The organism is Candidatus Hydrogenedentota bacterium (assembly GCA_035450225.1).
Classification (GTDB): Bacteria; Hydrogenedentota; Hydrogenedentia; order Hydrogenedentales; family SLHB01; genus DSVR01.
This window is the reverse complement of record DAOTMJ010000021.1, coordinates 1-57,671: the sequence shown is the minus strand read 5'-3', so window position 1 is coordinate 57,671 and position 57,671 is coordinate 1. Positions and strand designations below refer to the sequence as shown.

Annotated in this window: 44 protein-coding genes (1 of these 44 running past the window's edge); 13 read left to right on the top strand and 31 right to left on the bottom strand. The window is 60.0% G+C overall.

The genetic code is table 11. The annotated features are described in order from the left end of the window. From P5540_12265 to P5540_12230, 8 genes are all read right to left on the bottom strand, one after another. On the bottom strand, window positions 1-1,929 hold the 5' portion of the coding sequence (locus tag P5540_12265; GenBank protein ID HRT65591.1) for a multiheme c-type cytochrome. It extends 828 nt beyond the left edge of the window; only the first 1,929 of its 2,757 coding nucleotides appear in the window; the start codon lies at window positions 1,927-1,929; the stop codon falls past the left edge of the window. A 42-nt stretch (window positions 1,930-1,971) separates the two neighbouring features. Next, on the bottom strand, window positions 1,972-2,478 hold the full coding sequence (locus tag P5540_12260; protein ID HRT65590.1) for a thioredoxin family protein: 507 nt from the start codon (window positions 2,476-2,478) through the stop codon (window positions 1,972-1,974). Between the two features lie 150 nt (window positions 2,479-2,628). Next, window positions 2,629-3,162: a nitrophenyl compound nitroreductase subunit ArsF family protein gene (locus P5540_12255; protein HRT65589.1), complete on the bottom strand. Its 534-nt coding sequence runs from the start codon at window positions 3,160-3,162 to the stop codon at window positions 2,629-2,631. Window positions 3,163-3,290: 128 nt separating this feature from the next. Beyond that, window positions 3,291-3,980, bottom strand: coding sequence for a flavodoxin family protein (locus P5540_12250; GenBank protein ID HRT65588.1), 690 nt, complete (start codon window positions 3,978-3,980; stop codon window positions 3,291-3,293). A 44-nt stretch (window positions 3,981-4,024) separates the two neighbouring features. Then, window positions 4,025-4,420, bottom strand: a complete 396-nt coding sequence (locus P5540_12245; protein HRT65587.1) for a putative zinc-binding protein — start codon at window positions 4,418-4,420, stop codon at window positions 4,025-4,027. A gap of 29 nt (window positions 4,421-4,449) precedes the next feature. Further along, window positions 4,450-4,683, bottom strand: coding sequence for a thioredoxin family protein (locus P5540_12240; GenBank protein ID HRT65586.1), 234 nt, complete (start codon window positions 4,681-4,683; stop codon window positions 4,450-4,452). 313 nt (window positions 4,684-4,996) lie between these two features. After that, entirely contained in the window at window positions 4,997-6,292 is a 1,296-nt protein-coding gene (locus tag P5540_12235) for a permease (protein ID HRT65585.1), read from the bottom strand. A gap of 89 nt (window positions 6,293-6,381) precedes the next feature. Then, complete coding sequence (locus P5540_12230) at window positions 6,382-6,705, bottom strand: metalloregulator ArsR/SmtB family transcription factor (GenBank protein HRT65584.1); 324 nt, start codon at window positions 6,703-6,705, stop codon at window positions 6,382-6,384. Between the two features lie 310 nt (window positions 6,706-7,015). On the opposite strand from P5540_12230, the gene P5540_12225 reads away from it, so the two are divergent. The 5 genes from P5540_12225 (at window position 7,016) to P5540_12205 (ending at window position 13,924) form a co-directional block, all read left to right on the top strand. After that, window positions 7,016-8,299, top strand: a complete 1,284-nt coding sequence (locus P5540_12225) for a 6-phospho-beta-glucosidase (protein HRT65583.1) — start codon at window positions 7,016-7,018, stop codon at window positions 8,297-8,299. Window positions 8,300-8,359: 60 nt separating this feature from the next. After that, on the top strand, window positions 8,360-9,250 hold the full coding sequence (locus P5540_12220; GenBank protein HRT65582.1) for a phosphoribosylaminoimidazolesuccinocarboxamide synthase: 891 nt from the start codon (window positions 8,360-8,362) through the stop codon (window positions 9,248-9,250). A 3-nt stretch (window positions 9,251-9,253) separates the two neighbouring features. Continuing rightward, a complete protein-coding gene (gene purF, locus P5540_12215; protein HRT65581.1) occupies window positions 9,254-10,798 on the top strand; it encodes an amidophosphoribosyltransferase in 1,545 nt (514 codons plus the stop codon). A gap of 158 nt (window positions 10,799-10,956) precedes the next feature. Further along, a complete protein-coding gene (locus P5540_12210) occupies window positions 10,957-12,735 on the top strand; it encodes a hypothetical protein (protein ID HRT65580.1) in 1,779 nt (592 codons plus the stop codon). Between the two features lie 91 nt (window positions 12,736-12,826). Continuing rightward, complete coding sequence (locus tag P5540_12205; GenBank protein ID HRT65579.1) at window positions 12,827-13,924, top strand: exo-alpha-sialidase; 1,098 nt, start codon at window positions 12,827-12,829, stop codon at window positions 13,922-13,924. Between the two features lie 45 nt (window positions 13,925-13,969). On the opposite strand, the gene P5540_12200 is transcribed toward P5540_12205, so the two are convergent. The 3 genes from P5540_12200 to P5540_12190 form a co-directional block, all read right to left on the bottom strand. Next, window positions 13,970-15,265, bottom strand: coding sequence for a radical SAM protein (locus P5540_12200; protein ID HRT65578.1), 1,296 nt, complete (start codon window positions 15,263-15,265; stop codon window positions 13,970-13,972). Then, window positions 15,262-16,671, bottom strand: coding sequence for a radical SAM protein (locus tag P5540_12195; GenBank protein ID HRT65577.1), 1,410 nt, complete (start codon window positions 16,669-16,671; stop codon window positions 15,262-15,264). The genes P5540_12200 and P5540_12195 overlap by 4 nt, the downstream gene beginning before the upstream one ends. A gap of 84 nt (window positions 16,672-16,755) precedes the next feature. Continuing rightward, window positions 16,756-17,805, bottom strand: coding sequence for a radical SAM protein (locus P5540_12190; protein ID HRT65576.1), 1,050 nt, complete (start codon window positions 17,803-17,805; stop codon window positions 16,756-16,758). Between the two features lie 355 nt (window positions 17,806-18,160). On the opposite strand from P5540_12190, the gene P5540_12185 reads away from it, so the two are divergent. Beyond that, window positions 18,161-19,135, top strand: coding sequence for an ROK family glucokinase (locus P5540_12185; protein HRT65575.1), 975 nt, complete (start codon window positions 18,161-18,163; stop codon window positions 19,133-19,135). 27 nt (window positions 19,136-19,162) lie between these two features. Here the strand turns inward: P5540_12185 and P5540_12180 are convergent, their stop codons facing one another. Continuing rightward, a complete protein-coding gene (locus P5540_12180) occupies window positions 19,163-22,750 on the bottom strand; it encodes a discoidin domain-containing protein (protein ID HRT65574.1) in 3,588 nt (1,195 codons plus the stop codon). Between the two features lie 301 nt (window positions 22,751-23,051). On the opposite strand from P5540_12180, the gene P5540_12175 reads away from it, so the two are divergent. The 5 genes from P5540_12175 (at window position 23,052) to P5540_12155 (ending at window position 29,968) form a co-directional block, all read left to right on the top strand. Continuing rightward, window positions 23,052-24,182: an HlyD family efflux transporter periplasmic adaptor subunit gene (locus P5540_12175; protein ID HRT65573.1), complete on the top strand. Its 1,131-nt coding sequence runs from the start codon at window positions 23,052-23,054 to the stop codon at window positions 24,180-24,182. Between the two features lie 6 nt (window positions 24,183-24,188). Further along, on the top strand, window positions 24,189-25,139 hold the full coding sequence (locus tag P5540_12170) for an ABC transporter ATP-binding protein (protein ID HRT65572.1): 951 nt from the start codon (window positions 24,189-24,191) through the stop codon (window positions 25,137-25,139). Between the two features lie 87 nt (window positions 25,140-25,226). Further along, window positions 25,227-26,339 carry an ABC transporter permease gene (locus tag P5540_12165; GenBank protein HRT65571.1) on the top strand — a complete coding sequence of 371 codons (1,113 nt, stop codon included), beginning with the start codon at window positions 25,227-25,229 and terminating at the stop codon, window positions 26,337-26,339. Between the two features lie 70 nt (window positions 26,340-26,409). After that, entirely contained in the window at window positions 26,410-29,157 is a 2,748-nt protein-coding gene (locus P5540_12160) for a cation-transporting P-type ATPase (protein HRT65570.1), read from the top strand. A gap of 19 nt (window positions 29,158-29,176) precedes the next feature. Beyond that, a complete protein-coding gene (locus P5540_12155; GenBank protein HRT65569.1) occupies window positions 29,177-29,968 on the top strand; it encodes a TatD family hydrolase in 792 nt (263 codons plus the stop codon). On the opposite strand, the gene P5540_12150 is transcribed toward P5540_12155, so the two are convergent. The 13 genes from P5540_12150 to P5540_12090 form a co-directional block, all read right to left on the bottom strand. After that, complete coding sequence (locus P5540_12150) at window positions 29,937-30,290, bottom strand: DMT family protein (GenBank protein HRT65568.1); 354 nt, start codon at window positions 30,288-30,290, stop codon at window positions 29,937-29,939. The genes P5540_12155 and P5540_12150 overlap by 32 nt on opposite strands. Window positions 30,291-30,386: 96 nt before the next feature. Continuing rightward, complete coding sequence (mobB, locus tag P5540_12145; GenBank protein HRT65567.1) at window positions 30,387-31,430, bottom strand: molybdopterin-guanine dinucleotide biosynthesis protein B; 1,044 nt, start codon at window positions 31,428-31,430, stop codon at window positions 30,387-30,389. 60 nt (window positions 31,431-31,490) lie between these two features. Then, on the bottom strand, window positions 31,491-32,669 hold the full coding sequence (locus P5540_12140; GenBank protein ID HRT65566.1) for a putative sulfate/molybdate transporter: 1,179 nt from the start codon (window positions 32,667-32,669) through the stop codon (window positions 31,491-31,493). 30 nt (window positions 32,670-32,699) lie between these two features. After that, a complete protein-coding gene (locus P5540_12135) occupies window positions 32,700-33,671 on the bottom strand; it encodes a radical SAM protein (GenBank protein HRT65565.1) in 972 nt (323 codons plus the stop codon). After that, complete coding sequence (locus P5540_12130) at window positions 33,668-34,381, bottom strand: type 1 glutamine amidotransferase (GenBank protein HRT65564.1); 714 nt, start codon at window positions 34,379-34,381, stop codon at window positions 33,668-33,670. The genes P5540_12135 and P5540_12130 overlap by 4 nt, the downstream gene beginning before the upstream one ends. 4 nt (window positions 34,382-34,385) lie before the next feature. After that, on the bottom strand, window positions 34,386-35,036 hold the full coding sequence (locus tag P5540_12125) for a molecular chaperone TorD family protein (protein ID HRT65563.1): 651 nt from the start codon (window positions 35,034-35,036) through the stop codon (window positions 34,386-34,388). After that, entirely contained in the window at window positions 35,033-35,932 is a 900-nt protein-coding gene (locus tag P5540_12120; protein ID HRT65562.1) for an ethylbenzene dehydrogenase-related protein, read from the bottom strand. The genes P5540_12125 and P5540_12120 overlap by 4 nt, the downstream gene beginning before the upstream one ends. A gap of 13 nt (window positions 35,933-35,945) precedes the next feature. Continuing rightward, the gene (locus P5540_12115) at window positions 35,946-37,076 is read right to left on the bottom strand and encodes a dehydrogenase (GenBank protein ID HRT65561.1); all 1,131 of its coding nucleotides are present in this window, start codon (window positions 37,074-37,076) and stop codon (window positions 35,946-35,948) included. Window positions 37,077-37,078: 2 nt separating this feature from the next. Continuing rightward, complete coding sequence (locus tag P5540_12110) at window positions 37,079-40,543, bottom strand: molybdopterin-dependent oxidoreductase (protein ID HRT65560.1); 3,465 nt, start codon at window positions 40,541-40,543, stop codon at window positions 37,079-37,081. Next, a complete protein-coding gene (locus P5540_12105; GenBank protein HRT65559.1) occupies window positions 40,540-42,246 on the bottom strand; it encodes a c-type cytochrome in 1,707 nt (568 codons plus the stop codon). The genes P5540_12110 and P5540_12105 overlap by 4 nt, the downstream gene beginning before the upstream one ends. Window positions 42,247-42,273: 27 nt before the next feature. Next, window positions 42,274-43,818, bottom strand: a complete 1,545-nt coding sequence (locus tag P5540_12100) for a cytochrome b N-terminal domain-containing protein (protein HRT65558.1) — start codon at window positions 43,816-43,818, stop codon at window positions 42,274-42,276. Window positions 43,819-43,834: 16 nt separating this feature from the next. Next, the gene (locus P5540_12095; protein HRT65557.1) at window positions 43,835-44,302 is read right to left on the bottom strand and encodes a ubiquinol-cytochrome c reductase iron-sulfur subunit; all 468 of its coding nucleotides are present in this window, start codon (window positions 44,300-44,302) and stop codon (window positions 43,835-43,837) included. Beyond that, window positions 44,287-46,191, bottom strand: a complete 1,905-nt coding sequence (locus tag P5540_12090) for an FAD-dependent oxidoreductase (GenBank protein HRT65556.1) — start codon at window positions 46,189-46,191, stop codon at window positions 44,287-44,289. Before P5540_12090 ends, P5540_12095 begins: the two co-directional genes overlap by 16 nt. A gap of 254 nt (window positions 46,192-46,445) precedes the next feature. On the opposite strand from P5540_12090, the gene P5540_12085 reads away from it, so the two are divergent. Next, entirely contained in the window at window positions 46,446-47,000 is a 555-nt protein-coding gene (locus P5540_12085; protein HRT65555.1) for an Rrf2 family transcriptional regulator, read from the top strand. Between the two features lie 19 nt (window positions 47,001-47,019). On the opposite strand, the gene P5540_12080 is transcribed toward P5540_12085, so the two are convergent. The 4 genes from P5540_12080 to P5540_12065 form a co-directional block, all read right to left on the bottom strand. Next, a complete protein-coding gene (locus tag P5540_12080; GenBank protein ID HRT65554.1) occupies window positions 47,020-48,213 on the bottom strand; it encodes a PKD domain-containing protein in 1,194 nt (397 codons plus the stop codon). A 425-nt stretch (window positions 48,214-48,638) separates the two neighbouring features. Next, entirely contained in the window at window positions 48,639-49,646 is a 1,008-nt protein-coding gene (locus P5540_12075) for an endonuclease/exonuclease/phosphatase family protein (GenBank protein ID HRT65553.1), read from the bottom strand. A 167-nt stretch (window positions 49,647-49,813) separates the two neighbouring features. Continuing rightward, window positions 49,814-50,731: an aromatic amino acid DMT transporter YddG gene (yddG, locus tag P5540_12070; GenBank protein HRT65552.1), complete on the bottom strand. Its 918-nt coding sequence runs from the start codon at window positions 50,729-50,731 to the stop codon at window positions 49,814-49,816. Window positions 50,732-50,738: 7 nt separating this feature from the next. Beyond that, on the bottom strand, window positions 50,739-51,473 hold the full coding sequence (locus tag P5540_12065) for a hypothetical protein (protein ID HRT65551.1): 735 nt from the start codon (window positions 51,471-51,473) through the stop codon (window positions 50,739-50,741). Window positions 51,474-51,691: 218 nt separating this feature from the next. Between P5540_12065 and P5540_12060 the strand changes: the two genes are divergently transcribed. After that, a complete protein-coding gene (locus P5540_12060; protein ID HRT65550.1) occupies window positions 51,692-54,706 on the top strand; it encodes an NPCBM/NEW2 domain-containing protein in 3,015 nt (1,004 codons plus the stop codon). A 27-nt stretch (window positions 54,707-54,733) separates the two neighbouring features. On the opposite strand, the gene P5540_12055 is transcribed toward P5540_12060, so the two are convergent. Both P5540_12055 and P5540_12050 read right to left on the bottom strand, forming a co-directional pair. Continuing rightward, window positions 54,734-55,780 carry a Gfo/Idh/MocA family oxidoreductase gene (locus P5540_12055; GenBank protein HRT65549.1) on the bottom strand — a complete coding sequence of 349 codons (1,047 nt, stop codon included), beginning with the start codon at window positions 55,778-55,780 and terminating at the stop codon, window positions 54,734-54,736. A gap of 95 nt (window positions 55,781-55,875) precedes the next feature. Then, window positions 55,876-56,868, bottom strand: coding sequence for a metallophosphoesterase (locus tag P5540_12050; GenBank protein ID HRT65548.1), 993 nt, complete (start codon window positions 56,866-56,868; stop codon window positions 55,876-55,878). Window positions 56,869-57,671 lie beyond the last annotated feature (803 nt).

The window sequence follows — 57,671 nt, the reverse complement described above, 5'->3', positions numbered from 1 at the left end:
CGACGACCCGTCGTACTGCAGAACAGCGGCTTGGGAGACGAAGACCGGCTGTCCTTTATCGTCGAACGGATGGTCAAGCACAGCGGTCTGAAACACCGGCGACCTGGGGGCATGGCAATCCTTGCAGCCGTTTGCGCCCAACGCGGACCGCGCAGGAGAAACGTCGTGGGAGAATTTGTGGACCGAGGCGTAGGCCGTTGCCTCGTATATTTCACGCGGCAGGTCGCGCGATTCAGTCGAGGAGTAAAACGCCTTGCTGTCGGACACCCACACGAGCCGGCGGTTCTCCAGCGGAAAACCCGTCGCCGCGAGATGCGTTTGGGTCGCGGCCAGCAGCGCGTCAATCTCTTCCGGGCGGTTTACCTCGATCACGCCATCACCATTATCGTCGGCGATCCGGGCCAGTTCGGGATACTTGTTGGCCGGGTCCGCCCGGTGCTGGGTCCACATCTGGAAGAAATCTTTCATGAAGAGTTGATTGAGACCAGGCTTGCCTTGTTCCTCGAAGCCCACCCATGCGCTGTGGACCCTGTTTGCCGGGTAGATCTTGTCCTTGTAGCGAATGAGCGTCGGGCGAGTGACGTCCGTAGGCTGGTCCTTGTTGCTAAAGAGGTCGAGTTCGCCATAGTGGTTCCAGTAGTTCATTTCCTGATCGTAGAAGGCCCAGATATGTTTGGGCGGAGGACTGATCCGTGGCGCAGGAGTGTAGACATCGCTTGCCTGAACCAATGCGCTCTTCACGGCCCGGGTGGGAATATGACAGGTCTGGCACGCGATCTTCTGCAAATGCAGCGGAGGGAGCCCGTCATGCCTGGCTATCGGCGCATTATGCCAGCCGTCCAGATGACAATTTTCGCAGGAACGGACCGTGTTATCCAGATCGTTGCGCACGTTTCCGGAAGGGTCATCGCCTTTTCCAAACTGATGCACTTCCCAACCCCGGATTCTCGGATCGGCCGCTTTGCTGCCCGCCGCATGGCAATCCACGCAACGCAGCCCCGCCTTCATGTGAACATCGGTTCTGGCGCTGAACGAAGCGCCCCGTTTCTTCCATCCCGGCTTGGCATGGCAATTGAGACAAGTTTCATTTCGCGGTTCCGGCGCGATATGCACCAACACGTTGCCATCCGCGTCGAACCGGCTCTTATCGTAGGCGACCGATGGTAGTTCGCCCGCCGCCACTTTACCCGTTACTGCGCCGAAACCCGCTCCGGCCGTCGCCGCCCAGCGGAAGTTCAGATTCGCCAATGTCTCGTTACGCTTCTTATAGTCATATTCCGGCATGTGGCAAAGCAGACAATCCGCTTCAATGACGCCTGTTTCCGACCAACGCGCTTTGTAGTAGTCGCCATCTAGATTGTTGTCGCCGCCCGGCGTCATCCCGGAGACCGGGTCGCGCATCCATTCGTCATATCGCTTGCCGTCGCGGTCATATTCGAGCGGGCCTCCCCCCGGATGGCAGTTCCCGCACGTGGCCGTCACGAAATCGAAGGAGGTCATGTCAATCATGCGGGCGCTGGAATTGCTCTTGGGCGCGAGTTGCCGATACAAAGGCGCCGGGGAACACCATGTGCCCCCGTAATTCCCGGGCGACGTCACCCAGTTGTATCGGGAAGCAAAGAGATCCGGAAGGGGCTCGCCTTTTCCCTGCATAAAGTGGAAGCCTTCGGTGATCTTCTCATAATCATGGCATCCGGTTGTGCCGCACGTCTGCTTGGGGGAATAAGGCACGGCGTCGTTCACGCCATGGACCGGATCTATGAGATTTCCCGCCTCGTCCCGAAGGGGAAAGGGCGGGCACACCCCCAGCGGACTGGGTCGGATACTTGCCGCGTCGTTGTTCAGACCATCCGCATAGGCGCCGCCGGCCGCCGCCAAAGCGCCCGACGCCAACGCAAGAACAATCCCTATCATTGTGCTCGTCTTCATATGCGCCACTCCTATATCGGGGTAAAACCACGCCCGAACCGGTCACAGCGTCACGCCGAGTTCCTTCCATTTGGCCAATATGTCTTCCTTCGAGTAGAATCCCTCGTGCCGGAAACGTTCCTGGCCGGAGGCGTCGTAGAAAACTTGGGTGGGAATCAGGTTGATGCCGTATTTCTTCGCCTCATCGGGCTTTTCCCAAACATCAATAAAGACCACTTCGAGTTTGCCGGCGTAGGTCTTCTTCAGATCCTCGAGAATGGGCGCCATCATCTTGCAGGGAATACATTTCGTCGCGCCCAAATCCACCAGACGCGGAAGCCCAGCCTTAGTGTCTGGCGCAGCGGACTGCGGCGCGGCTTCGGATAGGGGCTTATCCGAAACGGACTGTTGGGCGGTGGCAGCGTTTTCCGGCGCGAGATCGGAAGATTTCCGATTCTTCGTATAAACCGTTGCTCCCACCGCCAAGATGAGAATTGCGACGATGGCTACCTTCATACCCATTCCGGACAAGACTCTGGAAGCCTTGGGCTTGGATTCTGCGCTTTCCATATTCTTTCTCCTTGAATTCCACTCGAATACAACAACCACTCCAAGAGCTGCCGCCATGTAGATAAACGGCAGCCACTGATTGGAGCCTTGACTGCAATCACACATCAAACTGGTCTTTCCAAGGCCCGTTGCTCCAAGTCCGGGAGGCCGTCATGTTCCCTGCGCATAGGCACGGACTTCGTCCTGCACATACCGGATGAATTCGGAGTCGTTGTCCAGCAAATCCCATACCTTCTCCAGGTTCTTCCATCTCGTCTCCTTGCCGTCGCGCAGTTCGGAGACAACGACGGACTGTGCCTGTAACCGATATTTGTCCTCGAAGTGTCTATTGTCCGGCTCGTCGATATTGACGGCGCGCCATTGCATGCCTCCCGTGGCCAGTTCCCCCGCGAATGCCTCTTCCACGGCTGTCTTCGCGAGGAACTCGATCTTCTCGCAAGAGGGGCACCGCATGGTGCGATGGAAATAGTAGACCTGGATAATGGAAACGGGGGCGTCGCCGCGGCCCGGTTTCAAAGCATCCTTGGTCCCAGGAGCGACAAGCGTTGAAGGCATGTCCGCCTTGGTGAGCGATTTCATGCCGAACGCGACTGCGCCCGATATGGCTAGAAGCACAACCAGAAAGCCGATACCGGCCACAAACTTCGCGCGGCGACTACCGCTTGTCTGTCCCGTCTCTATCACATCTGGTCTCCGCTGGGTGTGCTACTCTACCGTCATCGCGTCCAGCGGAATGACTGCAAACGCGGCACACGACACGCTACACAGAACTGGTTGATGCGAGCGGTCGCACTTTGCCAACGGCCCGGGAATCACGCTCCTATAAGCGCCGTTAGTTCAGCGACGCGCCGGCCAAGATTCTTGGCCGTATCTTTTCCAAAATCGTCGCCCTCGATGGAATCATTCTGGTTCCATAACGTTGCACCGACTCTGGCGGAAGGTTGCCCGTCGCCGACGACGACCATGTCCTGGCACATCAGGGCCGTCTGAATTGAGCGGATGGTCAGTTCTTGTCCACCGTTACGCGTGCTGCCCACGGCCAGTACGCCGACGACCTTGTTGCGCAGCTTGAATCCGTCCTTGCGGAATGCGAAACAACGGTCCAGGAATGCCTTGCAGAGCGCGCTCATGTTGCCGAAGTACACCGGCGAGCCAACGATGATACCGGCCACGGCAGGATCGCCGAGCTTCTCGACCAACTTCGGAAAATCATCCGCTTCGCCCTCGCGAAGCGGTTGGCCCGCCGCTAACTGGGCGGGAATGCTGAAGTCCGCCAGTTCGATCAATTCCGTGGCCAGACCCGGATCCTGCTCCTCGGCAGCCTTAAGGCACAGCGCAACGGCCGCCGCAGTCGTCTTGCCCTTTCGGGGGCTGCAACTAATACCAATAATCTTTCTCTTGGGCAACGCATCCTGCGCGGCGGCTTCTCCACCAATGGCGCCGGCCACAATGGCGGCGCCCGCGGCGCCGATCAATTCCCTGCGTCCAATCTTGGATGACATGGTCGTATCCTCCTCAACCGTTGAGAGTCACCTAGAGACTCGACTCACGCAATGCATTGTTCGCCCAACAGCTTCATTCCAATATCGGATACCTTGGCGATGTGTTCTTCCGAAGGCGGGGTCTTACCCTTTTCCATTCCCAGATCCGCAAGTTGAATGTGCTGGAAATCCGAGAACCCGGCTTCCTTCAGGCACTTTTCCGCGCAATTGATCGGGCATCCGTCAATCGCAAGCACCACGCTGGCGGCCTTGGTCGTCTCGATGATTCCGCTCACACGCCCGCCGATTCCGGCCAGACAATACATCTTGCCCACGCCTTCCCGGGTGAGTTTGCGGGCAGCCTGATCGGCGACCGCTCCTACGTCCGCCGCGCCCGAGCATGCAAAGATAAGTTTCGGGGCCGCCGCGCAGGCGCACACATCATTCGTCTTCCCGCTCACACTCAATCTCTCCTATTCCGTTCTGGATCTCATGCCAGTAGTTTCTTGATATCCGCCACGTCGGGCACTTTGCCGACTACCTTTACTTGGCCATCCACGGCAAGCGCCGGCGTCATCATGACACCGAACCCCATAATGGCGTTGATGTCCGTAACCTTCTCTATCTCGTATTCGACGCCCAGTTCCTTGGCAGCGGCTTCCGTGTTCTCCGCCAGTTTTTTGCACTTGGGACATCCCGTTCCCAGAATTTGCAGTGTCTTCATTCGATTCGCTCCTTGTGTTGAGGCGCACGAAAAGGTCCTTGCGCCGGTTATTGTTCAAATCGTCACGTCCATAATAAAGTCGGGTTCCTGTCTGTATTTACTTGCACGAATACCCGTGAAAATTTCCTCCATGCGCGGAACGTGGGACAGACTGTCCAGTCTGTCGATTTCAATGATTCACCCTTGCCTTGGTTGGACAGGCTGGACAGCCTGTCCCACGCATTTGTCCTTTGTATGTACAGGCTGAACAGACTGTCCAACAAGGTCTCGAAGCATATCGAAGGACAAAGCCCGCCAATTCGGCACTCTCAAGTTAAATCGCTCCATAAATCATTCCTGCCATTGTTGACATGATTACGACGAGAGAACAAAAGACCAGCGTCTTCTTGAAACCCATCACGCTGTAAATCACCAGCATGCTCGGCAGCGAAAGCGCCGGACCGGCGAGGAGAAGTGCCAGCGCCGGGCCTTTGCCCATGCCCGAACCGATCAAGCCCTGAAGAATCGGCACTTCGGTCAGGGTGGCGAAGTACATGAAGGCCCCAATGATGGATGCCAGAAAATTGGAGGCCAGCGAGTTGCCTCCGACCGCCCAGGTTACCCACGCATTCGGGATCAATCCTTCATTGCCCGGACGGCCCAACAGCGCACCTGCCACCAGCACCCCGCCCAGGAGCAGCGGGAGGATTTGCTTGGCGAATCCCCACGTCACGCCAAACCATTCACCCATCTCCCCTTCGCTCGTGCTGGTGACGACGGACAATCCAATGAAGGCGGCGGTAAAAGCCAAAATGGGTTCGTGCGGGAAGAGCGCCGCGAGAATGACGGTCGGAATCGCAACCAGCACGACTTTCCACCAGGCAAGCCGGAACCAAGCGGCCAGAATGACGCCGAAGCCCACGGCGCAGATAGCCGTTATCAACCACTTTGCGCTATAGATCGCATACCACAGACCGGCGTCCGATTCGGGTTTGCCCCAGTTCGAGAACACCAGGATCGCCACCATCGAGGCGAAGTACGTGGCGGTCTTCCAGAGTGGCCGGGCTACCTCCGGCTCCGGCATCGCCGCTTGCGCGATGGCTTTCGCCTGTTCCTCTTTGCGGAAAATGAGATGCATGAGCAGGCCAATCAAGATGCTGAACGACACGGCCCCAACGGCGCGCGCGATGCCCAGTTCCATGCCCAGAATCCGCGCCGTAAGCACGATGGCAAGGACGTTAATCGCCGGGCCGGAGTACAGAAATGCCGTGGCCGGCCCCAGGCCGGCCCCCATCCGCCAGATGCCCGTGAAAAGCGGCAACACGGTGCAGGAGCAAACCGCCAAGATCGTACCCGATACCGAAGCCACGCCATAGGCCAGCACTTTGGGCGCGTTGGCCCCGAGGTATTTCATCACGGAGGCTTGGCTGATGAACACCGAAATCGCGCCAGCGATAAAGAATGCAGGAACCAGGCACAGCAACACGTGCTCCTGGGCATACCATTTGACCAGTTGGAGCGATTCCATAACCGCGTTGTCGAAACGCGGCATGCCCACGGGCAGGTAAAAACACGCCAGAAAAACGGCCACGATAACAGCCAAGGCCTTCCACTCTTTTCGCCAATCCACGATCGCAAACCCTTCTGACACATCCGTGCGTTATTGCGCCAATTGCCAATTATTACATCGGCGACATCCCAACGCCTTACCCGGGACGATCAATCGTTCACCAATGCCTGATGACGCCGGGCATTTTCCTGCAGCACGTTCTCCACGCAGCCAAAGAAGTTCAGGATGCACGGAACGCGCAGACGGTAAAAGACCTGCAGGCCGCGCTTGTCGTCCTCGACGATTCCCGCGTTCCGCAGTACCGCCAAATGCTTCGACACCGTCGAAATGTCCGCGTCAATGTCCGCCTGTAACTCGCATACGCACCGCTCGCCCTTTGACAACACATCCACGATGAACAGCCGCGTCGGATGCGCAAGGGCCTTCACAATTTCCGCCCGCGCCTCGAATAATGCCTGCGTCTTCGCGTCCACAAGAATCTCCTTTTTCTTTACTATTTGGCATTATAGCCAAATAGTAGCGATTTTGTCAAGTCCCCAGGCCGAAAAGGCCCCCACGTCTTGTGTGCATGGCGATTATCGTTCTTGATGTCCTTTTCGTCTTTTTGGGTCCTTCACCGGCTTTGCTGGTTCCGTAAACGACTTGTCTGGAGCGTGCAATCGCATGCGTTGATTTTGATGGATGGCGCACGTATGATCCCGCTGTATTCCTGCGCGTGGAAACTATCCAAGGACGCATGCAAGCAGCTTCGCATTTCCGCGCAGGACCAAGGAGGATTGTTCCATGAAACTGGCCGTGATTGGCGGCGCTAGTTCCTATTCGCCCGAACTGGTGGACGGGTTGTTCGCACGGCTGGACTCGATCCCCGTTACCGAACTCTGGATGATGGATCCGAACCGTGACCGGCTCACGATCACGACCGGCCTCGCCCGGCGAATGGCCGCCCGCCACGGCAACCCGTTCAAAGTATACGACACCGGGGTCATGCGCGAAGCGGTCAAGGATGCGTCGTACGTCGTCACGCAAATCCGGGTGGGCGGCATTCAGGCGCGCATCCAGGACGAAAAGCTCGGACTGCGCCACGGCATTGTGGGCCAGGAAACGACCGGGGTGGGCGGATTCGCCTGCGCCTTGCGGACCATTCCCCGCATCCTTGACATCGCCCATGCAATGGAGGAACTTGCGCCAAATGGGTTTCTCGTCAATTTCACCAATCCCAGCGGCATCGTGACCGAGGCTTTGATCAAGCATGGCGCGATCAAAAGCGTGGGGCTGTGCAACGTGCCCATCGGCATCATTATGGACATCGTGAAACACATCGGCTGCGCACCCGAAGATGTGAGGCTCGACTATGTTGGACTGAACCATCTCGCATGGATTCGCCGTGTCTCGATTGCGGGCAAGGACGTCACCGAGACCGCGCTGGCAAAGTTCATCGAGATGGCCGCCGAAGAGTGGGAAGTCCCCGACGTCCGCGAAAACATGATCGCGGCAATGAAGAGCCTCGGCATGATCCTGAACGGCTATCTTCAGTATTACTACGCGACTTCCGCCGTGCTCGATCACTTGAAAAGCAAGGAAAAGACCCGCGGCGAGGAAGTGGTCGAAGTCGAGAAAACCCTCTTCGAAAAGTACGGACGTCCGGACCTTGACGAGAAGCCCGAGGAATTGTCCAAGCGCGGCGGCGCGCACTATTCGACGGCGGCGTTCCATTTGATTAGCGCGATACAGAACGACACGCGAAACCGGCAAATTGTGTGCTGCCGGAACAACGGCGCCGTGCCATCCTTCGACGACGACGTGTCGGTGGAAGTTCCGGCAATCATCGGCAAGGACGGGGCCAAGGCCGTGCCGCAGCCGAAGCCGGATCCGATCATTCGCGGACTGATGCAGGCCGTGAAGGCGTACGAAACGATGACCGTCGAGGCGGCGGTGAAGGGCTGCCGGGAACGGGCGTTCCAGGCGATGCTGATGCACCCGTTGATGCCCGGCGCCCTCGCTTCGCGCAAATTGCTTGACGAATTGCTTGAAATCAACCGCCCCTACCTCCAGGGTACTTTCTTTTAACATCACGAACCGGGCGCGGAATGGGTCCGCGCCCACGCAGGGAACGAGGAGTTGTGCGCGATGAACAAAGCCATTTGCGAAACCAGCCTGCCCAACCGCACCCCCCTTGCGCGCGGCAAGGTGCGCGATATTTACGATTTGGGCGACCAATTGATCATCGTCGCGACGGATCGCCTCTCGGCCTTCGATTGGGTCAATCCGGTCGGCATCCCCGACAAGGGCAAAATCCTCACCGCCATGTCCCTCTTCTGGTTCGAGCAGACCGCTTCCCTGGTGCGCAACCACTTGATATCCGCCGATCTGAAGGATTTCCCGGAGGATTTTCGGGCGCATGCGGACCAGTTCGAGGGGCGGTCCATGCTGGTAAGGAAGTGCAAGATGTTTCCGGTCGAATTCGTCGTGCGCGGTTATCTGGCCGGCAGCGGACTCAAGGAATACCGGCAAACCGGATCGGTATGCGGGATCAAACTGCCCGAAGGGCTGGTCGAGGCCAGCAAACTGGAAACACCCATCTTCACGCCCGCGACAAAGGCCACCGACGGCCACGACCTGAATATCTCCGCCGAAGAAGCGGCTAAAATCATGGACAAGGATCTGCTCGACACGGCCGTGAAAGCCGCGCTGGACGTATACTCGTTCGCGCGGGAGTTCGCCGCGTCGCGGGGCATTATCGTGTGCGACACGAAGTTCGAATTCGGCACGCTTGACGGCGAGGTAATTTTAGCCGATGAAATTTTGACGCCCGATTCGTCGCGCTTCTGGCCTGCGGATCAATATCAACCTGGAAAAGCCCAGCCAAGTTATGACAAGCAATATGTGCGCGACTGGCTCGAAACGACCGGATGGGACAAAAATTCCCCGCCGCCGCCGTTGCCCGACGACGTGGTGGAGAAGACCCGCGAGAAATACGTGGAAGCCTATCGCCAACTGACCGGAAGAAAGGATTTCTGATTCATGGAATCCGGCATGGTTCCTTTCGGCAAGTCCTGCGCGGCGTGTCCGCACGCGCGAAATTCCGCCGCGTGCGGCGCCTTGTGCGAACGCGATTTCGATCATGTGCGCGAGGAATGCGGACTCTGCGCGGTGTACGGACACCCGGAAGCCCCGAAACTCGTCTACTTGGGCCTGTATGCGCTTCAGCATCGCGGCCAGGAAGGCGCGGGCATCGTCGCGTCGCACGAGGGCAATCTCACGGCCCATCGCGGCGTGGGACTGGTCGCCGACGTGTTCAAGCCGCACCGTTTGGCGCAGGTGCATGGCGACAAGGCGATTGGCCACGTCCGGTATTCAACGTTCGGCACAAGCACCCTGCGTAATGTGCAGCCGCTGGTAGTGGACTATGCCCGCGGTTCGATGGCGCTGGGACACAACGGCACGCTCGTCAATGCGCACGTCATCCGGGAACAGTTGGAAGAGAACGGCGCCATTTTCCAGTCCACCACGGACAGCGAGGTCGTCATCCAACTCACGGCCCGCTCGAAACAGAAACGCTTCGTGGATTGCGTCATCGAGGCGCTCCGGCAGGTTGTCGGCGCATATTGCATTTTGGCGATTGACGGCGACGAGATCGTGGCCGCCCGCGACCCGCGCGGTTTTCGCCCGCTGTGGCTGGGCCGGCGGGACGGGGCGTATGTGCTAGCCAGCGAATCGTGCGCGCTCGACATCATGGACGCGGAATGGGTCCGTGAAATCGAACCCGGCGAGGTGGTCCTCTTGTCGCCCGGCGGCATCGAATCCATTTTCCCCTTCGAGCCGGCGCAACCGTGCAAGTGCATTTTCGAGTTTGTATATCTTGCGCGGCCGGACAGTTATCTCTTTGGCCGGAGCGTGGATGCGGTGCGCAAGCGGCTTGGGGCCAACTTGGCCCGCCTAGCGCCGGTCGAGGCCGATATCGTCATGGCCGTGCCGGACTCGTCGAATCCCGCCGCGCTCGGCTACGCGCACGAGTCCCGCATTCCGTTCGACATGGGCTTCATCCGGAACCATTACGTGGGCCGGACGTTCATCGAACCCGATCAGCGCATCCGCGACTTCGGCGTGAAAATCAAACTCAACCCCGCGCGCAACGTGATCGAAGGCAAGCGCATCGTGCTCATTGACGACAGCATCGTGCGGGGGACCACCTCGCGCAAGATTATCAAAATGCTGAGGCACAACGGCGCCAGGGAGATCCATTTCCGGGTCAGTTCGCCGCCCATCATCAACAGCTGCCATTACGGCATAGACACGCCGAACCGCCAAAAACTCATTGCCTCGCACATGACGGTGGACGCCATACGCGACTATCTCGAAGTGGATTCGCTGGTGTACCAAACGATTGACGGACTGGTGGAGGCAACGGACTTGCCCCGCGACGAGTTTTGCCTGGCCTGTTTCAACGACATGTATCCAACGCCCACGCCGTGCGATTACACGTTGTCGAAGATTTCACGGCGGCATGTGGACACAAGCACCGAACCCTACGATGCGATGAAAACGGCCATGCCCTCCGAATTCTGAGGCTTTTTGAACCGAATAAGGCGGCATTTTCGGCCGGTAGAACCCGAAACGACGGGGCAAGGAATATTCTTGACAGATAGTGTTTGGCGTGTTAGAATGCGACAAGTGCAGGAGTTGTGTAACTCCAAACGTTTTGCGCGGATGCGGAGGTGCGAGTCATGGCCGATGATAAGTCCAATGGTACGGGCAATCCGAACAAGGGCGGAGACGAGCAGGATGCGCTGGGCAATCTGCCGCCGTTGAGCGATTTCGATTCAGGTGGATTCAAGTCCGACAAGGAGTTTCCGCCGCTTGAAAAAAAGGAATCGTTCGGCGGACTGCCATCCATAGATGATATATCCGAAGAGATTCCCATGCCGACCGGCGGGAATATCAAGCCGACTCCCCCGGGCTTCAGTCTTGAAAGCGACAGCGGATTCGGCGGGTTGGCGCTCGACGATGCCGGCGAAACCCCGCGCAAGCCGGGCCGCGGATTCCAGAGTTCGGAAGCCGACAGCGATTTCTCGCCCGAAACACCGGAAATCGGACCCGGACCCGCGGATATTGACACACCGATGTTCGACAGCGCGTTTGGCGGTTCCGGCGGCGGGCGGGGATTTACCCCGTCCTTGGACACACCCGCGCCCACCCGCACGATGGAAACCCCCATGTTTCCCGGCGAGACGATTGGCGGCACCCCTCCTCCGGGAGGCGGCTCGCCGTTTGACGCCAACGCCTTTGACGATTTTCGCCCCGGCGGCATGGAAACACCCGCCCCCGATTTTACGCCAACCGGCATGGAAGGCGCCGGCATGGGCACGGCAGACTTGGGCGGCGCGCGCGCGCCGGAGATCCCACCGCCCCCGAAGCCTGTGAAAGGCAAAGAGAAAAAAGGTATCGGCGTCAATGCGATCCTGGTGGCTGTTCTGGTGGGCGTGGTCGGTCTGTTGGTGGGTATTTTCATGGGCGGCCAAGTGAGCACCAAACTGTCTTTTATCCCGAACCCGTTACGCGAGCCGCTGGCGGCCAAGGAAGCCGAGGTTGTAAAACTCAACGACACCATCAAGAAGATGCAGGCGCAGGCGGCCCCGGGCACCAGTCCGGCCGTTACCCCCGAAAAGATCAACGAATTGCTGGATCAGCAAAAGAAATTGACCGATTCCATCAATGAATTGGCCGCCAAGGAAAAAGACGCGCAGGATGCGCTGGCCAAGACGGCGGCCGAACTTGATCAAGTGCGCATGGATCTCGAAACGAAGAACGAGGAGTTTGTCAAGGCCCAGGAGGCTTTCGAGGAACTTCAGAACCAGACCTCGATTGTCCAGGCGCGGCAGTTGGGTTTGGTTGCCGAAGTTGAACGCCTTACGGGTTTGGTCGGCACCATGGAAGAAGCCAACCAGCGTACCCGGGCCACCAAGGAAGCGCTCCAGGCAAGCGTCAACCAGTTGCTCATCGGCATCAAGGAAGGCATCCCGCTGACCCCGGAAAAATATGCGCGCGCGGGCCGTATCGCGTCAGCCGAGAATCTGAAGGCCAAGGTGGACGGCGCCCGTTGGGTGACCCCGGAACTTCTGAACGAATACACAAGCCTCTATTTGAAGGAGCTGGACATCGCCGGCAGCACGGCGTATTTCTTCGCCCACATCCCGGTCACGAACAAGATCGGCGAACGGGAAGTCAAATGGGCCGAATGCTTGATGAAGGGCAACTGGGCGGTCTATTTCCGCACCTTGGACGGCAAAAACGTGGGCAGTTACGAGAACACGGCACAGCCGGGCGAAGTTCCACACTACCAGTTCCGCGAACTCCTGCCCGGAACCGTCCAGAAGCAGATTGAGGAGGAGATCTTCGCGTCGCGCACACCCGGTTTCGAAAACAAGGTCAAGGCGCTTGCGGAAAAGCAACTCATCATGGAAGGTCCGGAGACCCAGTTCCAAAAAGTATTCAACTCGTTGTAATCTCTGATGATATTGCGGAGCCGCGTTCCGGAAGGAATGCGGCTTTTTCCATATACTGCCCGGACGCCTATCCCATCGGAGGAATCGACAGATGGCAACGCTTTGTCTTTTTGTTCTCGCCGCGCAAGCGGCCCAGGCGCCGTTGCACGAGGCCGAATTGATTTTCCCGCGCAACCCGAAGCACAACCACGGATCGAGCATCGTCGAAACCGCGGACGGCGGCCTGATCGCCTGCTGGTTTCATGGGTCCGGCGAACGCAAGGAAGACGACGTGATTATCCAGGGGGCACGAAAACATAAAGGCGCCACGGCATGGTCCGAACCGTTTCTCATGGCCGATTCGCAGGATCTGCCGGACTGCAATCCGGTTCTTTTCATTGATCCACGCGGTACGTTGTGGTTGTTCTGGATCGCCGTGCTGAATAATGAGTGGGGCGGTTCGTTGCTCAAATACCGCACCGCCGTACAATATGACGGAGACGGCCCCCCGAAATGGGACTGGCAGGACGTCATCCATTGCCGGCCCGTGAATCTTGAAAAGAATCCCATCGGCGGCGCGGCGCTGAAGGACAAACTCGGCCAGCGGCTCGGCTGGATGACCCGGCTGCACCCGATCATGCTGTCCGACACGCGCATGATGCTCGGCCTCTACTCGGATGTGTTCAACTGCTCGCTGGCGGCGTTCACGAACGATTGGGGCAAAACGTGGGAATTCAGCGAGCCAATCGTCGGACTGGGCAATATTCAACCGAGTTTCGTCAAGCGCAAGGACGGCGCGATCGTGGCCTTCATGCGTGAAAACGGATTGACGCGAAAAATCCGGACGGCGGTTTCACCGGACAACGGCATGACGTGGGGGAAAGTCGAAAGCCTCGATATTCCAAATCCGGGTTCGAGCGTCGAGTGCATCCCGCTAAAAAATGGACACTGGGTGCTGGTCTGCAACGACACGACGAACGGGCGGCACCTGCTGACCGTGTATCTGTCCGACGACGAAGGCGTGACCTGGAAATGGAAACGCGCACTTGAAAACGCCGAGAAAGACACCGGATCGTTCTCCTATCCGTCGGTCATTCAAGCCGCCGATGGCGCCATCCACTGCACCTATTCCCATTCGATTTCCGGCGAAAAGGGCTCGAGCATCAAGCACGCCCGATTCAACGAGGAATGGATTCGGGAAGGGAAATGAGATCCGACGGATTTGATGGATCAGTCCGATCGGTCGGATCCGTGGCTACCGGATCAGTTTCCCCGCCACATGCAGCGCATGGCGCGGGTTCCGGAAGGCGCGGCGGATCATGCCGAACCACGAATAATTACGGAACGCCTGGCGGGCGCACAGCGATTCATAGAGCCGCTTTTGTTCCTCGCGCGGGATCGCCTCGTTGCACGTGAATGTGTCGGGGTCGCCGGCGGTAAACGTGTCCCACGGGATGTTCATTGCACGGATGCGATCCGCGTTCGCGTCATAGATCGGCGTGCCGGGAAACGGCGTTAGAAAATGAATCGAGGCGAAGTCCGGACGGGCGTCGCGCATGAATTTTTCCGTCGCGGCGATGTCTTCGGGGGTCTCGCCCGGCATTCCGAAAACAAAGCAGCCCCGGAGCCGCAGACCGGCTTCCCGCACAAGGCGCGCAACGGCAAGGTTTTCCTCGACGACCGTGTTTTTCCGGATTGCGTCGAGTATCCGCTGGCTGCCGCTTTCGAATCCGATGCCGACCTGCACGCATCCCGCCCGTTTCATCAGCGGCAGGAGATCCGGGCGGACGGTCCGGGGGTGCATCTGGCATTCCCAGCGCAGCCGGTTCAATCCCGTTGCGACAAGCGCCTCGCAGATAGCCTGGAAACGATCCAAATCCGTGGCCATCAGTTCGTCGTAGAAGGCCACGCCCGCGACGGCATGGCGATCGGCCAGGTAGCGGATCTCCTCGATGACCCGTTCCGGACTATGAAACCGCAACGCGGCCTGGCGCATGGCATTGGCGCAGAAAACACAACGGTACGGACAGCCCCGGCTGGTGATCACGCCGAGGGTCCGGCAGGAAAGCCCCGCGAGCTCCTCCCCGCCACGCGCGTAAAACTCCAAATCGAGCGCGGCGCGATCCGGCAAGGGCAGTGCGTCGAGATTGTCCGGCGGCACACAGTCAATGACACCTTCCATGCACCCCCTCGACAGTGCTTCCGCAAAGGCATGCTCCGCTTCTCCCCGAAACACCACGTCGCAATGTTCGATGGCTTCCGCCGGCAGGGCCGTGGGATGCGCGCCGCCCATGACCACCGGAATGCCGCGGCGCCGGCGGATATCGTCGGCGATCGCGTAGGCGCGCGCGGCGAACATCGTCATGAACGAAATCGCGGCCACGTCGGGCTTGAACTCTTCAAGGCAGCCAGCGACATTCTGGCGGGCGATTTCGTCAATGATGAGGGTTTTGTGCCCGTTGTTTTTCAGTACCGCCGACAGATACGCCAAGCCCAGATTTTCTTTTCGCAGGGCGCGCGGCGAGCCGGGATTGATGAGGGCAATTTTCATCGGCGCGCCTTTAAGAACGATACAAGGCGCCCGGCGCCGTACCATCCCAAACGGCCAAGCCCGGCGACACCCCCGCGTTCATAGGCATTGTGGAAATGATGGAACAGCGTGCCGGGCTGCCGGGTAAGGATGTGCCATTGCCAGCGGCGCCATGCCAGCGCGTGCATTTCGGCGATATCGGCGGCCGAATAATCCGGATACGAAAGGACCGATTCCGCGGCCGGATCGAAATCGTTCCAGTCTTCCTTTATGAGCCACCCCTTGCCGCGGGCGTGCTCATACAGGGCCGTGCCGGGATAGGGCGTCGCGATGGCGAATTGCAGGGTGTGCGTGCGAAGACGCAGCGCAAACTCGATCGTCTTCATCGCGCTTTCCCGCGTTTCGCCGGGCAGGCCGAACACGAACGTCGCGTGGGTGCGAATGCCCAGGCGGCGGCAATCATGAACGGTGCGGACGACATCATCCAATTCGAGGGCCTTCGGGATCTGCCGCAACACGTCCGGATCGGCGCTTTCGACGCCGAACTTGTAGGCCCGGCATCCGGCGGCGGCCATGGCCTCGAGCACATCATGCGCAACCGTGGCATGCCCCATGCACGAAAACGGTACGCCAAAACGACGGCGGCGCAGTTCCTCGCATAGGGCAAGGACATGTTTTCGGTTGAGGGAAATCGAATCGTCGTCAAAATAGATTTCATCGGGATGATACCGCCGGATGAGTTCGGCGATTTCATCGCATACTGCTTTTGGATCGCGCAGCCGGTAGTCATGCCCGCCATGATAGGGGGCAAGAGTGCAAAACGAACAACGATGCGGACAACCGCGCGACGACAACACCGTGACGGACCGTCCCCGGCAAATTGGATCGTTGTATTTTTCCATCGGGAGTAAATCCCAAGCCGGCCATGGGATATCGTCGAGCCGAACGACCAGGGGAGCGTGCTCCGTGGCGGGAGCGGTTTTCGTCGCCAGCCACGGGCGCGGAAGCAGCCTAAGCGCGTCGGTGATGACTTGGTCGTATTCCCCACGAATCACACCCGCGAAGCCGGCCTGAATATGCTCCCGGGTCGTAGCCGTGGCATGCGCGCCGCCGGCCACGCAGGGTTGTCCGATGGCGCGCATGATTTCGACGTCGCCCCGAAAACTCGGCGCGCTCGTTTCCATGAACACGACGTCGGGATTGAATTCCCGCACCTGTGCGATCAGCGCGTCGGCCGACATGCCGAGGGCGATGCAGTCCAGTACGCGCACCGCGTGGCCGTCCGCGCGCGCCCGCGATGCCGCATACGCCAAGCCAAAGGGAAACGGGTGGTAGTCAATGCCCACGGATTGTATCGGGCGCCGGTGCGGCCACCGCGAACCGGCCCGGCAATACGGCCCCGGCGGATTGAGCATCAATACCTTCATGGCGTATCCCGCTTTGCTTGAAGGGTATTTGGGTAACTTCTTTGCGCGGGAGAAGAAATTCCCCCGGAGAAGGCGTCTCCGTGTCTAGATAAACTCGAATTGCGCATCGCGTTCCAGCATGAGTTCCGTCATGATGCGGTTATAATGGACAAACCGGCAGTCCAGCAGGTTGCATTCCGCGGGCCGGATGGATTGAATGGCGTCCCAATGCCGCTGGCTGTGCCAAATTTCCCGCAGCGGCTGCGTGAAGGCGTTGCCGAATCCGTGCGTTTCGCGCCGATGGCGGTAGTAGCAGCAGAGAAACACGTCGCCAAGCGCGTCAATCATAATCTGCAAGGGTGTCAGCCAGCATGGACGGGTCATGTTCAGTTTTCCGACGCCGCCGACGACGGGCATGTTCGGATGGCGCGCCCGCGCCTCGGCGATCAGTCGGGCGGCTTCGGCGGCCTGGTCGGCGTTCAACTCGTGATCGGTCAGACGCGCCGCCTTGAATTGGATGGAATCGGCTCCCAACCGTTCCGCCAGCGCGACACAATCTTCGACCTCGCGAAAGTTGTCCGCGCAGAGGATGACTTTCATGCTGACAAGGACCTTCCCGCCGCGTTCGTTGCGCAGGCGTATCAGGCCGGCCATATTCCCGCACACGCTGTCGAACGAGGCGTCCGGCGATCGCGGGCGTTTCACGCGATCGAATGTTTCCCGGTGCGCGCTGTCGAATCCCACGCGGACGTAACTGGCGCAATCCGCCAGCGCCAGCGCCAGATCCCCCTTGATTCGCGACCCGTTGGTCAAAAGGCCCGTACTCATGCCGCGCGATTTCATTTCGCGGATTAGATCCGGGAGATCCGGATGCAGCGTCGGTTCGCCGCCGCCGCAAAATTCCACACCGCGCACGCCCAAATCGCGCAGTTCCCAAATCAGGCCGCGCAACTGATCGCCGGTCATCATGTGATGGATCCGGGCGTTGTCCTCGGCGTATTCGCACCACAGGCAATTCTGATTGCACACGTAAGTGGGATAGACAATGGCGGTGCGCGGGGGAGGCATTTCGCCGTCAAGTATCATGCGGGCGGCCTGATAATGCGTCAGAATCCGGTTTTCCAGAAAGTCGAAGACCCCGGTCTTGTCACTCATGCATTGCTCCCGTGTTTTATCACGATACCGGGGAAGACTATATCCCGCACCGCCCCACAAGGGCAAACCGAAAACGAATCAATCCGTTTCATCCTTGCCATCGTCGTCCTATCTTCATTGCATTGACGCGGTTTGAAAAGATAAGATGCCGCCGCAAGGACGAAAAAGATTGAACCGGCTTCCACATGAAAGTGAAATGAAGGCCAGGAAGGAAGCGCAAATAGTTTCTTTGTCCACAACTTCTGTGCATGGTACACAGAAGTTGCGGACAAAGAAATCATATTCTTGATTGAGACATTGCGGCTGAGCCGCGTTAGGTGTTTATGTTCCGTGACGTAACCATGGAGGGGTTGCTGTGAGCGAACTCATTATCGGCGTGGATCTGGGTGGGACCAATGTGAAGACCGCCATTGTTTCCCGCGACAAAAAGGTTCTCGGCAAGGATTCGCGTCCAACGCGGGCAGAGGAGGGTCCGGAAGCCGTCATGACGTGCATGGCCGAGAGTGTCGAGGCCGTGCTTGCCCAGACGGGCGCGAAGCGCGGCGACGTGATCGCGGCGGGGATTGGCGCGCCGGGACCGATGAACTGGCAGACGGGCGTCGTGTACAGTCCGCCGAATTTGCCCGGCTGGAAGAACGTGCCGCTGGCGGACGAGATGACAAAGCGGCTCGGATTCCCGGTCTACGTGGACAACGACGCGAATGTCGCATGCTACGGGGAATACTGGCTCGGCGCGGGTCAGGGCGCGGAGAACATGTGCCTGCTGACGCTCGGCACGGGCGTTGGCGGCGGGATCGTCGTGTTCGGCCAACTGCTGCGGGGGATTGACGGGACAGCCGCCGAGATCGGGCACCTGAAAGTCATGCGCGGCGGGCGCGCCTGCGGCTGCGGCGCGACGGGCTGTCTGGAAGCCTACGGCAGCGTCACCGGCATGGTCCGCACGGCCGTCGAGGGCATTGAATCGGGCCGCAAGACCGTATTGACGGACTGGTGCCAAGGCGACCTCAAGGCCATCACCGGCAAGATGATTTCCGACGGCATCGAACAGGGGGACGAGTTTTGCCGCTGGGTCATGAACGAAACGGGCGTCTGGCTTGGCATCGGCATTTCGAGCCTGATCAACCTGTTGAATCCCGAAAAGGTCGTACTGTGCGGAGGGATGATCGCGGCGGGCGACGTATTGTTCGATCCGATCCGCAAAACCGCCCGCGAACTCACGTTCGAGGTTCCCGCAAACCGAGCACAGATCCTTCCCGCGGGGCTTGGCGCCGATTCCGGCGTTATCGGCAGCGCCGGCTGCGCCCTCGCTCGTTTTGAAAGCGGCATCTGAAATTCGCAATCCCTGCGGACGGCAATATTACCGGGCAGCCGCCGGGCCGGCCATCGCCACGGTGGCCGGGCGCAAATCCCGATCAGTGTAGTCATCCCAAAGGGAACAATTAAGATCAATCCACGTCTTGATGCGCAGGATCTCATCCGGCGTCAATGCGATGTCGTGGTGGCCTGCGTTCAACGTTTCCCAAAGTTTGCTTTTCAGTGAACCGAAGGACATCGGCGGGAGTTTTTCGCATCCGCCGGAATTCCAGCCGCAATCAACGAAATGAACCAAGCCCCGCGATATCAGGGTCCGGTAAGAGGCGGGGATTTTGTCGGCATCGAGTTCCGCCCGGAAATCGAGTTTATCCGGATGCTTGGCATCGTGGCATTTCACGCAATGGGCATCGAGCACGGGCTGGACGACTTTTTCAAAGGAAAAAGGCACGGCGCCCCATGACGGCGGTTCGATGTCGCGGACGATTTGCGCCGTGGGACGTCCCTTCTCCGGCGGCGCCATCTGCCGGCTTTCGTGGCATCCAATGCAACTGCGTTTTTCGCCCGGCTGCAAGTGCACGACGCTGCGCATTCGCTGAAGTTCGTTGAAATCCTTGTCGAGCACCTCGAAATAGAAGACACGTCCGGACGGCGCCTTGAATCGGGCGCTGCCGTCCTCGTCAACGGGCACGAGCCCGAGCGAGGTCTTGGCCACATACGCGGGCCAGCCGCCGGGGCCGCTGACCTTGTCCACGGGCGAGGCGTAAAAGTTGAAGAAGGCTTCGTGGTCCTTGCGATACTCGCCGTTTTCAAGCGGCATGAGCCGGTGCCGGACCTCTTCGACGACGCGCAGGTATTTCACCGCTCCGCGCGGCACGGCAGGCGCCAGTCCCGCATAAACATCCGTGAGGGTGAACTCGCCCGGTTCATCTTCCGCGGCGGCCTCCGCGTCTTGCAACGCAGGCGGGGCCGAAACCGCGCGAAACGGCGTCGGGCACATGCAGTCGAGCCCTTCCGGGTCCAGGGTTTCGGGGTCCATGTAAAGCAATTCCCGGTTGCCGTGGCGATCGATGAGGTAAATACCGAATTGTTTTCGCGGGGCGTGCGATACCAGGAAATAATCCCGCGAAACCGGATACGGTTCGCGAAAACATTCCTCCAAAGGCGGCGCGCCCGGCCATGGCACTTCGGGGGTAAGGCACGCGATGGCCTTTTCATTGAATCGGCCCTTGCTTGTGTCGAGCAGCGCAATGGGGCCGTTCAGATCGCCGAAATGGGATATCAGGGTGCAAACGATTTCCTTCGTGCCGGGCACTTCGCGCCCGTTTGCGTAGCCGTTCGGCTGGATGATGTCGTTGCCGAAGACGAGTTCGGGATGGCGGCCGTCCGGGCGGATGGCCCAGAGCGTATGGCCGAAGTCCGCGCCCTTGTCCACATATTCCCAGCGGGTCCAGATGATGCGCCCGTCGTTCATGACGGACGGGGCCCATTCGGTAAGATTCGCGAGCGACACCGGACGGATGTGGCCGCCGGCCGCGTCCATGCGAAACAACACCGACGATTGCGGCCGCCAGCAGAACACGCGGCATGCGCAACGCGTCGAGATGAACGCAAGATCGCCGTTCGGCAACGGGCACGGCCAGAAATCGTGGAATGGCCCATCCGTGATTTGTTTGAGGTCCGATCCGTCTGGTTTCACGGACATGATGTGATAGTAGCCCGGCTCTGAGTCCCGGTATCCGAAATACACCATGGTTGCATCGAAGTTCGCCGCCGGATTGCGGGCGATTCCGCGGCCGGCATCGAACAACCGCGTAAACGCGGCTTCTTCGGGAACAAGGCCGGCGCCTTCTTTCCACGGCGTGTGCATGAGGTAGATCCCGCCGCCGGGACGGAACGCCGCGTCGAAGTAATCGCTGTAATTGTGCGAGGGCCGAAAGGCGTGGCGCTTGACGAAAAGGATCCGGCCGAGGGACTTGAGATCGGGATCGCGGAACATCAATTTACGTTTTGCCATGCGCGCTTCGGCCAACAGATCGCGGGCGTCCAGTTTTTCGCCCCTCTGCCTTGCCCTCAAGCAGGCCAACCGTGCGCGTTCGGCTTCCACGGTGATTCCCTTGGCGGCGAAACGGGCGATCATGTCTTCCATCAACGCCAACGTGCGTTCAAGGGGATCGTACCGAAACAGATGAAGGGCGAATTCATGCCCGGATTCGTCGCGCGCCTTGAAGTCGAATTGCGGCCCAATCGGTCCCTGTTCGCCGATCACCGGAATGTCGGCGGCGCGACCGGATTCCAGAGCCAGGGATTCGAATCCGGGGACGTTTGTGGCGAGCGTGGCGGCGGCATGCAGGACAAGACGGATCGCGAACGCCGCGCGATCCGGCGAGGCCGTCTCCGCGATGGCCATGGGGGAAAACGCGAACGTCACCGGCCGTCCCATCGCGCCGACGTGCTTTCCTCCCATGCCGAGTCCGACGCGGATCCCAAATTCGACCGCACCGGGAAACAGGGATTGCGGCAGGCGGAACTCGAATCGCGCCGGATTCCGGGCGAAGGTTCCTTCGACGATGCGGCTCGACGCCAACTCAATCTTGTCGCCTGATTTTCGATAGGTGTTGAACGTGAGTTGGCCGTCCGCGTATTCAAGCACGCCGCAATCGTTGCCGGCGCCGTCCGAAATCACGGCCAGACGGCGGCCCAACAGGCGGTCCGCCTCAACAGCGAAGAGAAAATCCGCGTCCATGCGGCAAGCCCATACACGGAAACAGACCAAGGGACCGTTATCCCAATCGTACGGAGACGCGACACGGACCGTTCCCTGGGATGCCGCCACACGCCAGTCCGAGAGATCCGAAAGCGCCGGCAAGGGCAGAACATCGTCGCCCGCATGCCGGGGGTATTCCTCGACGCGCCCGTTGTAGGGCACAAGCGCGGGGCTGAGATCCGCGCGGCCATGGGTTTTCAGCCAGGCGTGTTCCTCACCGAGAAACGACGCGCGCACCGGGTCGTTTCGGGGGATGAAAACGGCCGGGTCCGGCGCGTCCGGCGTGGAAGGAACCACAGCGGAAGGCGCATCGCCCTGCGTGCGCGCAGACACCTGCCTGACGGTTGTCCATTCGCGGCCGTCGAGTGAAAGCCGGACCTCGAATTTCACGGGAACGCGGTCGCGAAACACGCCGTTCCGGTCGCGCGAGAACACCACCCTTGCTATCTCCGCTGGTTCCGGCAGGGCGATCTGCGCCCACTCCTCGCCTGTCCCTCCTGCAATCCAACTCCGCGCATTGCCGTATTGGCCGTCGTTCAGATGATGAATCGCGTGAATCGAATACCCGGTTATGCACGATGAAGCCGAGGCGGCCGCGCCCGGGCCAAGCGCAAGATTCGCCTCTTGAGGAGGAAAAGGCGGGGTATGCGGCGAGGTGTCCGCGGAGGCGTCAGGTCCATAAATCTCCAACTCGTCAATACAGGCTTGGCTTCCGTCGTTCACCGCCTGAATCACGAACCGCACATACTGTGCCGGCTGCGCAGGGAACACAACCTCGTTCGCCTTGTCCGGAACAATAACCGTATCGGCCTGAACACCCGCCGCAACGATGCACATCCACCACAACAACGCAACCCGGCATTTCATCTCGCATACCCTCGCCTGCTTGGAGGTTATGAAAATTCAACGATTGCGTATCGCCGGCATCCGCCGCCATCAACGGCGTCGCTACCGAAGCCGATTTTGGCCCGCCAAACCTGGCGATACGGCCCGCCATTCATTTCTTCAACCGTCTTCAACCAACCTGCGCCGTCTCCAAGCGAGCCTGTCTTCCCATTCGTACAGCAAATGACGCCGCCTCGTCAAGAAAGTGTCGGACGTCTTGTCGCGCAAAGGTCCGCCGGTCGTGTATGATTTCCGCCGGATGCGCACATTGGAGGATGCCGCGGTGGCTGACCTTGGAAAACTAACCGGATGGTTGCTCGTTGCCTTGGCCCTTGCCGGTTGCAATGGCGGCAATAACGGCATGGTCGAGGTAACCGGGCAGATTGAAGCCGTCAATGTCGCCGTGGGCTCGCGCGTGGGCGGGCGCGTAAGCGAGGTGCTGGTAGAAGAAGGGGCGCGCGTCAAGCAGGGCGACATCCTCGTAAAACTCGAAACCGATGAGGCCGAAGCCGCCATCGCCGCGGCGCGGGCGCGCCTCGCGCAGGCGGAAGCGACGCTGGCCAAGTTGGAAAACGGCGCCCGCCCCGAGGAAATCCGACAGGCCGAGGCAGCGGCCGCACGGGCCGAAGCCCAGTATCAGATGGCGCAGAAAGGATCGCGCCGGCAGGAAGTGCGTGCAGCCTCGGCGGCGGTGGACGCCGCGCGCGCCGCCCGTGATGAAGCCCAAACGGAATTTGAACGCGTAAAGAAACTGCGAGAAGGATCCGCCGCGTCCGAACAGCTTTACGATCGGGCCGCCCATGCGCTCGAAGCAGCCGAGGCCCAGTTGCGCACCGCCACGGAACGGCTCGATATCGCCGTCGAGGGTGCGCGATCGGAAGAAATCGCCATGGCGAAAGCCGCCTACGAGCAGGCGGCAGCCGCTTGCGACCTCATCAAGAACGGCGCGCGCAAGGAAGACATTGACGCGGCGCGCGCGGTGCGCGATGCTGCTGCAGCCGATGTGCAGCGCGCGACAATCGCCGCGAAAGAAATGGTAGTCGTATCGCCCCGGGATGCCGTGGTCGAATCGCTCGACATTCACCCCGGCGATATCGTCAAACCGGGCGCGGTAGCGTCGCTGGTCGATCCCGAAGATTTGGAAGTCCACATCTACGTCTCGGCGTTTACGCTCGGGAAATTGCGCATCGGCGAAAAAGTCGTGCTGACCGCGGATGCCTACGGCGACGAGAAGTTCGAGGGCACGATCGCCCAAATCGCCAGCCAGGGCGAGTTCACCCCGCGCAACCTTCAGACCAAGGAGGAACGCGCCCAGCAGGTCTTCGGCGTCAAGGTGAAACTCGATTCCGCCGGCGGCAAACTGCGCGCAGGAATGACCGTGACGGCCCATCTGCCGGCGCATGCCGCGGAGTAGCGCGACATGGCGCCCGCGATCACAACCACCGGGCTGACCCGCCGCTTCGGATCGTTCACGGCGGTTGACCACGTGGATCTCAATATCGAGGAAGGCGAGATTTTCGGTTTTCTCGGTCCCAATGGGTCCGGCAAGACCACGCTGATCCGGATGCTGTGCGGTTTGTTGCGGCCGTCGGCGGGCAGCGCCACCGTCATGGGCTGCGACACCGTGCGCGACAGCGAGGCGGTCAAGCACGAAATCGGTTACATGTCCCAGAAATTCAGCCTCTACACCGATCTGACCGTCATGGAAAACCTCACGTTCTATGCGCGGGTCTATGGCATTCCGCGGCATGAACGAAGGAACCGCATCGAGGACGTCATCGGAATCGTCGGCATCGGCGATTACCGCAAACGGCTCGCCTCGGAATTGTCGGGTGGCTGGAAGCAGCGCTTGGCGCTTGCCTGCGCGCTGGTGCATCGTCCGCGTATGATGTTTCTTGACGAACCGACCGCCGGCATCGATCCGGTGGCCCGGAGGGATTTGTGGAACCTCCTGTTCGATCTGGCCGGACAGGGCTTCACGTTTTTTGTGACGACCCACTACATGGACGAAGCCGAACGGTGCAGCCATATCGGCTATATTTACTTCTCGAAATTGATCGTGTGCGGCACGCCGGGCGACCTCAAGCAACTGCCGGATGTTACCCCCGCCGGAATGCAGCGTCTCGAAATACGATGCCCCCGCGCGCCGTATGCGATGCGTATGCTGAACACTTTCGAGTACGTCCAGGATGCCACCATTTTCGGCGACGTGCTGCATGTGCTGGCTTCGATGGGCGCGGAAGATCGCATTGCACACGACTTGGCCGGCGGCGGATTCGAGGGCGTCGAGGTGCGCCCGATCAAGCCGACGCTCGAAGACGTGTTCGTTACCTTGACCCGAAGCAGGGATCTGGAAAGAAATGGCCAATAGCATTGCGGGCGCTCGAACCAACGGATCCGACAGATTTGACCGATCAGACGGATCCGACGGATCTCTTATTGATTGGAGCCTGATGTCTTGTTTAAAGGACTGACCAGCATCGTCTACAAGGAAACCATCCACGTCTTCCGGGATCCGAAGACGCTGGTGCTGATGCTGCTTGTTCCGAGCATTCAACTGACCGTGTTCGGCTACGCGATCGATCTCGACATCAAGCACATTGCCACGGCGGTCTACAATCTCGACGGCCGCCAGCAAAGCCGAGAACTCGTGGACGCGTTTACCAACACGGGCACTTTCGACGTCACGGAAACGCCGCAATCCGACGCGGCGTTGTTCGAGTCCATCGTGGCGGGCCGGGCCCAAGTCGGCATCAAAATTCCGCCGGACTATACCGACAAACTCCTTGCGGGCGAAAGCGTGGCCGTGCAAGTCCTCGTGGACGGCAGCAATTCCAATGTCGCCATGCAGGCGCTCAATGTGAGCAACGCAATCGCCTTGCGACGTTCGCTGGCCATCGCGGGCCGGACAGTGGGCATGGACCAAGTCCCGATTGAAGCGCGCACGCGCGTGCTATTCAATCCCGACATGAAAACGGCCAATTTCATGGTGCCGGGGCTTGCCGGCCTTGTCATGCAACTGGTCACCATGATCCTCACCGCGTTCGCCATCGTGCGCGAAAAGGAAAACGGCACGCTCGAACAACTCATGGTGACGCCGGTTTCGCGATTCGGCCTTATGCTGGGCAAACTTATCCCGTTTTTTGTCATAGGCGGATTCGAAACGGCGCTTGTCCTTGGGCTTATGCGGTTCCTGTTCGGCGTGCCCATTCAAGGAAGCCTTGGGTTGCTCGCGTTGTTCTCGGCGCCGTTCTTGTTCACGGCGCTGGGCTTCGGACTTCTTGTTTCGATCCTTTCAACAACACAAATTCAGGCCGTCCAAGTCGCTTTTCTAATCATTCTTCCGTCGGTGCTCCTGTCGGGTTTCATCTTTCCGCAGGAAACGATGCCCACGCCGATTTACGTCCTTGCACAAGGCATACCCCTGACGTATTACATCCGCATCCTGCGCGGGATCATCATTCGCGGCGCAGGCTTCGCCGAACTCTGGCAACCCGCGCTTATCCTGGTCGGCATGGGTGTCGTCCTTCTCACGATTTGCGCGATGCGTTTCCGGAAAACACTTTCATAAGAGGGGCTTTTTCCGATAGAATGACAATTGGCGATCGGCGCCAGAATAGCCAAAAACGAGGGCAAATCCAATGAATACGGACACGGACAAATTATGGCACCATTTGGCGGCCGCCAACGTACTCGAATTACTGGAAACCGATGCCGAGCACGGACTCGATGCGGCCGAGGCGGCCCGGCGGCAGGAACGCCATGGACGCAATGCGCTTACCCCTTCAAAAGGCCAAAGCGCCCTTGTCCGTTTTTTGCTGCAATTCAACCAGCCATTGGTCTACATCCTGCTGGCGGCTGCCCTGATTACCGCGGGATTACAGGAGTGGATCGATTCGGGCGTCATTTTCGGCGTCGTCCTGGTCAACGCAATCATTGGATTTGTCCAGGAGTCGAAAGCCGTCAAGGCCATTCAGGCGCTGGCCCATGCGATGACAAGCGATGCGACGGTGATTCGCGGAGGAGAAAAAAAGACGATTCCCGCCGCGGAATTGACTCTGGGCGACGTGGTCGTGCTGCAATCCGGCGACAAGGTGCCCGCCGATCTGCGGTTGTTGCACTCGCGGGAATTGCAGGTTGACGAATCGGCGCTTACCGGCGAATCGGTCCCGGTCGAAAAACACACACGCGAACTCGAACCCGACACCGTGCTCGCCGATCGCAACAACATGGCCTATTCGTCAACCCTGGTCACATACGGAACCGGCCGGGGCGTGGTTGTCGCCATCGGGGATCATACGGAAATCGGCCGGATCAACGAGTTGATCGCGTCCGCCGATGTCCTCGCCACCCCCCTGACCAAGCGCATCGCGCATTTCAGCCATGTGTTGCTGTACGTGATATTGGCCATGGCCGCCGCGACCTTCGCGGTGGGCCTGCTGCGCGGCGAGGCATGGCTCGACATGTTCATGGCTGCCGTGGCGCTTGCCGTCGGCGCCATTCCGGAGGGATTGCCCGCCGCCATGACCATTACCCTGGCCATCGGCGTGTCCAAGATGGCCCGGCGAAACGCCATCATCCGCAAATTGCCCGCGGTCGAAACACTGGGCAGCACGACGGTCATCTGTTCGGACAAAACCGGCACCCTCACCCAGAACGAAATGACCGTCCAGCAGGTTTACGCCGGCAACACGACCTATTTTGTGTCGGGTGTGGGCTATGCGCCGGAAGGGACGCTTTCCACGGAAAACGCCGATCATGTGGATGCCGGAACAAACACGGCGTTGATGGAGTGCCTCCACGCGGGAGCGCTTTGCAACGATTCCCGCGTGAACAAGACCGGCGACGGCTGGCGCATCGAGGGCGATCCCACCGAAGCCGCCCTGATTACGGCGGCGCGCAAGGCGGGGATTGATCCGCAAACGCTGCAACGCCGATTTCCCCGCGTTGACGCCATTCCATTCGAATCCGAATATCAGTACATGGCCACACTCCACCATGCGGACGAGGGAAAAAACCGAATCGTTTACATGAAAGGTTCGGTCGAAAGCATCCTTTCGCGTTGCACAACGGCGATGAATGCATCGGGCCAATCCGTCGCGTTGGATCCGGCGGCAATCCATGCGCAGGTGAACGCCATGGCCTCGCGCGGCCTGCGGGTGCTGGCATTTGCGCGGCTCGACATGGCGCCCGGAACGAATGACATCCGTCATGAGACCGTCCGCGGGAACTTGACGTTCCTTGGGCTTCAAGCCATGATTGATCCGCCGCGTCCCGAAGCCGTCGCCTCCGTTCGCGCATGCCGGCGCGCGGGCATCGAAGTGAAGATGATTACGGGCGATCACGCCGGCACCGCAGTCGCCATCGCCCGCGAAATCGGATTGGGACGCAGCGGCGAAACCGGGACGCCGCCCTCCGCGTTGACGGGCAAGGAACTGGCCGCGCTTTCCGATGCGGAACTGGCCGCGGGCGCGCATGAAAATTCCGTGTTCGCCCGCGTGGCGCCTGAACAGAAACTCCGGCTGGTGCAGGCGCTTCAATCCAGGGGACATGTAGTCGCCATGACAGGCGACGGGGTGAACGACGCGCCGGCGTTGCGGCAGGCCGATATCGGGGTGGCCATGGGCATCACGGGCACGGAAGTCGCCAAGGAAGCCGCCGACATGGTCCTGACGGACGATAACTTCTCCTCGATCGAGGCGGCGGTCGAGGAAGGCCGGGGCGTTTATGAAAATCTGGTGAAGTTCATTACATGGACCCTTCCCACCAACCTCGGCGAAGGGTTGGTCATTCTCGCGGCGATCATCGCAGGCCAGACCTTGCCAATCCTTCCCGTTCAGATCCTGTGGATCAACATGACCACCGCCGTTTTGCTGGGCTTGATGCTCGCTTTTGAACCCAAGGAACCCGGCATCATGGCCCAGCCTCCCCGGGATCCCGGCAGCCCGATTCTAACCAAAACACTGCTGGTCCGCATCATGCTCGTCGGCTTCTTGTTGTTGGCTGGGGCATTCGGTATGTTCGAATGGGAGATGTTCCAGGGCGAATCCGAGGCCAAAGCCCGGACCGTCGCGGTCAATGTGTTCGTTTTTGGCGAACTCTTTTATCTTTTCAATTGCCGCTCGTTGCGTTACTCGATGTTTCGGCTGGGCGTGTTTTCCAATCCATGGATACTGGTTGGCGTTTCGATCATGACCATCCTGCAAGTCATGTTTACCCACCTTCCCTTTATGAACCGGCTTTTTGGCAGCGAAGCCATCGGTGTTGCAGAATGGGCCGTCGTCATTGCGACGGGATTCGTCGTCTACTGCGTTGTGGGGCTTGAGAAATGGATGCGTGTCAAAACGTCTTCCATCCCGGACAAGCCTCCCTTGGCCAATGGCGCATGAATGCCCGGCGGATAATGCCATGACCAAATACCGGTGGGTGGATACGCACTGCCATTTGCAGCATGAAGCGTTCGACGCCGATCGCGACGCCGTATTGGAACGCTCGCTGGCGGAACTGGATTGGATTGTGGTCATCGGCGACAGCGTCGCTTCGAGCGAACGGGGCTGCGGACTGGTTCGCGCGGGCGTTTACGCCACCGCCGGCATTCATCCGCATGAAGCGAAACACGCCGATGCGGCCGCGCTGGCCGCCATCGAAGCCATGGCGCGGCGCGAAAGAGTCTGCGCGATCGGCGAAATCGGACTCGATTATCACTACGATTTCTCGCCGCGCGCGGACCAACGCCGCGCATTCGCCGCACAACTGGACATGGCCGCCCGGCTCGGCCTGCCTGTCGTCATTCACTGTCGCGAGGCGGAAGACGATCTCGCGGCCATCATTGAGTCCGCATCCTCGAAACCGTGCGGTGTCATGCACTGTTTCGGCGGCGACGCCGCATTTGCCGGACGCTGCTTGGATTGGGGATTGTATGTTTCCTTCGCGGGAAACGCGACCTATCCAAAAGCGCAGCCGTTGCGCGAGGCGGCGGCCGTCGTTCCGGTCGAACGCCTGCTGGTCGAAACCGACAGCCCCTATCTGGCGCCGCAGCCGCTACGCGGCAAGCGGTGCGAGCCCTTGCATGTGCGTTACACCGGCGAAGCCGTCGCGCAAATCAAGGGCATCCCGCCGGAAACCCTGGCGGGACATATCAGGGAAAACGCCATGCGCGCGTTACGGCTCAGTGTGCCGCCCCCATCTGCCGGAACATGAAATAGGCCGCGCCCACAAGACAGAGTCCCGCCCAGACAAAATCCCACTTGAGTTCCTCGCGCATGTACGCCACGGAGAAAACGGCAAATACGCCCATCGTGATGATTTCCTGCAGCACCTTGAGCTGCGCCAGCGAAAAAAACTGAAACCCGATTCGGTTCGCGGGCACTTGCAGGCAATACTCGAAAAAAGCCACGCCCCAACTCAGCGCGATGACCATTGGCAAAGTCTTGTGCCGGAAATCCTTCAAATGACCATACCACGCATAGGTCATAAAGAAATTTGAACACACCAACAACACTATTGTAGACAATCTGCTCATCGAATCGGCCTTTGGGAAGAATTCCTTTGGGGAGGGAATCTTACAAAACCGGATGCGCAGCCATCAAATGTTTGGCGCGAACCAACCGCAATGGCCTTAGTCTTGGGCTTCAAACGCGCGAAGATCCCCGTCGCTGTTGAAATTTTTCCAGATGTCCCGCAATCTGTCGGGGATATCGGCCGTGTAAACGTGCGGAAAATCAACCAGGGATCGGGGGCCGTCAACTTTCTCGATGAAGGAGGCCGCGCGAAAATCGTACAGGGCAAACAGCGGTTCGACCCGATCGGGACCGCTCCAGGGCATGACAGCCCAGCGTCCGGGGGCGCGATGTCCCAGTAGCCATGCGACGGCCTCTGCATTGACTAAAGGCATGTCGCAGGCCACGAACAACCAGGAAGCCAGCGGATCCCAGCGCATGGCCGCGCGCATGCCCGCTATCGGACCGGAACTCCCGGCCGCATCCGCCAGGCGCGGCAACCCGTGCAGGGCCGGGGGCAATTCGCCTTTCCCCAAGACAACAACGGAATCCGCATGTCCGGCGAGGGATGCGGCGATGCGCTCCATCCAGGTTGCGCCGCCCTGTTCGATCAGATGCTTGGGCCGGCCCATGCGGGATGATTGGCCGCCGATAAGAATGCCCGCATGCACGGGAGCGCCGAGCCATTGTTTTTCCATCCAGGAATGGATAAAGGCATAAATGCGTTCCAGGCGCGGATCGGCGCGCTTCAGATCCATGATGGCGTCGCTTGCTTCCGGCGGCGGCGGATCGTCCGCTTCGCCCCGCAGCCAAATCTTCGCCTGAATCGGGGTCTTTTTGTGCCCTTCCACCAACACCAGATCGTGCGACTTGAGCAGATGGATCGCGGCGGCTTCGAGGTCCCATGCGCGTTCCGGCGGCACACGAAGAAAGGCCTCGTTGGGTCCGTGCGCGATGACCGTCGCGCCCGCCTGGAAAAACCGGTCGCTGTCCTTTCCGGGACGATCCACGTGCAGGCCATGGGTGTCGTGTTTGATCACGGCGACCGTCAACCCGTCGGCGATCAAACGCGGAATCAGTTGTTCGATGACCGTCGTTTTCCCCGAACCGCTGTATCCCGTGATCAGCAGCACCGGCAAGCGCGCCAAGACGTTTTCATCCATAGCGCGACCTCCATTGAAATCGGCCGGACAGCACACAATCGGCGCCAACGATCTTCATGTTCATTCACTCTGCGTTCCGGCAACCGATACCACCGTGGACACGGCGGTCATACGCCGGGCGGCCGCCGTCAACACCGTGCCCGCAATCGTTCCAATCACGAATCCATTGGGCACGGCGGCGGCCAGTATACCCACCAGCACGGCCACCTTCCAGCCGAGGGGGTCGTCGGCCAGCGTTTTCAGGCGGGCCATCAGGACAAAGCCCTCGCGCGCCAGGATAACCCCCAGAATCGGCAGCGGGAAAAACGCGAGCACATTGTGCGCCCCCAATGAAATGGCAAGACCAAGGCCCAGATAGAAGGCGCCGTACAGGATGACCGAGCCGCCTGTCCGGCCGCCAAGCGCGTAGTGGCCCGCCAAGCCGCCCGAACCGTGGCACACCGGAACGCCGCCGACAAGCGCCGCGACGATATTGAACAGCGAATAGCCCATTCCAATCTTGCGGACCGTAATCCCGCGTTCGGGAAACCAATCCTCCGCGAGTTGTTGGGTGGCAAGGATCGAATTGCCCAGTGAAAGCGGTATCTGTGGCAAGGCGAGCAGCAGGAATCCTGTCCAGACGTCGCTTGGCAAAGGAATGCGCCAACTGTCGGCAATGCCGGATACGGTCCACTTCGTAGAAAACGGCACGCCTCCCCAAAGAACCGCACCGGCGCCTAAAACGATCAAGAGCACGCCCACGGGCACACGGGTTTGGCCGGCCAAGGAAAGCATGAGCGCGGCGGCGGCCAAAGCCAGCAGCCAGCCCTCCCAACCCTGGCCGCCCACGTATTGTTGCAACGCCAGCAGGCACAGTTTGAGGCCCAAACCGAACTGGATGCCGCGCACCACGGATCCCGGGATCAACCGCGCGAGCGCCTGCAACCCTCCGGAAAGCGTCAGCACCAACATGGCGAGGCCGATCGCCAAGCCCGAACCCACGATGATATTGTACGAAATGCCTTGGGCGATCACTAGCACGGCCACCGCTTTCAGGGGCTGGATCGCCATCGGTATCCGGTAGATCCAGCCCGATGCCATCTGCAATACGCCGAAGACGATCAATACCCGCACGGGCGGCATGCCGGAAACCATCAACATGCCCGCAAGAAGCGGAAGATCCGTTCCGATATCGCCAAATGCGCCCGACCATTCCCGCAATCCGAAGGAAATACCGCTTCTTTGGCTTCGGGATTTCACGTCCATTGTTTTCGCGCATCCAGACACGCCTTATCCTCCGACGTTCGCCATACAATCGGTGCCGGTTTGAAACATTGCACCCTGTTTCATGGCAAACGCCCTGCCGATACTCCGGGCCAGCAACGAATGGTCTCCACGGGCCGCAACCGACAGCGCCGCCGCAAGCGGAAGACGGCGCCCACGGGCAAGGCATCCAATCAGTTCGCCGCCCACCGTGATTCGCACGCGGCGGCAGCCGCCGCAAAATGGGTGGCTGGCCGGCGAAATGAATCCGCAGACGGTGGCGCGGCCGCTTGCATCGGACACTTTCCAGTTTCGACTGCTCGAATCTTGCGCGTCAATCATGGGCTGCCACAAACAACAATCCCCGAGCCGTTCCCGAACCTCGTCCGAAGAGACGAATCGTTCATGAAATTCCGTTCGCGCCACGCCGATGGGCATCAATTCGAGAAAACGGACATGGCAACCGGTTTCCAATCCGAACCGCAGGATATCGCTCACTTCCCCGTCGTTGATGCCGCGCATGACGACCATGTTCAACTTGATGGGACGAAGATCCGCGTCCATGGCGGCCCGAATGCCCCGCAGCGTTGCTTCCAGCCGGCCGCCGTGCGTGATCCCGGCAAACACACCGGGACGCATCGAATCCAAGCTGATGTTCACACGATGAAGACCGGCCTGCCGAAGGGCGATCGCCTTTCCGGCCAGCAACTGGGCATTTGTCGTCAGGGCGATGTCGGGTATGCCGAGATCGGCGGCGGACCGTATCATGGACACGATGTCGCGGCGAAGCAGCGGCTCTCCGCCGGTAAAGCGCAGTTTACGAATGCCGAATTCGTCGTGAAGCGCATGCAACAGCAACCGGATCGCTTCGGCGTCAAGCGCCGGGCCGGAACATGGCGGCATGCAGCCGCCTTGCGGTAGACAATACCGGCATCGAAGCTGGCATTGTTCCGTGACGGAAAGCCGCACCGCGAGATCGCGAAAAACGCCGCCGGTCATTCAGCCTCCTCCTCTGCCGATGCGCGTTCAAGCGCATCCAGCAGCGCCTCCAGATGGCCGCCCATCTCCGCGACCGCGGCGGAGCCCGCGCGGATCGCCTCTCTGGACTGGATAAAGGGCGCGGGTTGGATTTCGTGTCCGCAGTTCTCAAGCATGGCCTCAATGCCGTCTGCGGTGTATTCGAGATGGAATTGGAGACCCGCCACATGTCGGCCATATGAAAAAGCCTGATGGGCGCATGCTTCCGAGGCCGCGGTATGGATGGCTCCGGGGGGAATGTCGAAGGTCTCGCCGTGCCAGTGAAATGCCGGAAAAGTCGCGGGCAGCGCGTTGAACGGCGCTGATGTCCGTCCGGAATCCGTCAGCGCGACCGGAAACCAGCCGATTTCCTTGTGGGCGTTTTTGTGCACCTTTCCGCCGAGCACTTCGGCGATCAATTGCGCGCCGAGGCATATCCCAAGGACAGTGCGGCCGAGTCGGATCGCCTCGCGGATAAACGCCTTCTCCTGCGCCAGCCAGGGATAGTCCTGTTCGTCGTGGACGCTCATCGGGCCGCCCATGATCGCCAGCCAGTCAATCTCGCGGGGATCCGGCAGGGATTCGTTCAGCCAGAAACGCGTTTTCGTGACGGCGAAGCCTTTTCGGACGGCCCACGGCTCGATGGCGCCGGGCCCTTCAAAGGGAACATGCAGCAGGAAGTGCATCCGCATCGAATCAACTCCCGGCCATTCCCAGCCCGGCCTCGACGCGGCACGCGGCCGGCGCGCAGTCGTTCGTGGCGTGTTCCGTGCCAGCGTTTTCCACGCTTTCAAGCAGCAGCGTCGCCGCTTGCGCGAGATACGGGATCGCGCCTTCCGAGAGCCGCTCGGCCAAGGGTTGAATGATTGGCGCCAATTGAACCGTGATGAATTGTCGGGCCGCATCCCGTGTGATTTCGGCATGCTCGATATCGCCCCGCGCAACGGCATACGCTTCCTTTAGGCGCAGATAGGCCACGAAACCCGTTTCGATCGCGACATGATCCGGCGCTTCGCAAAGTGCCGGCAAATAACCGAACGCCTGATATTGTGCGGCCAGTTCCGCGAGCCGCTGGCCGGGTTGAATGGCCCGATCGTACGTCACGGCGCGGGGGCTGGCCGGACCGCCGGGACCCAACGTGCCGTGGTACAGCCCGGGCGATGCTTCTTCGATGGCCAACGCCGCCACAGCCTGATAATCCGGATCGCCGATTTCGCGGGCGATGTTTTCGACCTGTTCGCGCCAAGTGCCTTCCGGCGGTTCGAATAACAGGCCGAGCAGCCGCCAGCGCGCGGCATCGCGAAACAGGTTTTCGATTGAAACTTCACTCTCCGGCGCTTCCATCATGGCTTTTTACCCGTGAACGCCAAGGGCGCCCAATCCGTGCGCATCTTACGCGAACCGACTTCATCCTTGCCGCCGTCCCAGATCGCGAACGCCACTTGCGATAGTGCGGGTCCGAGCACGGGAACGGGCAGCGGACGCACAATCACCACGGTCCAACCCTTTGCGGTACGTTGACCGCGCCCCGTGGACTGTACCTCGGCCGGGTCAACAGGCGTCAGGCTTCCCGGTCCTTCGGCGATCAAGTCCTGCACCGGCGCGTTGGGCGGGGCATCCATCTGGCTGCCTTCGGCATGGGACGGGGCGTAACGGGCGGCGGCGGCGGCCTTCACGGCGGGATCTTTTTCCAGGACAGGCGCCTCGAATGGGTAATGGTCCGGCGTCGCGTTGGGATACAAGTCCTTGAGCGAACCGAGGCGTCCGTCAGCGACGGCCTGCCAGAATGCGCGCCAGAAGGTGATGGCCACGGGCTTGCCCGGTTCGCCCATTTGGGCGGACGGCGCATCCGCACCCGTGCCGGCCGGCATTTGCACCGCGCAGGCATCGCTGAAATGGGCCGACTGCGGCAAATCGTTGGGTGTGGCGTCATCCCATTCCAGCCGAAAAGCCACTTGGCGCCCGTCCGTCAGAGCCTTGACGCGAACTTCTGGCACGGAAGGTTTCGTCAAACCCGGTTCGACCACATCCTGCGGGATGAGCGCCGCCGGAAATGCCGCCACGGCGTCCCATTGGGGATCTTGGGGATCGCCGGGAATCCGATCCGTGTTCACGGCGGTCACCTGCGTGGGTATGGCTGGAGCGGGCGGCTGCTTCGCGCCGCAACCGGCAGCGCTTACCACCGTCAAAACGGCCCATGCGCTGGATCTCCAAAGGGTCCGAAGAACGGAAAAATACCGCATTAAAACAATCTCCTCAAGGAATGTTCGTGCGGATGACGCCGTACTTGGCGTCAAACGCTTCGCGAACGTGTACTGCTTCCGTCAATGGCACGCGCACGATTTCCGCGCCGGCCGGATCCCATCCGCCGACGGTTTCCCCGTCACGGCGCCATCGGGCCACCAGGTTGCGTGTCGATCCGAAAAGAACCAGTAGACTCGCCAAATCCATGTCGCCCGAAGCCATGCCGCGATAGGCTTCCACCGCGGCGGGCGCGCCCGGTCCGAAAAGTTGCTCCAAGAATCCACGGGGCGCATGGATGGGCGGAATGTAGTAGACGTTCGGTTCGAGGCCCAATTGCGGCAGGAGCGGCAGCGCCACCTTCCGAATGTGGACCAGATAGTCAATCGGATTGTCCGGTTTGGCCTCTTCGGGTTTCGAGAGAAAACCCGCCATGCGTATCTTGCCGATGCAGTTCTCGAAACATTGCGGCTGGAGGCCGCCTTCAATCTTCGGGAAACAGGCGATGCACTTTTCGGAGGTTCCGCCCAAGGCATTGAAGAAGGTTTTTTTGTATGGACATGCGCGGACGCATTCGCGATAGCCCCGGCACCGCTTCTGATCGAGCAACACGATGCCGTCCTCCTGCCGTTTGTAGATCGAAGCACGCGGACATGACGCCAGGCATGCCGGATAGGTGCAGTGATTGCAAATCCGGGGCAGGTAGAAAAACCAGTTCATGTGCGGTAATTGAAGACCGGCGCCACGATCCACGGCGCCCGTGCAGTCGTCCTCGCCGACGTTGGCATAGGCGTAGTCGAGATCGTCGGGACGCCAGCCCAGGACCCGTTCGCCCGCGGGCGCATTTTCGAAGATCGTGCGGCCCGCATAGACGCCGCCCTTCCAGGGTTGCTCTCCGAGCATTTCGAGCAATTTCACGTCCCAGCCCAACGGATAGAACCCGTAGGGTTTCGACTCGACATTGTTCCAGAGCATGTACTCTTGGCCTCGACCGGAGGTCCAGGTAGTCTTGCAGGCCAGGGTGCAGGTCTGGCATGCGATGCATTTATTGATGTCGAATACGGCGGCGAATTGTTTTTTCGGACGATTCTCCGGGTACCAGTAGTCCATTTCCCGATTCAGTTGCCAGTTGAACACGCGCGCCATGATTACAACTCCTTCTTTCCGTCGTCGGAGCCGGCGCGGATGAATCCGCCGGCCAAATACGCCTTCATGGACTCCGTTTCATAGCGCGGCCTGAATCCCAAGGCCGCCGGCCTCCAGAGCGTTTCGCCCTCCATGCCGCCCGGTTCCGCCTTGGTGAATTTGACGATAGCCTCGCGCGGCGCTCCGGTGGGACAATGCACATCAGGCAGGAAGCCTTTTCCGATGGTCTGGCCGAACATTTCCTTGCGCACGAGCGAATCCGTCATCCAAGTAGGCTTGAGCCAGCCGCGCGTGGCCGACTGGTGCGAGCCGGAGCGGAACATCGCCTGGTAGTTCGTGCGCGGGTTCTTCGCGAGGCCGTCCGGGCGCGTCTTGATGCCCTCGACGGATCCGGGCGTCGCGCCATACATGTTGAACCACATGCGTGTGACGCCCCGCGGCGTGCCGGGATAGTACCGCGCACGGCAGATCAGGCGGGAAAACTCGTAATCACGCGCATTGTTCTGCCACCCGCGAAACGGGCGATCTTCCGGATCGCCATCCACCCAGACGTAATCGCCGTCCTCGATGCCCAGTTCGCGCGCATCGTCGGGGTTGATGTCCACATAGCCTTCCGTCACGAAGGGCTTTCGCTTGTCTCGGCGATAGATGTCGCCGAAAGGTCCGAACAGGATGGCGACCATGTCCGTGTCAATCGGCGTCGTATGGGCGCCATGCCGGTATTTCGGGGTGTGGAAGATGAACCGGTAGCCCTCGGCGGCGCGAGGATGGGCGGTGGCGCGGGTTTCCTCCCACGTCAGGACCACATTGCGTCCGCAGCGCGTCTCGCACGAGAGGTCCGTCCGCTCCACGCCGTAAATCTCAGGTCCTGCGGGCCGGATCACTTCGTGTTTGGGCGCGACGATGACGTTGGGTTCATAGAATGTCGAATCCACCGGTTCGCGATGTACGGGCAGATTTTCACCGGCCTCGATGAATTCGTCTTCCTCGCGGTAGAGTTCGAGGCGTCCGCTCATGGTATACCACGGCTTCGAATCCTCGATTTGATCGTACCCCACGACTTTCGGCGAGGTGCGGCTGTTCAGAATCGCGGGGATCCCTTCACGCGCCTTCGCTTCAAGTTCTTCGATCTTGAACCCCTTCGTATTGGTCGAATTATCGAGGATCCGCTGCAAGTACACTTCGACGCGATTCTCCGTTACGAACTTGAACATGTCCTTGAAGCGCGTGTCACCGGTCAGATCTGCCAATTTGCCCGCCACGAGCGCCAGCACTTCGATGTCGCCCAGTGTGTTGAATATCCGCGAAAGCGGCGTGCGGGGAAAGACCTGCAGGAACGGATTGGTAACCGATGCGGTCATGTCGGGATACTTGAGTTCCGCCCACGAGTCCACGCCGAAGACCACGTCGGCCCATTCGCAGGAAGGCGACCACCACCATTCGTTGACGGCGATCATTTCGATGCGCGGCAGCACATTGACGACCGTGTTGTAGTGCCACTTGACGTTGCCGAGGATCGAGTTGGCGTTCGCAAACCACATGGCCTTGGTGGGCGTGGGCATGTGCGTGGAGCCCGTCAGCAGCCGGTTGCCGACCCGGAGGGGATGATCCTCGTGATTGTAATAATGGGCGGATTCGGCCCGCCAATACTGCTTGGGCCGGGCCTTTTTGGCGGGATCCAGTTCGATGTCGAACGGATCCTCGGCGATGTATTGCCCGGATCCGTTGAAAAGCGCCGTCCGGTAGTTGCCCGCATAGGAGCCGACGTTTCCGCCGATACGGCCCACATTGCCCGTCAGCGCGGCCAGCAGGAAAATGGCGCGATCCTTGTTGTCGTTGTTGAAAAACTGGTTGGGACCCATGCCTATCGCAAACAACGTCGTGCCCGGCGCCTGTGCGAAATGCCGCGCCAGCGCCTCGACGGTCGCGGCAGGCGCCCACGTCAATTCCTCGACGGTCTTGGGATCGAAATGGGCGGCATACCCCTTCACGAGGTCGAATACCGGACGGCACGTCACGGTGGACCCGTCGGCCAGCGTAACGTCCAGCCTCCCTTCGAGAAGCGGATCGGCCACCGCGGACAATGCGCCGACCTGATCGCGCGTGATCGGCTTGGGCGCGCCCGCGGCCTGATCCCAGTACACGAAATCGCCCCAATCCGCCCGCATCTTTCCCGGAATCTGCGTTTCTTTCTGCGCGCCGGGCGGTGACGGCGCCTCGCCGTCGGCCAACACCTGGGTCGCGTTGCCCAACGCGGCCAAATCGGATCCGAACACATCCTTGGCGCGAAGGTATTTCAGGTTGTCCATGCGGACCAAGAGCGGCAGATCGGTCCACCGTTTTACATACTCCTTGTCGAACAGATTCTCTTTCAGCAGTACATGCGCGAAACCCAACGCCAAGGCCGGCGTCGTGCCGGGCCGAACCACCACGACGTCGTCGCCCTTGCTGGCCGTGGCCGAATACTCGCAGGCAATGACCACCACGCGGGTGCCCTTCATGCGCGCCTCGGTCAGCCAATGCGCGTCGGGCATCTTGGTGGCGATCCAGTTCATGCCCCAGACCACGACGGTCTTGGCGTGTTCGACGGCGCTGAGATCGAATTCGACGGTCTGCTGGCCGGTGACCATGGGATGCCCGGGCGGCAGATCCGTGTGCCAACTGTAATTGTCGAAACCGCGCGCGCCCAAGGCCTTGTCCGGGCCGACCTTGCGGATCGCGGCGTCGAGCAGGGCAATGGCGTTGGCCATTCGGTACATGCCGAACACGCGCGTGATACCGAGAAGCGGCATGCCTCCGCGCAGTTTGAGGGTCTGGGTGCCGGCCCCTTTGGTCGCCTGGACGGTGGCCTCGTCGTAATGCTGCTCCAGCAGACGTTTCTGTCCTTCCTCGCCCGAATAATTCTCGGCGATGTTCTTGAGTGCGGCGGCGACAATGCCGGCGGCCTCGTCGTGCGGCACGCGGATCCACTCATCGCGTCCCCGATTGAAGAATTGAACGGGCGGCAGGCCGTTGGCCTCGCGCGGAAAACCGGCCTTGAACCATTCCATGAAGCCCGCGCGCACCATGCACTGGTTGACACGGCGATCCCCGTAGAAGCGCCTCGTCAACGCCAAACCCTTTTGGCAGCAGCGCGGATCCCATCGATGGGACATGGTCCGCCCTTCGACGTCCTGTGCTTCGCCATAGCGCATGGTGGGGCCGATTCTTACCAGCACACCCGATCGCACGTACCCGTGAAGCAGGCAGTTGTGCGTGTCGTTCGGCGCGCATAGAAACGTGAACTTGTCGTCGTAGTTCCACAAGTCCCGATAGGCCTTTTCCCATCCGCGATCCGGGTAGGCCGACAAGGGATCGGAAACGGCTTCCAATCCCCATGCGCGGCTGGCCGAGGCCGCCAAGGCCCCGAATCCGGCGGCGGCGGCGTTCGACAGAAATTCCCGGCGCGATAAGCCTTTCTTACTCATTTCGTGTCCTCCCATGAGCGGATAAACCAGACAATGCTTTCGATTTCCCGGGGCGTAAGCGCCGGATGCGTGGGCGAGGCCTGGGCAAATCCCTGCATCTTGGTGCCGCGTCGTCCCTTGGAAATGGTGGTGACAAGGTAGGTGTCGGTGGCGCTCCGCAACAGTCCGGGATCGTTCAGGGCTAGGCCTTCGCCGCCCTCGCCGCCCGTTCCGTGGCATCCCGCGCAATTCGCCATGTAGAGTTCGTTTCCAGGGCGAATGCCGGGCGCAGGGGCGGCGACCCACCGGGCGGGTTTTTCGTCCTCGGGTTCGGGTTGGCCGGCCCGTTCCCGCAGCGCGGTGATAATCGCATCTATTTCATCCGGACGCAGCCCGCCTTTCTTTTCACCCCACGCCGGCATGCGGCGGCCGGGGCGTCCCTGCGTGACGGCCGTCCGGATGAATGCGTCGGGCGCGGCGGCCAGAAAGTCCGAGCCGCCGATGGCGGGATAGGATTTCAGGCCGCGATAGCGTATGCCTTGGCCTTCGGAACCGTGGCACGCCGCGCAAAAACTTGTGAAAAGCGTCCAGCCGTCCGTCGCGAATTCCCGTTCGCCGAGCCGCTCGGTGCGGACGCGATCCTTGGGCCAGAGCGCGGGCGACACGACGCCGCGGCGAAGCGAAAGCAGGTAAAGCGTCAAGAGGTTGGCCTTTTCCTCGTCCAGACCGAGTTCGGGCATCTGCGAACCGGGCACGACGAGTGCGGGCGCGCGAAGGTGGGCCTTGAACCAGTTGGCCAGGGTCCGATCGCCCGGGACATGGCTGAAATCCAGCCGGCTCGCCTCTTTTTCGCCCACGCGGGTTAGGTCGGGGCCTTCGTCGCCGCCCACGCCCGCGACTTGGTGGCAGCCCAGGCATCCTTCGGAATGGAAAAGGGCCTTGGCTGCAATGAGATCCGGCGCGCCCGTGCGCGTCGCGAGGTATTGCTCCAGGACGTTGCGGTCGGATTCGGGAATCGCAGCCGCGGGATCGTATAAGAAACACGTGCCGTGTTCGGAAACGGAGCGAGTCTTTGCCACGGGGCCCTTGATCCCCGTTTCGGAAAGATCCGGCGCATCGTTTTGCGCCGAACCGCCCGCACCGTCAATGCGATGGCATTCCATGCACCGGTACTGTTCGGCCGCGGCTTTCCCTCGTTCGATCATGGCAAGATTGGGCACCCCCACATAGGTGTGGCAGCCACCGCATCCCGCGTAAAGGTGTGGTTTTTCAATGCGCGGAGACGGCCAGTAGGGCACATGGCCATGCGCGTCGTCTTTTTCCGTGGCGCGGCCTTGGCCGCCGTGGCAGGACACGCAACCGAATTTCTCCGGTGGATGCGTGACGAGAAAATCGCCGGGATGGGTTTTGTGCGGATTGGTCTCGGCGGTCATGCGCGGATCGTCCAGGCCGGTGTGGCACGTCACGCAACGATCCACCACATTCAGTTCCGGCAATACATGCTGCACAATCTCGGTCCGAAACTGGGCGGCCAACGCCTGCTCACGCTCGTTGGATGCCTTTTCATTGAGTATTTTGCCGTATTTTCCGCGTTCGAGGCGCCACGTGGCGAAGACGTTTTCACGCAAAGCCGAGATCGCCAGCAGCACGAGCGTGGCCAGGCTGACGATCAACAGCGCCCATTTGATGCGGCGATCCACTTTTTCAACGTTCAAAGCAGTCACGATTTCTCTCCACGGCCGGGTCCGCGCTCAATGCAACGGCCATTGGCTCTTGCTCCAGTAGAAGTCCCAGTTCGGTCCGCGCAGGTTCGTTCCGACGTAGGTCAGAATCGCGAAGCCCACCAGAAAACAGGTGAACAGCGCGATGGCGCCCATCCGCGTCGAGCGTGCGCGCACGACGACCAAAACGGACCACACGCCGTACGCCGCCGTCAGCAGGCTCCCCGGATTGATGAGGATAATGACGATCTGCGGGATATTGGGAAACCAGTTCCGCAACCAGCCGAAGTTTACGGGGACCGCCACCGCGGCCACGGCCAGCGCCGCGCCCACCACGATGGACAGCAGCATGACGCGGATGCCCCGGCTTCCACTGAACCATACGCCCGACGGTTCCCGCTCACGATCCAGGTACGGAATGAGCGCAAGACCGATCACGACGATGGTGGGCACCACAATGCCGCCGACCAGCGCCGAATAGGAAACCATTTCCTGCAGACCGAGAAAGTACCAAGGCGCCTTGGCGGGATTTTCAGGCACGGCCGGATTGGCCAGTTCACGCAGGGGCGCGTCGAACACCAGGCCGAGCGCCACGCATATCAGCATGTTGACCATGAAAATCAGCAGTTCCGCCCGCATCAGATAGGGCCATGCGGGCACGGTTTCGTCCATCGTCTTGCCGGTGTGCGGCGAGGAACCCTTGACCACCGCCATCAGCCCGTAGGTTTTGTCGGGCTGATCCTGCGGGGCCAGCGCCGACGGCGCCATCGTGCCCACACCCTTGCCCGCCGGCGTCGGCGTGCCCGCCGGATGCGCGAGACCGCCATCCTTGCGGATGCGCCATATATGGACGCCGATCACGGCGCCGAACACGATGGGCAGCAACATGACATGCAGCAGGTAAAACCGGGTGAGGGCCTCCTGGCCCACGGTCGAAGCGCCCAGCAGCAACTCCTTCTGGATATCGCCGAGATAGAACGCGGGCGGAAGCCCCAACGCGTGCGCCAGTTCATTCGGTGACGCGGCGATGTTCGCTCCGATCGTGATGGCCCAATACGCCAGTTGATCCCACGGCAGCAGGTAGCCCGTGAAGGAAAACATCAGGGTAATCACGAAGAGCATCATCCCCACCACCCAGTTGAATTCGCGGGGAGCCTTGTAGGCCGCGGTATAGAACACGCGGGCCATGTGAAGGAACGCCATGGCCACCATCAAGTGGGCCGCCCAGCGGTGGATGTTGCGGATGAAGCGTCCCGTGGGAACCACGTAATGGAGATCTTTGATCGAATCGTAGGCAAGATCCGTCGAGGCTTTGTAATAGACCATCAACAGAATCCCCGTAACGGTGAGGATAAGAAATTGCGCCACGAGCGAAACGCCCAGCCCCCATGTCGTCCGAAGCCGCAGCGTGTCCCGATGAATCCGCGTCGCGTGAATGTGGAGAAAGAAATTCCCGAAAACCGTCTGCGATCGCGCGCGATCCGACGTCGGCGCACCGTGCCGGATCAGCGATTCCCGGAAGGTCTGCGGTAATTTCCAGAGATTGTCCAGAAAAGCGCCAAGTCCGTTGGTCATGATCCCTTCGCTCCTCTCATGCCTTGAAAAACCGGTTCGGCGGCGCTTCCCGATCCTTGTCCACGATGAGGCTGCCGTCCGGCGCGTGGGATATTTCGAGCCAGCGCAGCGGACGCGGCGCCGGGCCGCCCACCACCTTGCCGTCATGCGAGAACTGCGAACCATGACAGGGACATTTGAACCCGTCCGGGGATTCCGCGACAATGCATCCGAGATGCGTGCACACCAGCGAAAGCGCCGCCACGCCCTCGTCCGTTGCGACAATGCGCACGTTGTGATCGTGGATGATTTTCACCGTGCCGGGCGGGAACTCCGCGGGATGCCCGGCGCGAAAACGGTGCGACGCTTCGGGAAGCACGCTGGGCTTCGGCAGCCGCGCCATGCCGATGATCGAACCGGCGATGGCGGCCGTGGCCGCTGCGATGCCGGCCCAGTTCAGGAAATCCCGCCTTGGGACTTCCGGAGGGTCTAAACGTCCTGGCATATGCATCTCTCCTCGAAATGAAACGATTCCATCGTAATGGCGCCCGATGGGCACCGGTCGGCGCACAATCCGCATCGAATGCAGCGGGTCTCGTCCTTGAGAATCGCCGAGACATCCAACGTGGAATCCTCTTCCCGCTTTGCGGCCACGATGCGTGCAGCCTCTCCCCCAAGACCATCCGCGGGCACGATGCGCAAACAGGAAACCGGGCACACGTCCACGCATCCCCCGCACAGCAGACAACGGGAACCGTCGAAAATCGTGTTGACGTTGCAGTTCAAACACCGGGAAGCCTCGCGCCGGGCCGCGGCCTCGTCGTAGTTCTGCTCGACAATGCGGTCGTGTCCCTTCAGGCGTTCCTCGACGGGTATCGCCGCCTGTTTGATACGCTGTATCTTTTCGTAGTCCGGTTCACGGTCGAAAGCCGGCATTGGAAAATGCAGTGTCGTGTCTTCAAAGCGGATCGTTCGTCCCGTCAAATGCCGGTATACCGCCCGCGCGACCGCCTTGCCCGAAGCAACCGCATGAATCAGCAGTTTCGGCCCGTGCGCCAAATCCCCTGCCATGAACACATCCGGCGCGGACGTCTCGCCGGTCACGGGATTGCATTCCACCCCCCCGTTCGGCCGCAGCGAAAGCCCGTCGCGTCCGGCGTCAATAAAGCCAAGGTCGTACGATTGCCCTACCGCCAACAGCACGTTGTCGCATGAAATATCGAGCGTCTGCCCGGCGTCGAAAACGGGATTGAAGCGACCCGCCTCGTCGAACACCCGCAGGCATTTCTGAAAACGCACGCCGGTTACCCGGCCCGCCGCATCCTGTAGGATCGCCTGCGGACCCATCCCATGGCACCGAACAATGCCCTCCTCGTCGCCTTCGATTATTTCGACATCGTCCGCCGGCATTTCCTCCAGCGATTCCAGCGAGCATAGATGCACCTGCGCCACGACCGGCTGCCGAAGCGCGGTCCGCGCCGCGTCAATTCCTATCTGGCGCAGGACCGTCCGCCCGACATCGAATGCCACGTTGCCTCCGCCGATGACCACCACCCGGCGGCCCAATTTCGGGGGGCGCCCGACTGCCACATCGCGAAGAAATTCGACGCCGCCGATTACGCCCTGCGCATCAATCCCCGGAACCGGCAAGCGCCGGGAATTCTTCGCTCCCACGGCAATGATTACCGCATCGTGACGGGACCGCAGTTCCGGAAAGGAAATGTCCGCCCCCACACGGCAGTTCGTAACCGCCTTCACGCCCAGCGCCGTAATCACCGCCACCTCGGCCTGTATCACCTCGCGGGACAGACGATACTGCGGCACGCCGACCACCAGCATCCCCGCCAGAAGAGGCTCCATTTCATAAATGGTGACCTCGCAGCCCAACAAAGCGAGGTCGTGGGCCGCCGCCAGACCCGCCGGTCCACCCCCCACGATGCCGACACTTTTGCCGGTTGCGGCGGGAATGTCGCCGCGCATCAGCGATCGCAGCAGGGGCAGGAGTTCTTCCTTCCCCACGCACTCGGCGCCGGAACGATGCCGGGCCGCATCCTTCAGCAAGTCAACAAATCCCTCCGCGCTTAGTCTCCCGGCTTCGGGACCATACCGCTCGCAGGCAAACCGTTTCAGCGCGCGAATCGCCACCGGCCGGTCATAAGAACCCCGGCGGCACGCCGTCTCGCACGGCGCCCCGCAAACACGGCCGCAGATCGAAGCCAGCGGGTTCGGACCCCGCGCTATCAGGTAGGCCCGTTCGTCGTTCCCTTCCGCGATGGCGCGAACATACCCGCGCGCGTCCGTGTGCACGGGACACGCCGCCTGACACTTGATCTGTTCCTTCCAATACTCCGCGGTTGCCGTTCGGATGAACGGCGCGTCGCTCGTCTCGTTCATATCCCTTGCCCGTCCACTGCCTCTCGCCCGGCGGCGCTGCCGCCATGAACTCCACAATAGCCGCCTCGCCTACCCGCTTCGTCGCAAATGATGGATATCTGTATCCATCTTATGTTGGACCATAGTATCCACTATTTACGGGCGAATGTCAAGTCTTTTTTTTCGGTGTTGTTTCCGGGGCCGTTTTCATGAGTCCCTGTGGGCGCCGGACAGGGTATTGACAGAAGCCGCCCAAATCATGGATGATAACATCCATGATTGACGGGCGCCATGCCAAGGGAAAGGAAATCGGATTGTTTCAGTTGTTTTCGAAGAAGTGCGAGTATGTGTTGCGTGCCCTGCTTTGCGCGGCGGGGGACGACGGGACCAAGCGTTTTCGGGCGCGGGACATCTGCAAAAAGGCGCGGATTCCCGAGCCGTACAGCCGCAAGGTGTTTCAGTCGCTGGTGCAGGGCGGCTTTCTTCGCGCGGTGCTGGGTCCGGGCGGCGGCTACGAACTGAAACGCAACCCGTCGCAGATCACCCTGCTCGAAGTCATCCACGCGGTGGATGGCGATCTGACCTTTCGCAAATGCCTGCTCGGCCTGTCGCGGTGCGGCTCTACGCCGTGCGCGTTGCACGCCGTGTGGGGCGGAATTCGTGAGGGATTGATCGCCCGGCTCGATTCGCTGACCCTCTCCGACCTGGTCGGCGTATCGCAACCGGGATCGCGACGCTCCAAGGCCCCCGTTCCGGAACATGCGCGCATGAAGAAAACCGGCAATGCCAAGACCCATGTCCCTGCCAAGGCATCCGGAAAAAGAAAATGAACAATAACAACGATGCGGGTTATCGCGCCAAGGTTACGCCGTTTATTTTCGCCCGCAGATCGTCGAGAGTCCCCTTGAGAATGTACACATCAATTCGGACGGATGCATGGCCATTCTCGTCAAAGGCGCTGGAAGCCGGCGTGTGCTGGCAACGATAATTGGGAAGGGTGTTACAGAACAGATAATCACCGGTTTTCACCGCCGTTGCGCATATCCATTTTCCATCCCTGCTCACACAGGCCATGACCGGCATGTCGGCCGTGGCGGAAGAGATTTCGCGTGAGAGTTCGCTTTGATAACCCTGCCCAGTGGGATGAGGCACAAAAAAGATCATGCTGCGAACGCCGGCATCGGGACATTCCGCAACACTTTTCCATTTCCCGCCCGAAAGAAAATGGATTCGCCGCTGGAGGTCGTCATGCCTGCCATCGAAAAGGCTGTCTCCCAATTGCTGGCACGGATTGACCGAGAGCTGCGGCGGGTTGTCGAAACCCGGCTTCAATTGTGTCGAATACGTGCAGGCGACATGATCCGAATGCGGCTCGAATACCGCGGTAAACACGGCCTCTTCAGTGTCAACAGAATACTTTAACGTTCCATCGGCTTCTTCTTTCCGCCAGTTCAACTGTCCAACGACAAGAGCATGATTCCCCTCGACCAAATGGGGCCAATTTACCATTTCAGGCGCCCATAACCGGCAAAATGCCTCCGGGCAATCGCGACGGCGAATAACAAGAAAACTCCCTTGGCCTTCCGGCTCGAGAGAAATGCCCATTTCCGGAACAGTCTTTTCAGGGGGCGGCATGGATGAATCGCGAACGGACACCCATGCCCTTCGCACCCTTTGCGACTTGTCGGCTGGAGAGGATATTTCCAATGAGACGTCATAGTCTCCGGGCGCGGCATAGACATGTGCGGTATTGGCCTCTTCACTGGTTTGCCCATCGCCGAACTTCCATAACCATTTGTCAATTTCCAAATTACCGGGAAAGGACTGATCAAAGAAAAGAACGGATTCGCCCACGGCGGCCCTTCGGGGTTCGACGCGAAAATCCGCGTATGCTTCGACCGTTTCGACTTGTGCGTTGAATTCCGGTTTTTTTTTGCCGGGATCGGACGCCTGTTCGACCGACGACGCGGACGCTGTTGTCCGCTCCGTCTCGCAGGGCCTAACGGAATGCCGGTCGCAGGACAGCAATGCCGCCAAGACCAACGGGAAGATTATCCGATTTCGCAAGGAAGCAGAACGGCAATCGTTTTTCATTGTTTACCATAATCCCTTTTCGAGTGAGAGCGAATTATATCATAGCCTCTTGAGAGTACCGTGTTCTCGGAGTCGTAAAGGTCCCGGAATGCAACGCCGATTTCCAAATCGGCTTGCTGAAACACGACATGCCAATTGGGAAATCGGCGCTACAAAGCGGCCCTTTTCAATTTCAACTCAAGATCTCGTTGCCTGATCCGACATGAAATTGCCCGGAAATGCCAATCTTCGAGGAAATTCTCATCCTCTTGTCTCAAGAACTCGGCACTCTCAAGATAGCCTGTTTTCAGCCAGAAATATCCTTTCGCAGCTTTCCCTGGGGGATGTGGTGCGGTGATACGTTAGGCGTCTTCAATGCAATAAAGACCCTTATCTCAGCGCATACGAAGATTGATTTCGGCGTAAACGGCCGGATGATCCGACGGCCACCGGCGGCCTGGCTCGTAGACGGTGGCGTCTTGAATCCAGTCAAACACCTCAATCTGTACAGGTCCGGCCACGAAGATATGGTCTATTGTGCGATCGAGATCGGTGTGCCACTGGACTTCTTCATCCTTGTCCGGGGGCATAGCGTTCGTGAGGACGTTTTTGACAGGGGCCCGATCCCGCACATTATCGAAAACCGGCGGCCCCTCGTTCGCGCCTCGAATGTTCCGGTAGCGTTCGGCGCGGACGTCGGTATTGAAATCACCCGTTGCAATGATGGGCACAATTTCGGCAAGCGGCCGGAACGCGCGGGAAAACATGAGCGCGGACGGCTCCTTGTTTTCGCCGTTATTGTCGAAATGGGTATTGACGAAGAGAAACCGGAATCCGTTGCCCTTTTGCCGCAGATACACCCAGTTCACATAGCGCGGCATGGACAGCCGTTTCCAGTTCTGCGCGAAGGGAACGCCGGGTTTCGGGCTAAGCCACATCTGGCCGCTGTCGAGCGCCTCGAAACGATCCTTTCGATAGAACAACGCGCAATCGCCGTATGCCCACGGCCCGAACCGGTAGGTCTCGCACGCATAGTGGGGAAACGCGCCCAATATCGTTTCGATGTCGGCATTCCCGCCGAGTTCCTGCGCGCCAAAAAGATCCGCATCGTATTTCGCGATCAAATCTTTCAGATGCGGCCAGCGCACGTCCCACGTGTCGTAACCCTCCTTTTCGCATACGCGGCACAGCACGTTGTATGTCAGCGTCCTGATTTTTCCGGATTCGCACGGCGCCGCGCCGTCACAAGGGGTTGTCGCGCGATGCGGCGCGGGATCGAAATACGGTTTGCTCCACGATTGCAGAACGAATGCCATCGTATACGGGATGCCGTCGTAGCGGACATATACGGCAACCAATCCGGCGAAGACCAGAAACACGGCAATACGCTTGATCCATCTCATCGTTTTTTACCTTTTGTTATCCGCTGAATGGGATTCTTTCACGTGGTTGACAGATAAAGTAGATGAAGAAAAGGGAATCTCCGCCATTCTTTTCATCTTCCTTGCCCTTGCATTGAATTCATTGTACCGCGCCTTGTGGAGAGATGTTTGAAAATTACGATCCTCTTTCAGCCGTCATCGGATATGGATCTCCGGCATTGGGCGGCGCCGGCCACGACGAGAAAACAAGCCAGCCAGAGTTTCGGGCCGGGCAAGATGCCGCAATAGAAGCAGTTGATGAGGGTTGAAAGGACCGGGGTCAGGTACGACACGGAAACGACGAGAACGATGTTGCCGCGCCGCATGGCGGCGTCCCAGAACGCATAGGCGAGGATCGTGGGGAAAAGGATCGTGGCGGCGAGTCCGGCCAAAACCGGCGCATTCCATGCCGCGGTCTCGTTGACGCAGGGGCGCATTGCGAGAAAAATCACGCCGGCTGCGGCCAGAAAGACAGGCGTCGGCCCGCCGCCGGATTCGGCTTCCCATCGGCGGTTGAAGTTGCTGTAAACAGCCCATGCGAGAGCGCCCATGAACGCCAGGATGCAAGGAACGGCATTCTCGCGGGCGTTCGCGGCAAATTCCGCCAGGTCCAGCGGTCCGTCGTGTATCGTGGCCAGCACCACGCCCGCGCAGGCAATGATCATACCCGGCAGCAGTCCCCATCGGGGACGCTTGCCCAAGATGGGCACGGACAGGAGCAGTGTGAGACTGATCCAGAGATAGTTGACGAGACCGACCCCGATAATTCCCTGGCGTCCATGGGCCAGTCCCACGGCGAGATGAAAGCAGACAATATTGACGATAAAACTGCCGCCGCATACCAACCAGTAGCGCGCCGAGGCTTGAGCGAGACGACGGCGCCTTGCCGGCCGCGCCAACAGCGCAACACAGCCCAGCGCCCCGCCGCCGAGGTAAATCGCGCAGGCGGCCGTGAACACGCCGAGGTTTTCGGTCAGGCCGCGGGAAAAGGCGACCGTGGAACTCCAGAAGACGACGGCCAGCAGGCCGAGCATCGTTGCGGCGGACGATCCGGCGGGCGGGGTCATGGCCGTCTCAGAACTTGTCGGACGGATATCGCATCGCATCCCATGTCAGGATCACAGCCGGTTGATCCTGTCGTTTGACGACCAGTTCGTCGCCTTCGAGAATATTGAGGTATTCCAGGGAATTGTCCTGCGCGAGAAGCGCCGGGCCGCGCGTGATGAGGATGCGCACGACGGCGGATTCCGGCACGATAAAATGGTTGGTGTGCTCGGAGGTGGACTTGAACGCGATACCGATGCCCTGTCGGAAAAAACCGCGCGTGATGTGGTTGAAATAGGCCATGCTGCCGAAAGGCGTGCTGATGACGAATCCGTCGCCGAGGATTTCGCGATCGGGCCCGTAGGACTCGTCGTCAATCCAGATCTTGAACCGAACCGCCGAATTGATTCGCGCCATGTGGACGCTGAATTCGTTCATCGCGCGGAGGTCGTGTCCGGGACGGGTATGCGCCGGCCCGCGAAGGATACCCATGAGTTTCAGGTATTCGGTTCGCACCAGGCGGCCCGCGGCCAGCCGTTCAAGGACTTCCTCCGGCGGACGCGCGATGCACCGGTTGCCGCGCCGACTGTGGCGGATGGGAACCTTCGGCACCAAGGGCCAGCGTTGTTCGGCGGCCAACAAAGTACCGTCGCCGCCGTAACAGACCACGATGTCCGGCTGTTCGTCCACCAGTTCAATGTTTGAATACCGGGCGGCCATTTCAGCCAAATCACCGGATTGCGGACCAAATAACACAACACGCATGACGCCAAGTCTCCGCCGCATACTTTACACGATCCCGGCGGAAAATTCCCGCCGCCTCAATACGACAGGGCGTTGCGTCCAAGCCGGTAAAAAGGTATCTTCCCACGGAGGCTTGGACCCAATGCCTCAATCAAGGGTATGATTTCTTGGTCCGCCCGGCGCGAAACCGTTCCGGCGCATGCAGTCGAAGGAAAAGCCATTCCGCGGGAGAAACACGCATGAGGGATTCCAATACTTTGCGATTCAATGGGAAATTTGCCTTCGTCCATCGTCATCCGTGGATTTTTCCCGAACGAGTTGGGAAATCCCTCGGCGTCCTGCTTGTTTTTATCGTGGTCTTTACTGCGGCTGAAGCGGCGCGGGCCAAGGACATACCGGCTCCGTGGCTGCCGCGAGATACGGGGATTGTCTTGCGCAGCGGCGCGTATGAATTACCCGTCGCATGGGGCAGCGTTTCATTTCGGTTCAACAACGGCCAAGCTGTCTTTTACGACACGACGGAACCGCCGCGGGCTTTGCAGGACTCCCAGACGATCGAGTGCCGGTTTGCGCCGGTGAAATTGGCCGATGGCGGCCGGCTGGAAGCAATCGTTCTTTTCCAGTGTTCGGACCGTGAAGACGTGGTTCGCAAATGGGCGCGGTTTCGCGTGACGGGCACAGCCGCGCCGCGCCTGCTCGAAGAAGTCGTGCTCGCATCGTTTCCGCTCGAACAACGCGCTGCACGGATGCTGCCCGGCGAGACACAAAGTTACCCCGTCTTTCTCGATGGTTTCTTTGCGGGCATCGAGTTTCCGATTGCCGCCACGCGCATCGAGAACGACACGTTGATTGTCGCGCATCGTCCGGGATGGACTCTCTTGCCGGACATGTGGCACGAAACCCGCAAGGCCGTGTTCGGCGTCGCGGAACCCGGTGAAGAGATGCGCGCGTTCCGCCGCTATCTGTCGGCCCATCGCCCGCCGCCGGGCGGCATTCACGTCAACTACAACAGTTGGTGGACGTCGAGTTGCCCGTATTACACCGAAACCGAAATTCTCGAACTTATGCGCACCTTCGACGAACACATGTACCGTCCGTACGGCGTTGCGTTCGACACCTTCTGCATAGACATGGGCTGGTCGGACCCCAAATCGCTGTGGGCGATCGATCCGAAACTGTTTCCGAAAGGTTTCTCGCTCCTGCAAGAAGCGGCCCAACGCATGCAGTCCCGGCTCGGCTTGTGGATCTCGCCGAGTTGCTGTTATCCGACGGCGCTCGATATCGCATGGGCGCGCGAGAACGGCTATGAGGCCCTCAAGGACCGCCTGTGCCTCGGCGGGCCGAAATACGCCGCGGCCTTCCGCGACCGCCTTGTCGAATACGCCACGCGCGACGGTGTGCGGCACTTCAAGTTCGACGGCTATGCGCTCGTGTGCCCGGAAACGGATCATGGCCACGCGCCGGGGCTGCTTTCGGCGGAAGCCATCGCGGACGGTCTCATCGCGGCGGCGGCAGCCATTCACCAAGCCGCGCCGGACGCATGGATCGAACCGACCTGCTTCGGCTGGAATCCGAGCCCCTGGTGGTTGTTCCATTTCAACAGCGTGATCGGCTCGTTCGGCGACGATGCTCCGCATGGCCGCGTACCGTCGCCCGTCTACCGCGAGAGTTACACGACCGCGCGGGACTTCTTCAACCTGCAGGGGGCTCAATGGAATCCCATGCCGCAGGCCGCACAGGAAGTCCTCGGCATCATCCATCAAACAAACGATCCATTTCTCAACGACGCCGTGATGACCGTCTTGCGCGGGCATCAATTCCTGCCCGTCTATCTCAATCCCAAGTTCATGGACGCTCCCCGGTGGAAAGCGTTCGCGGATGTGCTGTCGTGGGCGAGGAAACATCAGGCGATGCTTGAAGACACGGAACCGCTCTTGCCGCCGGCATGGCAGGACGGCGCGTGTCCTAAGTTTGATCACAAGGCTGCGATGCCGCGTGAACCGTACGGATACCGTCATCGTTCCGGCGAAGGGGATTCCAAGTCCTACCGAGAACTGATTGTCCTGCGCAATCCATGGATCGCGCCGCACACCTATGTGCTGCCTATGGAATATCTCCCGGAGGAAACGATTTTTTCGGCAACAAGCGCATATCCCGAATTACGCCAGTACGGTCGTGCGATGAAGCGAGGGGACGCCTTGAACGTGCCCTTGATGCCGTACGAAACCGTCGTGCTTGACATTGCCGCACAGTCCCCTGAAAACGTGCCCGCCGCCACTGAACTTACCGGGAACCGAATTGATGTCGAGACCGTAAAACGTATGGTGGAACGCCATATATATGACGATGAGGCGGCGGCATTCGGCCCGGATTGGACAAGCCTTGTCGGCAGCGCGACGGAATGCATTCATGCGCGATTCGACGCAACTGTATCGGTGCGCGGTGCGCGGGCCGATCTGCTCATATTGTTCGATGGCGCGAAACAGTCCGCCGAGACGCGCGTGATGGTGGATGGACAGGCTGTCGCACTGACCTCCTGCGATTCGGAAACCGGCTGGGCAGCCAGTGGCTTTGAACGTCCCGAACACTGGTGTTTCCTGCGCGCGCCGTTTCCGGAAGGACGGCATGACGTGTCGCTCACCATTGAGGGCATAACACCCGGTGTCCACACGTCTGCATGGGTATGGGCATGGCAGGAAGGCCAGGCGGGCGCCGTGGGAGATCAAGACTTGTTGCCGCAACCGGAGCGTGTGTCGTTGGACGGCCAGGCAATTGTGCCTCCAACCAATCTCGCGGATGTGAGCGGCAAAGCCGTTCATGCACAGCGTCCCATTGAACGGATCGATGGAGTTTTCCTCGATGCGTTGGAGCCGGTCGAGGCGACGCAAGGCTGGGGAACACTCCAGCGCAACCAAAGCGTGTGGGAGAAGCCGATAACCATCGCCGGCACGTTGTACCGCCGCGGCCTCGGAACACACGCGCCATCGCGGATTGTGTATGCACTGGATGGCCGCCACAAGCGGTTCCAGGCATGGGCCGGCGCGGATAGCGCCACGGGACCCACCATCACCTTTGAAGTGTGGGTGGATGGAACCAAGCGATGGGAATCCGGGCTCATGAAACGCGACGATCCCGCCAAACGCGTAGACCTCGATGTCACGGACGCGAAACGGCTCGAGTTGATCGTCGGCGATGGCGGCAATGATCTGATGGCCGATCACGCCGACTGGGCCGATGCGCGCCTTCTGCGCTGAACACCTGCCACGCCCGAAAGTGGTGCGTTACAACCTCACTTCACGGCCCGTCGCGGCCGATTTTCCGATGCCGTCGAGCATTCGCATCACTTCCACGATTTCCTCGCCCGATGCGATCATCTTCTTTTTCGGATTGCGGATGCAGTCAATGAAATGCGCGTAGGCATCGGTAATCGGGTACCCGCCGTACGCCGTACTCACATCAACGGTTTCGAGAATATCCTCCCCGCGATACACGCGGGCCGGAAAAGCCGAACAGCCACCCTTGTCGCCATATACCCGGACTTCCTGCACGGGCGCATTGTGCGAGTCCCAGCAGATCTCGACCACGATGACGCCCCCGCCTTCGAGCCGGATGAATCCGCAGGTCGTTTCGTCCACTTCGACCGGCATCTTCTTGCGCTTCAGGATCGGGGCGGCCACCTTGTTCCACATCGCGCCGCTTGCGGCAATCGGTTTCGGATTACCCATCAGATACCACGCGAGATCGAGCAGATGGACGCCAATGTCGCCCAGCGCGCCAAAGCCCGCCTCCGCCTTGCGGATGAACCATTCGCCGCGGCCCATCGAACCGCCCGGCTCGAAATTCAGACGCGGCCAGCCCTTCCGGCGGATCCACGTCGAACGCGCGTAATAGACTTCGCCGAAATCGCCGCGTTCGTAACATCCCCGCAGCAATTGGACGTCCCGCGAGAATCGCATCGCCTGCTCGACCATCAGGCGCTTCTTCGCCTTTTTGGCCTCGGCGACCATCGCCCGCGCCTGGGCCGCATTGAGCGCCATCGGTTTTTCGATCAACACATGCTTGCCCTTGCGCAACGCGTCTATTGTCATCGGCGCATGCAGGCAATTCGGCGTCGCAATCGAGACGGCGTCCAGTTCGGGCATCGAAAACATTTCGCGGTAATCCGCAAAAACATGCGGTGCGCCGAATTTGTCCGCGAACTCCTTCGCTTCGGGCACATTGATGTCGCAGACGGCCAACAATTCGACATCCTCCAGTTTCACGAACGCCTCCATGTGATGGCGGCCCATCCCCGTGCCCACCACGCCCACGCGAATTTTCTTTGTCATGGTCTTTTGCTCCATTTCGTTGTCACGTCAAGTTTTGCCATAAAACACACCTGTTTGTGTCCGTTATACAGGTGAATACGATTTGGGAAATGGCTTCAGCCGAAAGCGATCCGGCGCAACATCAAACACATGATGAGAAGCCCGGCAAGCAACGCGGTTGCGATCGACAACGGCAGTCCCTCGCCCGGTCCCCATGCCGTGTACGTGAATACGTCGTTAAATTCGACGTATTGCACTTGCCCCGGCTGCAGTTCGATGCGTTCCTTAAACACCGATCGGACATCGTATCCGTCCACATCCACCACCACGTACCCGTTGTTCCTGTTGTGCGCAATGCCTTGGACCCGCGGCGCTTCGAGATAGACGCCGTTCCAATCGTAGAACGGCGCGCCCGCCGAGCCCACGACAATCTGGTGAATCCAGATGTAGTGTTTGTCGTACGCCATCGAATGATTGTAGAAATGGTCGTGGCCGGTGAAATAAACCCGTCCGCCCGCGCGGCCGATGCTGTTCCAGAAAGCGTCGCGCTTCGGTTTGTTGAACGCCAGCGAATCCACGTGATCCACGGAAAACGCCGGATAATGATTGAACACAAACAGATGCGGCACGTTCTTCGTGCTCAGTTGCTCGTCGAGCCATTCCTGGTTGATCTCGAACAGGCCGCTCAGGTCCATGCCAATGAAGAACGCGTTTTTATGAACAAACGAATACGTCATGCCTAGTTCATCCGGCGGCCCGTTGTTCGGCAAGGCATGCACGCCCGAAAACACCTGCCGCCACGAGTCAATCTGCGCATCGTGATTGCCCCGGATCGGATACACTTTGACTCCGTGCTGTTCAAGCGGCTCCATGAAGACCTGCACCCAGTACTCCAGTTGCGAGACATAGCCGTTGTTGACGAGATCGCCCGTGAAAATCACCAGGTCCGGCAAGGGTTGCTCCGCCAAAATGGCAACCACTAGTTCCGACAGGCGAACCGAATTGATGCCGTTGTCCCCGCCGCGGCTGTCGCCCGTTACAACGAACCGGAACGTGTCCTGATCCGCGAATCCGGGCGCCGCAGCGACCATGGCCAGTAAAAGTATCAAAGGCCGCGCATGTCTGATCGTCTCATCATCTCCTCGCGTTTGTCGCCATCTCTGAAACGCATAAGTCCGATTTTATCATTTACGCTCGCCGGAAAACCCATAGTGCCTAAGGACGGTCCTTTTTTCAAATCTCGTGCTCGCCTTCGTAATCGTAATCGGGAGAAAGAGAGGCGGAGAACCCGTTCGTTCTGTTGTCCCTTGCATCGCCAATGCTCCAAGTCAAATGTAAGCGTTCTCATCTCTGTCCAAATTGTGGCTTGCTTCAAATAGACAACGTTTTTAAGGAAGGCGTACTTGGGAACCTCTCCTTCGCGATGAAGAAGAAATTTCCCCGATCAAACTTATTTTGGACAGTTCCGACCTTAGGATTCGAGTTTGGAATCGCCTGGCTTGAACATCCATGCCCTGTTTTCCATCTGCGTGTATCTGCGTCATCTGTGGATCGTGTGATTTTTCAGCAGACGGCGCAGATACGCGCAGATATCGAAAAAAGAACGGGATAAAACGTGACTCCTTGCGGTATTGTGATTTTTTCACAATTCTTTTGGACAGATTGAGAGTACCGGGTTCTTGCCTGTATTCACCTGCCCTAAACGCGCATGGGAAATCTTTCGGGCGCGAAACGTAGGACAGACTGTCCAGTCTCTCTTTTCCAAAGCCACGACATGTCCGTGGGCGGACAGGCTGGACAGCCTGTCCAAGGAGTTTATACATTTTCAGATTGGTCGAATGAGACGGTGTTCGACACGAAGTCCCGTAGGGACGCCTTGAAAATAGCCCAGGACGCCAGTCCTGGGATTTCG

Excerpts from the sequence above, each read along its gene's own strand:
- P5540_12225 (HRT65583.1), top strand. The coding sequence starts at position 7,016 with ATGAAACTGGCCGTGATTGGCGGCGCTAGTTCCTATTCGCCCGAACTG.
- P5540_12120 (HRT65562.1), bottom strand. The coding sequence starts at position 35,932 with ATGCGGTATTTTTCCGTTCTTCGGACCCTTTGGAGATCCAGCGCATGG.
- P5540_12260 (HRT65590.1), bottom strand. The coding sequence starts at position 2,478 with ATGGAAAGCGCAGAATCCAAGCCCAAGGCTTCCAGAGTCTTGTCCGGA.
- P5540_12055 (HRT65549.1), bottom strand. The coding sequence starts at position 55,780 with ATGACAAAGAAAATTCGCGTGGGCGTGGTGGGCACGGGGATGGGCCGC.
- P5540_12195 (HRT65577.1), bottom strand. The coding sequence starts at position 16,671 with ATGAAGGTATTGATGCTCAATCCGCCGGGGCCGTATTGCCGGGCCGGT.
- P5540_12110 (HRT65560.1), bottom strand. The coding sequence starts at position 40,543 with ATGAGTAAGAAAGGCTTATCGCGCCGGGAATTTCTGTCGAACGCCGCC.
- P5540_12160 (HRT65570.1), top strand. The coding sequence starts at position 26,410 with ATGAATACGGACACGGACAAATTATGGCACCATTTGGCGGCCGCCAAC.
- P5540_12210 (HRT65580.1), top strand. The coding sequence starts at position 10,957 with ATGGCCGATGATAAGTCCAATGGTACGGGCAATCCGAACAAGGGCGGA.
- P5540_12125 (HRT65563.1), bottom strand. The coding sequence starts at position 35,036 with ATGATGGAAGCGCCGGAGAGTGAAGTTTCAATCGAAAACCTGTTTCGC.
- P5540_12205 (HRT65579.1), top strand. The coding sequence starts at position 12,827 with ATGGCAACGCTTTGTCTTTTTGTTCTCGCCGCGCAAGCGGCCCAGGCG.
- yddG (HRT65552.1), bottom strand. The coding sequence starts at position 50,731 with ATGACCCCGCCCGCCGGATCGTCCGCCGCAACGATGCTCGGCCTGCTG.
- P5540_12155 (HRT65569.1), top strand. The coding sequence starts at position 29,177 with ATGACCAAATACCGGTGGGTGGATACGCACTGCCATTTGCAGCATGAA.
- P5540_12090 (HRT65556.1), bottom strand. The coding sequence starts at position 46,191 with ATGAACGAGACGAGCGACGCGCCGTTCATCCGAACGGCAACCGCGGAG.
- P5540_12180 (HRT65574.1), bottom strand. The coding sequence starts at position 22,750 with ATGAAATGCCGGGTTGCGTTGTTGTGGTGGATGTGCATCGTTGCGGCG.
- purF (HRT65581.1), top strand. The coding sequence starts at position 9,254 with ATGGAATCCGGCATGGTTCCTTTCGGCAAGTCCTGCGCGGCGTGTCCG.
- P5540_12135 (HRT65565.1), bottom strand. The coding sequence starts at position 33,671 with ATGACCGGCGGCGTTTTTCGCGATCTCGCGGTGCGGCTTTCCGTCACG.
- P5540_12075 (HRT65553.1), bottom strand. The coding sequence starts at position 49,646 with ATGAGATGGATCAAGCGTATTGCCGTGTTTCTGGTCTTCGCCGGATTG.
- P5540_12095 (HRT65557.1), bottom strand. The coding sequence starts at position 44,302 with ATGCCAGGACGTTTAGACCCTCCGGAAGTCCCAAGGCGGGATTTCCTG.
- P5540_12220 (HRT65582.1), top strand. The coding sequence starts at position 8,360 with ATGAACAAAGCCATTTGCGAAACCAGCCTGCCCAACCGCACCCCCCTT.
- P5540_12240 (HRT65586.1), bottom strand. The coding sequence starts at position 4,683 with ATGAAGACACTGCAAATTCTGGGAACGGGATGTCCCAAGTGCAAAAAA.
- P5540_12085 (HRT65555.1), top strand. The coding sequence starts at position 46,446 with ATGATTGACGGGCGCCATGCCAAGGGAAAGGAAATCGGATTGTTTCAG.
- P5540_12170 (HRT65572.1), top strand. The coding sequence starts at position 24,189 with ATGGCGCCCGCGATCACAACCACCGGGCTGACCCGCCGCTTCGGATCG.
- P5540_12250 (HRT65588.1), bottom strand. The coding sequence starts at position 3,980 with ATGTCATCCAAGATTGGACGCAGGGAATTGATCGGCGCCGCGGGCGCC.
- P5540_12060 (HRT65550.1), top strand. The coding sequence starts at position 51,692 with ATGAGGGATTCCAATACTTTGCGATTCAATGGGAAATTTGCCTTCGTC.
- P5540_12190 (HRT65576.1), bottom strand. The coding sequence starts at position 17,805 with ATGAGTGACAAGACCGGGGTCTTCGACTTTCTGGAAAACCGGATTCTG.
- P5540_12100 (HRT65558.1), bottom strand. The coding sequence starts at position 43,818 with ATGACCAACGGACTTGGCGCTTTTCTGGACAATCTCTGGAAATTACCG.
- P5540_12150 (HRT65568.1), bottom strand. The coding sequence starts at position 30,290 with ATGAGCAGATTGTCTACAATAGTGTTGTTGGTGTGTTCAAATTTCTTT.
- P5540_12130 (HRT65564.1), bottom strand. The coding sequence starts at position 34,381 with ATGCGGATGCACTTCCTGCTGCATGTTCCCTTTGAAGGGCCCGGCGCC.
- P5540_12200 (HRT65578.1), bottom strand. The coding sequence starts at position 15,265 with ATGAAAATTGCCCTCATCAATCCCGGCTCGCCGCGCGCCCTGCGAAAA.
- P5540_12115 (HRT65561.1), bottom strand. The coding sequence starts at position 37,076 with ATGGCGCGCGTGTTCAACTGGCAACTGAATCGGGAAATGGACTACTGG.
- mobB (HRT65567.1), bottom strand. The coding sequence starts at position 31,430 with ATGGATGAAAACGTCTTGGCGCGCTTGCCGGTGCTGCTGATCACGGGA.
- P5540_12065 (HRT65551.1), bottom strand. The coding sequence starts at position 51,473 with ATGCGTGTTGTGTTATTTGGTCCGCAATCCGGTGATTTGGCTGAAATG.